52 protein-coding genes and 1 other RNA gene (2 of these 53 cut by a window edge) are annotated in these 57,671 nt (G+C 48.7%); 41 read left to right on the top strand and 12 right to left on the bottom strand.

What is annotated here, in order from left to right; translation table 11 throughout:
• The 15 genes from ATORI0001_RS06070 to ATORI0001_RS06015 all read left to right on the top strand — a co-directional run.
• Nucleotides 1-105, top strand: partial view of a YoaK family protein gene (locus tag ATORI0001_RS06070; protein ID WP_003149974.1) — the 3' portion only. The gene continues 684 nt to the left of window position 1, outside the view; the window shows 105 of its 789 coding nt (coding positions 685-789); its start codon lies beyond the left edge, outside the window; the stop codon is at nt 103-105.
• Between the two features lie 379 nt (nt 106-484).
• Entirely contained in the window at nt 485-1,069 is a 585-nt protein-coding gene (locus tag ATORI0001_RS06065) for a YoaK family protein (RefSeq protein WP_237755924.1), read from the top strand.
• A 168-nt stretch (nt 1,070-1,237) separates the two neighbouring features.
• Nucleotides 1,238-2,335 (top strand): hypothetical protein, encoded by a 1,098-nt coding sequence (locus ATORI0001_RS06060; RefSeq protein WP_003149985.1) that lies wholly within the window; start codon nt 1,238-1,240, stop codon nt 2,333-2,335.
• A gap of 163 nt (nt 2,336-2,498) precedes the next feature.
• Nucleotides 2,499-2,867, top strand: a transfer-messenger RNA (tmRNA) gene (gene ssrA / locus ATORI0001_RS07785).
• 14 nt (nt 2,868-2,881) lie between these two features.
• A complete protein-coding gene (locus tag ATORI0001_RS06055) occupies nt 2,882-3,151 on the top strand; it encodes a competence protein TfoX (protein WP_040324644.1) in 270 nt (89 codons plus the stop codon).
• Nucleotides 3,152-3,213: 62 nt separating this feature from the next.
• Nucleotides 3,214-3,585, top strand: a complete 372-nt coding sequence (locus tag ATORI0001_RS06050) for an EXLDI protein (protein WP_040324604.1) — start codon at nt 3,214-3,216, stop codon at nt 3,583-3,585.
• Between the two features lie 169 nt (nt 3,586-3,754).
• Entirely contained in the window at nt 3,755-3,913 is a 159-nt protein-coding gene (locus tag ATORI0001_RS07975) for a hypothetical protein (RefSeq protein ID WP_003150039.1), read from the top strand.
• Nucleotides 3,914-4,156: 243 nt separating this feature from the next.
• Entirely contained in the window at nt 4,157-4,834 is a 678-nt protein-coding gene (locus ATORI0001_RS06045) for a class I SAM-dependent methyltransferase (RefSeq protein ID WP_244851846.1), read from the top strand.
• A 51-nt stretch (nt 4,835-4,885) separates the two neighbouring features.
• Complete coding sequence (locus ATORI0001_RS06040; RefSeq protein WP_237755920.1) at nt 4,886-5,527, top strand: MBL fold metallo-hydrolase; 642 nt, start codon at nt 4,886-4,888, stop codon at nt 5,525-5,527.
• Between the two features lie 395 nt (nt 5,528-5,922).
• Nucleotides 5,923-6,480 (top strand): PadR family transcriptional regulator, encoded by a 558-nt coding sequence (locus ATORI0001_RS06035; protein WP_003149731.1) that lies wholly within the window; start codon nt 5,923-5,925, stop codon nt 6,478-6,480.
• Complete coding sequence (locus ATORI0001_RS06030; RefSeq protein WP_003149805.1) at nt 6,461-8,149, top strand: flavodoxin family protein; 1,689 nt, start codon at nt 6,461-6,463, stop codon at nt 8,147-8,149. The genes ATORI0001_RS06035 and ATORI0001_RS06030 overlap by 20 nt, the downstream gene beginning before the upstream one ends.
• Before the next feature lie 95 nt (nt 8,150-8,244).
• A complete protein-coding gene (locus tag ATORI0001_RS07890; protein ID WP_003149976.1) occupies nt 8,245-8,406 on the top strand; it encodes a hypothetical protein in 162 nt (53 codons plus the stop codon).
• 227 nt (nt 8,407-8,633) lie between these two features.
• Nucleotides 8,634-9,806, top strand: a complete 1,173-nt coding sequence (locus ATORI0001_RS07690) for a tyrosine-protein phosphatase (protein WP_050768530.1) — start codon at nt 8,634-8,636, stop codon at nt 9,804-9,806.
• Nucleotides 9,807-9,954: 148 nt separating this feature from the next.
• Entirely contained in the window at nt 9,955-10,398 is a 444-nt protein-coding gene (locus ATORI0001_RS06020) for a DUF3592 domain-containing protein (protein ID WP_040324602.1), read from the top strand.
• Nucleotides 10,399-10,614: 216 nt separating this feature from the next.
• Nucleotides 10,615-12,144 carry a flotillin family protein gene (locus tag ATORI0001_RS06015; RefSeq protein ID WP_040324601.1) on the top strand — a complete coding sequence of 510 codons (1,530 nt, stop codon included), beginning with the start codon at nt 10,615-10,617 and terminating at the stop codon, nt 12,142-12,144.
• A 129-nt stretch (nt 12,145-12,273) separates the two neighbouring features.
• Here ATORI0001_RS06015 and ATORI0001_RS06010 read toward each other — a convergent pair whose 3' ends face one another.
• The 4 genes from ATORI0001_RS06010 to ATORI0001_RS05995 all read right to left on the bottom strand — a co-directional run bounded on the left by ATORI0001_RS06010 (nt 12,274) and on the right by ATORI0001_RS05995 (nt 14,222).
• Nucleotides 12,274-12,498, bottom strand: a complete 225-nt coding sequence (locus ATORI0001_RS06010; RefSeq protein ID WP_003149892.1) for a DUF3006 domain-containing protein — start codon at nt 12,496-12,498, stop codon at nt 12,274-12,276.
• A 9-nt stretch (nt 12,499-12,507) separates the two neighbouring features.
• Complete coding sequence (locus tag ATORI0001_RS06005; RefSeq protein WP_003149744.1) at nt 12,508-13,485, bottom strand: ComEC/Rec2 family competence protein; 978 nt, start codon at nt 13,483-13,485, stop codon at nt 12,508-12,510.
• A gap of 73 nt (nt 13,486-13,558) precedes the next feature.
• On the bottom strand, nt 13,559-13,864 hold the full coding sequence (locus ATORI0001_RS06000; protein WP_040324600.1) for a helix-turn-helix domain-containing protein: 306 nt from the start codon (nt 13,862-13,864) through the stop codon (nt 13,559-13,561).
• The gene (locus ATORI0001_RS05995; protein WP_003149838.1) at nt 13,857-14,222 is read right to left on the bottom strand and encodes a type II toxin-antitoxin system RelE/ParE family toxin; all 366 of its coding nucleotides are present in this window, start codon (nt 14,220-14,222) and stop codon (nt 13,857-13,859) included. The genes ATORI0001_RS06000 and ATORI0001_RS05995 overlap by 8 nt, the downstream gene beginning before the upstream one ends.
• A 160-nt stretch (nt 14,223-14,382) precedes the next feature.
• Between ATORI0001_RS05995 and ATORI0001_RS05990 the strand changes: the two genes are divergently transcribed.
• Complete coding sequence (locus ATORI0001_RS05990) at nt 14,383-14,928, top strand: nitroreductase family protein (RefSeq protein WP_003149995.1); 546 nt, start codon at nt 14,383-14,385, stop codon at nt 14,926-14,928.
• Between the two features lie 60 nt (nt 14,929-14,988).
• On the opposite strand, the gene ATORI0001_RS05985 is transcribed toward ATORI0001_RS05990, so the two are convergent.
• On the bottom strand, nt 14,989-17,190 hold the full coding sequence (locus ATORI0001_RS05985; protein WP_003150098.1) for a cation:proton antiporter: 2,202 nt from the start codon (nt 17,188-17,190) through the stop codon (nt 14,989-14,991).
• Between the two features lie 113 nt (nt 17,191-17,303).
• Here ATORI0001_RS05985 and relB point away from each other — a divergent pair, with 113 nt between their 5' ends.
• The 3 genes from relB (at nt 17,304) to ATORI0001_RS05970 (ending at nt 19,108) form a co-directional block, all read left to right on the top strand.
• The gene (relB, locus tag ATORI0001_RS05980; RefSeq protein ID WP_244851845.1) at nt 17,304-17,540 is read left to right on the top strand and encodes a type II toxin-antitoxin system RelB family antitoxin; all 237 of its coding nucleotides are present in this window, start codon (nt 17,304-17,306) and stop codon (nt 17,538-17,540) included.
• Nucleotides 17,537-17,821 (top strand): type II toxin-antitoxin system RelE family toxin, encoded by a 285-nt coding sequence (locus ATORI0001_RS05975; RefSeq protein ID WP_003149869.1) that lies wholly within the window; start codon nt 17,537-17,539, stop codon nt 17,819-17,821. The genes relB and ATORI0001_RS05975 overlap by 4 nt, the downstream gene beginning before the upstream one ends.
• Before the next feature lie 246 nt (nt 17,822-18,067).
• The gene (locus tag ATORI0001_RS05970; RefSeq protein WP_003150110.1) at nt 18,068-19,108 is read left to right on the top strand and encodes a YdcF family protein; all 1,041 of its coding nucleotides are present in this window, start codon (nt 18,068-18,070) and stop codon (nt 19,106-19,108) included.
• An 89-nt stretch (nt 19,109-19,197) separates the two neighbouring features.
• Here ATORI0001_RS05970 and ATORI0001_RS05965 read toward each other — a convergent pair whose 3' ends face one another.
• Nucleotides 19,198-20,562, bottom strand: a complete 1,365-nt coding sequence (locus ATORI0001_RS05965; protein ID WP_003149907.1) for a PFL family protein — start codon at nt 20,560-20,562, stop codon at nt 19,198-19,200.
• Between the two features lie 126 nt (nt 20,563-20,688).
• Between ATORI0001_RS05965 and ATORI0001_RS05960 the strand changes: the two genes are divergently transcribed.
• The 3 genes from ATORI0001_RS05960 (at nt 20,689) to ATORI0001_RS05950 (ending at nt 25,882) form a co-directional block, all read left to right on the top strand.
• Nucleotides 20,689-21,717 (top strand): LacI family DNA-binding transcriptional regulator, encoded by a 1,029-nt coding sequence (locus tag ATORI0001_RS05960; RefSeq protein WP_003150081.1) that lies wholly within the window; start codon nt 20,689-20,691, stop codon nt 21,715-21,717.
• A 71-nt stretch (nt 21,718-21,788) separates the two neighbouring features.
• Nucleotides 21,789-23,729, top strand: a complete 1,941-nt coding sequence (locus ATORI0001_RS05955; protein WP_003149970.1) for a YidC/Oxa1 family membrane protein insertase — start codon at nt 21,789-21,791, stop codon at nt 23,727-23,729.
• Nucleotides 23,730-23,815: 86 nt separating this feature from the next.
• Entirely contained in the window at nt 23,816-25,882 is a 2,067-nt protein-coding gene (locus ATORI0001_RS05950; protein ID WP_003150016.1) for a sulfatase-like hydrolase/transferase, read from the top strand.
• Nucleotides 25,883-25,940: 58 nt separating this feature from the next.
• Here the strand turns inward: ATORI0001_RS05950 and ATORI0001_RS05945 are convergent, their stop codons facing one another.
• Complete coding sequence (locus ATORI0001_RS05945) at nt 25,941-27,713, bottom strand: hypothetical protein (RefSeq protein ID WP_003149940.1); 1,773 nt, start codon at nt 27,711-27,713, stop codon at nt 25,941-25,943.
• 185 nt (nt 27,714-27,898) lie between these two features.
• On the opposite strand from ATORI0001_RS05945, the gene ATORI0001_RS05940 reads away from it, so the two are divergent.
• The 3 genes from ATORI0001_RS05940 to pepF all read left to right on the top strand — a co-directional run bounded on the left by ATORI0001_RS05940 (nt 27,899) and on the right by pepF (nt 32,534).
• Nucleotides 27,899-29,224: an MFS transporter gene (locus ATORI0001_RS05940; RefSeq protein ID WP_003149814.1), complete on the top strand. Its 1,326-nt coding sequence runs from the start codon at nt 27,899-27,901 to the stop codon at nt 29,222-29,224.
• A gap of 35 nt (nt 29,225-29,259) precedes the next feature.
• Nucleotides 29,260-30,570 (top strand): glycerophosphodiester phosphodiesterase, encoded by a 1,311-nt coding sequence (locus ATORI0001_RS05935; protein WP_003149748.1) that lies wholly within the window; start codon nt 29,260-29,262, stop codon nt 30,568-30,570.
• A gap of 170 nt (nt 30,571-30,740) precedes the next feature.
• Nucleotides 30,741-32,534 (top strand): oligoendopeptidase F, encoded by a 1,794-nt coding sequence (pepF, locus tag ATORI0001_RS05930; protein ID WP_003149935.1) that lies wholly within the window; start codon nt 30,741-30,743, stop codon nt 32,532-32,534.
• 92 nt (nt 32,535-32,626) lie between these two features.
• On the opposite strand, the gene ATORI0001_RS05925 is transcribed toward pepF, so the two are convergent.
• A complete protein-coding gene (locus ATORI0001_RS05925) occupies nt 32,627-33,346 on the bottom strand; it encodes a GntR family transcriptional regulator (protein WP_003150070.1) in 720 nt (239 codons plus the stop codon).
• A gap of 330 nt (nt 33,347-33,676) precedes the next feature.
• Here ATORI0001_RS05925 and ATORI0001_RS05920 point away from each other — a divergent pair, with 330 nt between their 5' ends.
• From ATORI0001_RS05920 to ATORI0001_RS05870, 11 genes are all read left to right on the top strand, one after another.
• Nucleotides 33,677-34,996 (top strand): ABC transporter substrate-binding protein, encoded by a 1,320-nt coding sequence (locus ATORI0001_RS05920; protein WP_003149825.1) that lies wholly within the window; start codon nt 33,677-33,679, stop codon nt 34,994-34,996.
• A gap of 89 nt (nt 34,997-35,085) precedes the next feature.
• Entirely contained in the window at nt 35,086-35,940 is an 855-nt protein-coding gene (locus tag ATORI0001_RS05915; RefSeq protein WP_003149978.1) for a carbohydrate ABC transporter permease, read from the top strand.
• A complete protein-coding gene (locus tag ATORI0001_RS05910; protein ID WP_003149726.1) occupies nt 35,940-36,779 on the top strand; it encodes a carbohydrate ABC transporter permease in 840 nt (279 codons plus the stop codon). Before ATORI0001_RS05915 ends, ATORI0001_RS05910 begins: the two co-directional genes overlap by 1 nt.
• A 103-nt stretch (nt 36,780-36,882) precedes the next feature.
• Nucleotides 36,883-38,079 (top strand): ABC transporter ATP-binding protein, encoded by a 1,197-nt coding sequence (locus ATORI0001_RS05905; RefSeq protein WP_040324641.1) that lies wholly within the window; start codon nt 36,883-36,885, stop codon nt 38,077-38,079.
• Nucleotides 38,080-38,163: 84 nt separating this feature from the next.
• Nucleotides 38,164-39,657 carry a 4-alpha-glucanotransferase gene (gene malQ / locus ATORI0001_RS05900; protein WP_003150047.1) on the top strand — a complete coding sequence of 498 codons (1,494 nt, stop codon included), beginning with the start codon at nt 38,164-38,166 and terminating at the stop codon, nt 39,655-39,657.
• On the top strand, nt 39,657-41,921 hold the full coding sequence (gene glgP, locus ATORI0001_RS05895; protein WP_003149750.1) for a glycogen/starch/alpha-glucan family phosphorylase: 2,265 nt from the start codon (nt 39,657-39,659) through the stop codon (nt 41,919-41,921). The genes malQ and glgP overlap by 1 nt, the downstream gene beginning before the upstream one ends.
• Before the next feature lie 91 nt (nt 41,922-42,012).
• Nucleotides 42,013-42,504 carry a GAF domain-containing protein gene (locus ATORI0001_RS05890; protein ID WP_003150078.1) on the top strand — a complete coding sequence of 164 codons (492 nt, stop codon included), beginning with the start codon at nt 42,013-42,015 and terminating at the stop codon, nt 42,502-42,504.
• A gap of 219 nt (nt 42,505-42,723) precedes the next feature.
• Nucleotides 42,724-42,978, top strand: a complete 255-nt coding sequence (locus ATORI0001_RS05885; protein ID WP_244851844.1) for a type II toxin-antitoxin system prevent-host-death family antitoxin — start codon at nt 42,724-42,726, stop codon at nt 42,976-42,978.
• Nucleotides 42,968-43,288 (top strand): type II toxin-antitoxin system RelE/ParE family toxin, encoded by a 321-nt coding sequence (locus tag ATORI0001_RS05880; RefSeq protein WP_003149768.1) that lies wholly within the window; start codon nt 42,968-42,970, stop codon nt 43,286-43,288. The genes ATORI0001_RS05885 and ATORI0001_RS05880 overlap by 11 nt, the downstream gene beginning before the upstream one ends.
• A 36-nt stretch (nt 43,289-43,324) precedes the next feature.
• The gene (gene tsaD, locus ATORI0001_RS05875) at nt 43,325-45,775 is read left to right on the top strand and encodes a tRNA (adenosine(37)-N6)-threonylcarbamoyltransferase complex transferase subunit TsaD (protein ID WP_003149951.1); all 2,451 of its coding nucleotides are present in this window, start codon (nt 43,325-43,327) and stop codon (nt 45,773-45,775) included.
• Between the two features lie 88 nt (nt 45,776-45,863).
• Nucleotides 45,864-47,837 (top strand): NAD(+) synthase, encoded by a 1,974-nt coding sequence (locus tag ATORI0001_RS05870; RefSeq protein WP_003149736.1) that lies wholly within the window; start codon nt 45,864-45,866, stop codon nt 47,835-47,837.
• A gap of 71 nt (nt 47,838-47,908) precedes the next feature.
• Here ATORI0001_RS05870 and ATORI0001_RS05865 read toward each other — a convergent pair whose 3' ends face one another.
• Nucleotides 47,909-48,487, bottom strand: coding sequence for a xanthine phosphoribosyltransferase (locus ATORI0001_RS05865; RefSeq protein ID WP_003149937.1), 579 nt, complete (start codon nt 48,485-48,487; stop codon nt 47,909-47,911).
• 289 nt (nt 48,488-48,776) lie between these two features.
• On the opposite strand from ATORI0001_RS05865, the gene ATORI0001_RS05860 reads away from it, so the two are divergent.
• From ATORI0001_RS05860 to ychF, 4 genes are all read left to right on the top strand, one after another.
• Nucleotides 48,777-49,067 (top strand): co-chaperone GroES, encoded by a 291-nt coding sequence (locus ATORI0001_RS05860; protein ID WP_003149821.1) that lies wholly within the window; start codon nt 48,777-48,779, stop codon nt 49,065-49,067.
• 78 nt (nt 49,068-49,145) lie between these two features.
• Nucleotides 49,146-50,786 carry a chaperonin GroEL gene (gene groL, locus ATORI0001_RS05855; RefSeq protein ID WP_003149961.1) on the top strand — a complete coding sequence of 547 codons (1,641 nt, stop codon included), beginning with the start codon at nt 49,146-49,148 and terminating at the stop codon, nt 50,784-50,786.
• A 257-nt stretch (nt 50,787-51,043) separates the two neighbouring features.
• Nucleotides 51,044-52,324 (top strand): ATP-binding protein, encoded by a 1,281-nt coding sequence (locus ATORI0001_RS05850; RefSeq protein WP_003149751.1) that lies wholly within the window; start codon nt 51,044-51,046, stop codon nt 52,322-52,324.
• Between the two features lies 1 nt (nt 52,325).
• Complete coding sequence (ychF, locus tag ATORI0001_RS05845) at nt 52,326-53,390, top strand: redox-regulated ATPase YchF (protein ID WP_003149739.1); 1,065 nt, start codon at nt 52,326-52,328, stop codon at nt 53,388-53,390.
• Between the two features lie 25 nt (nt 53,391-53,415).
• On the opposite strand, the gene ATORI0001_RS05840 is transcribed toward ychF, so the two are convergent.
• The gene (locus ATORI0001_RS05840; protein ID WP_003149996.1) at nt 53,416-53,610 is read right to left on the bottom strand and encodes a hypothetical protein; all 195 of its coding nucleotides are present in this window, start codon (nt 53,608-53,610) and stop codon (nt 53,416-53,418) included.
• A gap of 14 nt (nt 53,611-53,624) precedes the next feature.
• A complete protein-coding gene (locus ATORI0001_RS05835) occupies nt 53,625-55,334 on the bottom strand; it encodes an LCP family protein (protein ID WP_003150018.1) in 1,710 nt (569 codons plus the stop codon).
• Between the two features lie 201 nt (nt 55,335-55,535).
• Here ATORI0001_RS05835 and guaA point away from each other — a divergent pair, with 201 nt between their 5' ends.
• On the top strand, nt 55,536-57,134 hold the full coding sequence (guaA, locus tag ATORI0001_RS05830; protein ID WP_003149890.1) for a glutamine-hydrolyzing GMP synthase: 1,599 nt from the start codon (nt 55,536-55,538) through the stop codon (nt 57,132-57,134).
• A 241-nt stretch (nt 57,135-57,375) separates the two neighbouring features.
• On the opposite strand, the gene ATORI0001_RS05825 is transcribed toward guaA, so the two are convergent.
• Nucleotides 57,376-57,671: the final stretch of a S8 family peptidase gene (locus tag ATORI0001_RS05825; RefSeq protein WP_003150029.1), read on the bottom strand. The gene runs 1,924 nt beyond the window's last position; the window shows 296 of its 2,220 coding nt (coding positions 1,925-2,220); its start codon lies beyond the right edge, outside the window; the stop codon is at nt 57,376-57,378.

The following is a 57,671-nucleotide window of genomic DNA, read 5'->3' as shown; positions in this document are numbered from 1 at the left end:
GAGGCGAAGGATCGCCGCAGGTCAGAGTATGCCAAAGGCTTTGCGGCAGGACGCGCGTATGAGCAGGCGAATACGTCGAGCTTGCAGGAGCATGCGGACGTGTAATTGTCGCTATTTCGTGTGCGGCTGTTGCTCGTCTTCTTGTTGGTCCGCCCGCTCGCCTGTCTACCCGGAACACCAGCTTGAGTATCCGTCTGGAGTGTCCGCTTGGAGTACTCGTCCGAAATGCTCCTCAGCAATCGTTTAGTGGTGGTTTTCACGACCGTCTGTCTCTTAAAACCACCACTAAACACACAGATTTCAAAGAACGTATCAAAAGCGCTCTTTAGTGGTGATTTGATTCACCACTAAACGCTTAAATCCCGGAAAAATCACCACTAAGCATCGTTTTTACGGGAAAAACTACCACTAAACAGTCGATTTCCGGCAGATTCCATAAATTCTCGTTTAGTGGTGAATTTGCTAGCAGAAATTGTGATTGCCTGTGCTTGCCTTTACCATAGGCATTGCAGCAGCGTATGTCATCCGTATTGTGGCTCGTGAGTGTCATCTGCACTGGCGGCAGCTGGCCGTCTTTGTTGAGATTCTTCTTTTGGTGTGTGTGGCATTTATACCAACCAACATGAATCTTCTGGCGAACAGCCTGACATCTTTAGCTTGTGGTATTCAAGTCCAGGCGTTCAGAAAACTGCATGGTCATGCCTTTGCCACAACCATGTGCATTGGAAACTTGCGTAGTGGCACACAGGAAGCAGTAACATATCTTCATACGCATGAAAAAGAACACGTTGAAAATTCACTGCTCTATTTTGGAACTATTCTCTGTTTTGTCGCAGGAGCTGTTATCGGAAACCAGCTTGTTCCTGTGTGGGGTCAGTACATGGTTCTTATCAGTCCGGTATTTCTTACCGCAGTGATTGCCATAATGTGTATCGACCGAGAACGGCAGCTGCTTCACAACCGTGAGCCCAAAGAGACTAAGAACCACCGTAGATCAAAGGACGCCAAGGGCTTCTCCGCTGGACGCGCCCATGGACGCGAGAATACAAAAAGGTCGGAAAAATACTAAAGGTTTCGATTTGCAATGTTGGATTGTGTTTTTTTGTCTCCCTGACAAGAAGATTCGCACGTTCACATGAGGTTTCGTACGCTTCCCTTAAAATTAAATAAGTTCAATCGATTACCCAAGATACCCCCCCCCTCATAGTCCAAGCAATGTGGGGCGAAGGGAGAAGTCATGTCTAGTAAGCTAACAGCAGGATGGATTGGAACCCACAAGATACTGTCTGCCCTTATCGTGCTTGTACTCTTTGCCGGCTCTGCAACTGGCTCCTTCTTCCTGATCTCTTCGGCCTTCGGAACTCCATCTCCTGAGAGCCAGAGTCCAGCCGTAGAGGAGTCGGATCAGGGTAATGGGGAAGAAGCGCAGGAGCAACAAGGAGAGTCTGACCAAGTCTCCTCTAATATCGTTGTTATGCCGCGGCCTACGACACCGTTCGTTGCCCGACTTAAGGGCTTGGGCAATGGTACTAACAGCATAATCGGTGTGGAGAAGTATCAGGAACTAACCCTGTCGCAGTCTGTTGATGGGCAGATTGTTGGCAGGGCGAGCGGTATCTCGGTCCAGGCTGACGAGTATCAGGTAGATTTCATCGGTTGCATCAACGCCGACGGTTCCATCTATGAGGAGCCAGAAGTTCAGTCCATAGATGCGAAGGCGGGCGGTACCGTTGATATCACGGTTAAGCTCAAACTAATTCCGGCCGATCAAGTAACCGAAGAACAGCTTCAGAAGCTTGCCAGTAGGTGGGAGCAGGTTGTCGAGAAAGGCGGCGGGGCCTTGTCGGGCGAGGTTGGGCAGAGGGCGCTCGATCAGGTGCGCCGGAGGTTGGAGGAGAAGCGTGCGGGAACGGACGGAATGTCCACCGATGAGGCCATCACCAAAGCAAAGAACGAGGGCAAGATGGTCTTCACCGGCACCCTCCGCGTCTTCAAAACCGATACGGAAGTCGCCGATTTTCAGGGCGTAAAGATGCCGTACGATTCAACTGGTGCCAAGTATGGTCCGTATACGGTCCTGAAACTCGATCAGCCACTGGAACTCTCCCTGTATAAAGAAGGTTTGCCCGACCCCGTCACGCATGAAGCAAGCATGATCTGCCTGACGGGTAATGGTATGTTGACGGAGGAGGCCGAGAAATACTCGGCATACGATGGTCAGCGGGTGGTTATCGCAATTGATGCTAATAAATTGCAGTGGCCAACTGGCGTGCGTATGCCAAACGCCCAGCCATTTGTAACAGAAGCAGTGGAAATCCTATGGCCGCTTACGTAAAAGTCTCCGCGAGCGTCAAAGCCGGTACAAAAGGGGTATACTGGCTATCCCGATGACGTCATCGGGTGCTGGAAGGTGTTTCGGCAAGGGCGAGAAGTGCTGTGTCAAGGTCTTCTTGCCAGCGTAACTTGAAAACTGCATGGTGGCAGTTTCTCTCATTATTGGGGGTGACTGGATTCGACAAGGTGAGTTTGCGGTGGGCAGCAAGCCGTGGTCTCCTCGCCACGTAAAACAGGGGTAATGTCAAATTGAATTGACAACACTTTAACTTTTGAGCCTCAGATGGCTCTCGCTGCTTAATTTAAGTTCAGCGCGTCTAACTGGGAATTTCTCCCGTTTTCAGGGTGACGTCATTTTAGGGAGATGCTTGTAAGGACGTAGTTGGTATGCTTTACAAAAAGATTGAACCAGCTGGAGTACTAAACGCCTGTTACTAAGTGTGCGGTACTTGAGATGTAATTAGTAACTGAGCTTGGAGACACCTGCCTAGGATTTGCTTTGGACCGGAGTTCGATTCTCCGCACCTCCACCACATATTCGTTACGCATGAATGGCAGAATTTCTGTGATTTATGAGTACATCTATATTGTTTATTATCGCGGAAAAATTGTTGGTGGAATTTATGATGATAGGTTTTTAGTGAAGCCTGTTAAATCTGCAATAGCATATATGCCAAATGCAAAGTATGAGTTACCATATGATGGAGCAAAGGAAATGCTATTGGTAGATGATGTTGACAACAAAGAATATTTAACAGAGTTATTCAATTCTATGTATAAAGAATTACCGGCAATAAAAACTAAAAAGAAAAAATGAACGGTAAATCAAAGCGGTATAATATTTTTCTGTATAGGCAACAAGTTTAAGGAGAAAAGATTATGGATTATAAAGAAATAAAGCTTAATGTTTCAAATAATAAAATTAAAGAATATAAGCAATTTGAGGGCTTAAAATTATATTCTGATATTTTTAAATCTGAAGATGAAAAGGTATTGATTAACAAAAGAATATATGTTACAAAAAAACAGAATTATGTTTATTACGAAAGAACAGATGTAAATTGGAATTATTGGTCAAGCGAAAGAAATTATAATTCAACATTTAATCCGGAGGATGATAGTAAACACAACATTATATTTGAAGTTTCATCAGAATTAAGCGATTTTATTAAATATTTGGGAGAAGAAATAATTCGGAAGATTGAATTGAAACAGCACAATGGAGAAATTGTTGAGATATTAGATATTTGATTGTGTTATGAAGAATGAAGCATTGACTGAAAATATAATATCTACTCAAGCACGTAAAATTCCTATTTTTAGTAATATCAATTAAATAAAAAATAGTATAAAAACAGTAAATCAAAAAAGGTTTACTGTTTTTTTATTTGCTAAAAATAGAAAGAGAGGAAACGAGAAAATGAAAAACATTGAAGAAAAAATCTTAATGGCAGATGAAGAAATCAAGCAGTTACAAAATAAAAGAAAAAACTCATCAGTCAACAGAAACAGGAAGAAAGAAAAAAGAGAGATAAAAGGATATATGAAAAAGGAGCAGTCTTTGAAAGTATCTTTATAGAAAGATAAAAAGAGCCTTTACAATCAAATATTGGAGGTACGAGAAGAAGTTGCACCGGCTGAAAAAGTTAAAACCTGTATAGAGCAGTTACAGGAACGAGAAAAGCAACTATCACAGGTAAAGAGGAATGAGTTAGAACTATAATACTAAGTGAAAAAGCGTCCATAAATATAAAAAGGTACTTGACAAAACGCTTCCTGCCTAGCTTTTCTTTTTATAGTGCTATTTGTTGACTTTATTCCTATGAAGTCCCTTCAGACTATGCTTGCTCTAGTTTTTGGTGTTCTCTCTGTGATTATGATTGTAATAAGTATCTGGGGATTTAAGATGCACCAGGCCTTCTCATACGATGGCAAACGTCAGATGTCTCGACAGATTATCGAGGGAGTAGCTAGCTACATTACTATTCCAGCAGGAGGCAAGGGATTGGATGTTGGATGCGGCAGCGGAGCTCTTGCTATTGCTGCTGCAAAGAAAAATCCAGGTGCGATGGTTATTGGTATTGATCGTTGGGGTAAAGAGTACGCTTCGTTTAGCAAAACACTTTGCGAGAATAACGCACAAGCGGAAAGCGTTACAAATACAAGTTTCTTTCCTGGTGATGCCGTTAATTTGAATTTTGAAGACGAATCTTTTGATGCTGTTTTTAGTAATTATGTTTATCACAACATTCCTAGTAGCAATCGTCAAGAAATCCTATTAGAGACACTGCGCACGCTTAAAAAGGGTGGTGTATTTGCTATTCATGATATTTTTTCTCAGGATAAATACGGAGATATAAATGCGTTTCTAGCTACGTTAAAGTCTATGGGCTATGAAAACGTAGAGCTCATTGATACTACTAAGGGTATGTTTATGACTCCAAAAGAAGCTAAATGGATGATGCTCTCTGGATCAGCGCTGCTTGTGGGAAGAAAATAGAGTTAGGACATTGCCGTGTCAAGGAACGCTACAAGATTTCAAAAAGTACTGATGTCTTGGGTTTATCGCGGTAAAGAACTTTTTAAACCCCTTAATACCGGTACTATTGATGAGCATGTTGCTTGTATCAGAGAATACGTTGCTAATATTTTCTTTTATACAAAAAATAGTACAACCATAATGATTGATGCAGGATATAACTATGATTATCTGCAAGAAAAGATGGATTGGCTGGGAATAGATCCTCAGGATATTCAACACGTTTTAATTACTCATCAAGATACTGATCATGTTGGTGCTATTGAAGCTGATAGTAATCAGCTGTTTAATCATGCTCGGGTTTATATTGACGATATTGAAAATAGGTATTTAACGGGAGAAGTCCGCAGAAGAGTAATGAATGGCTGGTATAAAGTACCAAAAGTGACTATTCCAAACAAAAAGAAACTTTTGCATGATGGGGAAGTTTTTGAAATTGATGATATAAAAATTGAAACTATCTTAGTACCCGGTCATACGTGGGGTCATGTGGTGTACTTGATTGATGATGAGTATTTATTCACTGGTGATACTATCTGGTTTGGCGCAGATGGCGGCTATAGTTTTATTAACAAGTTTGCAGAAGATAATCAACTTGCTGTTGAATCACTTGCAAAATTAGAGAAAGTCATACGTCAGAGAGCTCAATCCTAAAATTTTTACTGCTCACACAGGTTGGACAGATAGTCTTGATTTTGCCTTTGCTCATACTGACGAGGTTTGTAACGCAAATAAACCTGTCAAGGTTCACGACCCCAAGGCTCCCTACGACGCATATGATGAGCGCGATGACACTCGTGAAAGTGCGGTTAGCATGCCGCTTCTTCCATGTAATCGATAGCGTTAAGTTAACAAGGGTTACAAGGGTCATATAGTAATTGACGAGGACTATATTGGTATTTTGCAAAGACTCTGCTAGAAATAGCAGAGTCTTTTCTGTGCTGGCAGAAAGTGATTATAATTTCAGAATTTCTCCTTGACATATTCCACAAGTGGAATTAATGTCATAGTAAGATATTCAACAAGTGGAATATAAGGAGATGAAAGATATGCTTAAGCAAGGAATCCTTGGTCTCTTAAATTACGGCGATATGACTGGCTATGAGATTAAAACAATCTTTCAACAGTCACTTAATTATTTCTGGACTGCTCAGACAAGTCAGATTTATAGAGAGCTTCAGTCGCTTGAAAAAGTTGGCTGGGTTACCTCGACACATGTTACTCAAAAAGGAAAGCCCGACAAGAAGGTTTTCTCGATAACTAAAGATGGTAAAGAAGAGCTGCAGAGGTGGCTTAGAGAAGATTTGCAATCCTCGGTGCTGCGCATTCCGCTTTTGATGCAGACATTTTTTAGAGGTGAGTGCTCCTATGAAGAGAACCTTGCGTTCTTTAGACGGATTGCAGATAACGCCTCATCATTTCCTGGCGGGCGAGAGCTGGCAGTTAGTGCGGTAAATGCGTATGCAGATCAAATGGGCGACCCAGAAAAGGCACTGTTCTGGAAATTTACTATCGAGTACGGCAAGATGCACGATGAAATGCTTAAGGCGTGGAGCGAGAAGTGCATAAAAGAGTTGGAGGAACAACATGAATGTACTTCTCATTAATGGTAGCCCCAAGGGCAAGGCAAGTAATTCTCTTCGACTTGCAAAGAGTTTTATTGAGGGTATTTCTGAACAGCATAAAAATAAAAACGTAACTATTGAACAACTTGATGTTGCTACCATGGATATTAAGCCATGCAAAGGATGCTTTCACTGCTGGAAGAATACTCCAGGTCAGTGCATTATGTCTGATGATGAGAACAAAGTTATTCAGAAACAGCTTTGGGCTGATCTGATTATTTGGAGCTTTCCTTTGTATTATTTCAACGTGCCTGGAATATTGAAGAATCTTATTGATCGCCAACTTCCCATGAACCTTCCTTTTATGAGCGATGCAAAGAAAGGATACGGGAGCGGCGCTCACGAGTCTCGCTACGACATGACTGGAAAGAGGCACGTTTTAATTTCTACCTGTGGATTTTATTCTGCAGAGGGTAATTATGATAGCGTCTCTAGGATGTTTGACCACATTCTAGGCCAAGGTAATTACGAGAGTATTTTCTGCGGACAGGGTGAGTTGTTCCGTGTAAAGGAACTCTCTGCACGCACTAATCAGTACCTTACGCTTGTTAAAAAGGCTGGCGCAGAGTATGTACAGTACGGTATAACAGAGCAGACAAAAGCCGAGCTTAAAGTCTTGCTGTATCCAAAAGAGATGTTTGAGCAGATGGCAGATGCGAGTTGGGGTATTTCTCGCGATGCAAGTGTTCAGAGCAGTGGAAAAGCTGGCGAGAAACCCGTTGAGCAGGTTCCACCTGATGCTATTTTTACTCGTCAGATGGCTGCTCTGTACAATAAGGATGCATATGATGGTAAAGATCGTGTTATTGAAATGAACTACACGGATCTTGATCGCAGCTATCAGATTTTCTTGGGTAAAGATGGCAGTAAAGTTTTTAATGATGGCAGTTTGATTACCACTACAAAACTTAACACTCCATTTGAGGTATGGCAGGCCATCTCTAAAGGAGAAATAAGTGGACCAGAAGCGTTAGGCAAGCATTTATACACCGTTGAGGGAGATTTTTCCTTCATGATTGATTGGGATAAATATTTTGGATCCATTCCTGGTAGCTCTTCTGGAAATACGCAGAATACGTCGTCTGATGAAGTAAATAACAAACAGAAAAATCCACAAATGATTACAATGCTGATCCCTTGGATTATTTTCTGGACTGCAACGTCGTTTGATTCACGGATTGGCGCTATGATTGTGCTGCTTGTTACTGCCTTGATGCCGCTTATTATGAGAAATGTTAAATTTACCATTTGGGATAGAATTTCATTTGCTCTAGTTGGCGTATTGTCTGTAGGCATATTTATGGGCGGAAATGGTGGTTTCAACCTTATTGTCGATTTGGGATATCTGGCTTTCGGCCTTATGTGGCTTGTGTCATGCATTATTAAAGATCCTCTTTGCGCTGCATACGTAAAATATGGCTATGGAGGAGATATTGCTTACAACAATCCGCTTTTTATGAAGACAAACTATATTTTGGCTGTATGTTGGGGTGCTATGTACGTATTAACTGCAATTTGGAGTTGGCTTGCAGTTCAAAATGGAGTAGGCAGTATTTTGATTGTTGTAAACAACTTGGTTCCCATTTGTATGGGCTTATTTACCGCTTGGTTCCAAAAGTGGTATCCAGCTAAGATGGCAAGTGGAAAGTAAATAACGCTTGGAAAGGGGTTGGTACACCAACCCCTTATTTTTGGGCTTTCCAGCATTTTGCTTTACCATAAGCTTTCATAAGGAGATGATACGGCATGGATAAAGCAGCTCAACGCATTAGAACATTTTCAATGGGTTTTCTTATTTCGGGAGTTCTAAGCATTCTCATTGGTGCGCACTATCTGTTTGTGAAGGCTGGCATTCCTTATCAAGATCCTCCTCTTACATGGTGGACGCAGCCGACGGCTGGTCTTTGAGATAGAGGGCCAGTGACCTACCGGGATACCGGTGCAAGACATAGATTCCTTCTCGCCATAAGTAGAGACGTCCACCGATGTCACCCAACCATTCGCGGAATTTCTAAGTAAGTGCTGGCATATCAGGTGTAAGAACGTCCTATATTTTCCTTGTGCGTTGAAATTTTTCAAGCAATGAGACTGGGTCAGGTTCGTGATCGGGTCCACGGAGCCAAAAGGAGTTGGGAATGAAGAGACTACTGAGTATCCTGTTAAGCCTGGTTTTGAGCCTTACGCTCGTCGGCTGTGGCGGAGGCGCCGCCCCGTCCCAGCAACAGCAGCAGTCGACGCAGCAGACCACGAGTGAGCAGAAGACGACGGGCGCACTCGCGGCCAGCGAACAGCCGAAGTTCGGGGGCGTGTACCTCGACGTGACCATCGACGAGTTCAACGCCATGGGCTTCGAGTACGGCGACAGCTGCGACGTCACCTTCAGCAACGGTTACAAGCTTGAGGACATCCCGTACTACAACGGCTTCTATTCGAAGACGGGCCACCCGCTCATCTGCGCCTATCCCGGATTCCCCCACATCGACATCGCCTTTAACAACGGCGACCCGCTGTGGAAGGTCGCAGGGTTGAAGGAGGGCGATACCGGCACCGTCACCCTGCGCGAGAAGGGCAAGTACCTGACGACCCAGAACGCGCTCGCCGCAGTCTACACGAGCAACAGGGACGACTATCCCAGCGATGTGGCCTTCGCGAACTTCAGGGCCATGAGGGGCGGTCGGATGGCGGAGGGCACCGTATACCGCTCCGCCTCGCCGTGCAACAACGAGTACGGCCGTGCGCCTTATGCCAGCTCGCTTGCGGAGAAGGCCGGCGTTCAGTTCATCCTCGACCAGGCGGACTCCCAGGAGGAGATCGAGGGCTACTATGCCAACGCCTCCTTCGACATGGCGTGGCACAAGGGTCTCTACGATGCCGGCAACGTCGCCGCACTGGACATGAGCGTCAACTACCGCAGCGACAAGTACGCGAAGAAGCTCGTCGAGGGCCTGCGCGAGATGATCTCCCACGACGGTCCCTACCTCATCCACTGCACCGAAGGCAAGGACAGGACGGGCTTCACCTGCGCCCTGCTCGAGGCCCTGTGCGGCGCCAGCTATGACGAGATGCTCGACGACTACATGATCTCCTACGACAACTATTACGGCATCAACAAGGAGTCCGACAAAGACCGCTATGACGCCATCGTAGACTCGAGGTTCACCGACATCGCGCTCTGCATCGGCGGGCAGCCCATCGACGGGAAGCTCGACGGCCTCGACTACAAGGCGGGCGCCGAGAAATACCTTCTCGACGCCGGTATGACGGAGGAAGAGATCGCCCAGCTCGAGAACAAGCTCTGCGGGAAGTGACCCACAGGTGGCCCACAGGAGGGACGTGGGTTTCGGCGACGGGGATGCGGCGGTGTGTGGCCGCATCCCCGTCGGAGTCGGGACGGAGTGCTAAGATGGGAAAGGTCTCTATAGGCTCTTTCCAGGTTGAGTAAGAAGGTCCTGTCCTGTGAGCAACAAGAAACTGTTAACTATTCTCGGATTCGTGTTTCTGCTGGTCGGTTTGGTCGTCCTTATTATAGGCATCTACGGCACCCAAGCGTCCGACGGAAAATACAGCGGCGGCGAGAAGGTCACGGCGGAGATAACCGACATCGTCGTCGGAACCGACGGATACCGGAGGGGCAACTCCGGCATCAACATCACGCATGAGGTGTATGTGAGCTATACCTATCAGGGGAGGGCATACTCCGAGGTGCAGCTTGGGTACTATGACCAGTCCATGTTCGTGGGAAAGCAGATCGAGCTCCAGGTCAACCCCAACGACCCCGGGGATGTGGCCGTTCCGGGGGCGAACCTCGTGATGCTCCTCATAACGGGAAGCATAGGGATCGTCTTCGTCGCGGTGGGGGGCTCGCTGCTCTTTGTCGCGCTCAGGAGGAAGAGGGGCTGAGGTCGCCCAGCCTTCGAGCCGCCGAGCCGTTTGGCCGCCGAACCGACCGCTCGAGTGTCTGTTCGTCGCCTTTGGACGTAGGCTCGATTACAATATTCGCGTACGTCAGGACGTGGTCGACAAGGGCCCTCTCCGGGGGAGATTGAGCCCATGGTACGGCTTGCCAAAGGGTATGTTCCCGAGAGCTGGGTTTGGAGAAGGGTAGAAAGGACAGCCATGTTTCCATTCGAGTTGGTGATCCCCATCGCGGTTGCGGTGGGCGTCGTGCTTCTCTTCCTGGTAAACGGCTTTGTGTCTGCATCTCCTGCAGAGATTAAAGTCGTTTCAGGTCCATGGGGGCAGCGCATTATCCATGGTAAGACCGGCTTTAAAGTGCCGTTGATCGAGCGCGTTGACTCCATGACCGCCGCCATGATCCCGGTCGACGTGAAGACGTCCGACTATGTGCCTACCAACGACTTCATCAACGTGCAGGCGGATGCCGCTGTCAAGGTCCGCATCGCGACGGAGACCTCGGAGCTTTTGCAGGCCGCGACCCGCAACTTCCTGTATAAGAACATCGATGAGATCTCCGACGAAGTCCGCGATACGCTCGAGGGACACCTGCGCGCCATCATCGGCCAGATGCGGCTCAAGGACATCGTTACTGATCGTGATACGTTTGCGCAGCGCGTCCAAGATAACGCTCATCAAGACCTTGCAGAGATGGGCCTTGAAATTGTTGCCTTTAACATCCAAGGCTTTGCCGACAAGGACGGCACGATCGACAACCTCGGCGTCGCCAACGTGGCCACGATCCGCAAGGATGCCGAGATCGCGCAGGCCCGCTCGAACCAGGAGATCTCCGAGGCGCAGGCCGCGGCGGACAAGGCATCCAATGAGGCTCGCGTGAATGCCGATCTTGATATTGCTCAAAAGCAGACTGATCTTGCCATGCGCAAGGCAGCGCTGAAGGTTGAAGCTGATACGGAAAACGCAAAAGCGGATGCTGCATATGAGATTCAAAAGCAGATTCAGCAGAAGGATATTGAGCGCGAGACTGCTGCTGCAAACATTGTGAAGCAGGAGCAAGAAGCCGTCGTTAAGCAGAAGGAAGTTGAGGTTACCAAGAATACCCTCGATTCTCAGGTACGTGCGAAGGCAGACGCTGAACGCTATGCAGCCGAGCAGGCTGCCCAGGCCGACTTGTTCCGCCGCCAGAAAGAGGCTGAGGCTCAGGCATACGAACGTACGCAGGCCGCCAATGCAACACGCGAAGCCATGCTTGCTGAAGCTGAAGGTATTCGTGCTAAGGGCGACGCCGAGGCTGCTGCAACAGCGGCAAGGCTGACCGCCGAGGCGGAGGGTCTTGAGAAGAAGGCCGAGGCAATGGCCAAGATGAACCAAGCTGCCGTGCTTGAAATGTACTTCAATGCACTGCCTGATGTTGCCCGCGCCGTTGCTGAGCCGCTTGCCAACGTTGACTCTATCACCATGTACGGCGAAGGCAATGCCGCAAAGCTAACCGAAGACATTACCAAGTCTATGACGCAGGTCAATGCGGGTCTTGGCGATTCGATGGGTCTTGACTTGAAGCAGCTTTTTGGTGCCTTAGTGGGGGCAAAGGCTATCGCACCGACCCTTTCCGATGCAGTTGCTAAGGGCGTGAAAGCGGGTACGGAGAAGACCGAGAAGAATCCTTCCTCTGAACAGGGAGCTTCCGACAAAGATCCCAACGAGAAAAACTCTGGGACTCGTGAGAAGTAATACGAGCTGCAGAAGCGGTTTTAAAGTGACATCGTAAAGAGCGTCGAAGCGAGGCTGGAACAAGGATTTCAGCCTCGCTTTTTTGAGAGCTTGAGTACATCGCACTTGAGATAAAAGAGTGGGAAGCCTTTAGTCCTTCTTAAAAAGCTTATTGAAAAGACTAAGGATTTCAAGTGTGCGCTTATTTGTTGCCTCGGTGTCGCGCTGCCAATTACCTTCTTCACCGGTGAGAACATCGCCTTGCGAGGTTCCCTCAGGCAGCTCAGAGAGGGGAACATCCAAGAACTTCTTGCCGCCGTTGATTTCAAGAACGGCGATGTTGTTGTCTTCTATCCGGTCAACGATTGCGGTCATAAAACACCTCTACTTTACTTTTGGAGGAGCGACGGGCGTGCCCTCTTTCTGAACATACATATTAATAGTTGAACCGTCGGTAATGGCCGTGACGGTACCATTCACTCCCGTTCCGTATACCTGTGTATGTGAGGCAGACAATGCTCTCAGGACGCTTTCGTGCGGGTGCCCGTAGTCGTTGCCGATGGCATATGACATGACGGCATAGTCGGGTGAGAGTTTGGCGGCAAGCTTCTTTGTGGTGCCGGTGCGTGATCCATGATGCGATACCTTTAACACGTCAATGTGGTCTTCGACAGCCTGATTGATTAAAGCTGCGGGAGCGTCGCCCGTGAATAGGAAGGTCTTCTCGCCAACGGTCAGTTTAATGATGATTGAATAGTCGTTGGTGTTGTCGAAATGAGCGGACGAAGGCGGCCACAGAATATCGATGGAGTATTGGTCGGTTTTTGCGATGGTTGTGCCGGAGGTGGCCTGCGTGATGGTGAGGCCCTTTTTGTCAATGGCACTCAAAAAGTTCCTGAACGTCTCGGTGTTGTTTGTGGCGTTTGGCGCCCAGATGGATTTGATATCAGCGTCGGCGATAAGTTCTGCCATCCCGCCGATATGGTCGGCATCGGGATGAGTGGCAACAAGATAATCAACTTGGGGGCGTCCGTCGGCCTTGAGCTGAGCCTCTATTGTTTTCGCTGAACCACGAGGTCCCGCATCGATGACCATGGTTTTACCGTCAGGAAGTTCAACGATGGTGGAATCTCCCTGTCCAATATCAAGGAATCGGACTGTGGTTTTGGTAGGGTCGGCAGCTATGGTTGTAGCCGCGGCTGCCGACGTGCTTTGTTTACTGGCGCTGTCTTTGCGGTTTGAAGCGCATTCCTGTATCAGTGATGCAATGGCAACAACAAAAACCAATGTCAGTGTCACAAGCGCGCGTATTTGAGCTTTGGTAAGGTGTGTCTGCCGAGAAGTTTGGTGGATGTTTGTCATAACTTGCCTTGACGTTTTGCTTTGAGAGAATCCGGTGCGATTCTTCGGTTATCAATACATAAAAGGTATCACTTTAGGCTTTCTTCAAGTCTCCGATATATAGTGTTTTGCCAAGGGGGGCTAACACTTTTAAAACAGTGCTTAGATTTGGAGTTGTATTTCCGTTTTCCATCCGCGCAATGACCGGCTGTCTTACGCCACTCAGTTCTTCAAGCTCTCTTTGGGAAATTCCCTGTTCTTTTCGAGCTTTAATTAATTCTCCAATAAGCGCTACCCTGAGATCACTTTCGGCGATTTCCTCTTTGGTGAACAGTTCCTTTCGGACATCAGCCCAATTGCACCCAATAGAATTAGTGTTGCTTATATTGATATTACTCATATAGTCCACTTCTTTTCTTAAAATCGGACAGCTCTCGCTTTGCTTGTTCTATTTCTCTTACAGGTGTTTTCTGCGATTGCTTCATAAATTGATGAAGCAGTACATATCTTCCGCCGATAACTCCGGCAAATAGTATTCGGTCTCTAATGGGTCTCAATTCCCATATTTCACCATCAAGATGTTTGACATAGTTTTCAGTCAACTGTTCTGTTCCGTATACGCTTAACGCCTGTATATAATCGCTGATTTTGTTTAACTTAATACGACTATCTTTGCTTTTGCTTCGACTCAGCTCTTGTAAGTAGTCAAGAACCGGCTGTCTGCCTTTGTTGTCTCGGTAGAAAAGTATTTCATACAAGAAAACCAACCTCCTTTGTTGAGTATAATACGTAAAAGTTATCAGTATTTCAATACATAAAAGTTATCACTTTAAGTATTGTGGGTCATATGCTTCAAGCTAATTCTCCAAAGAAACCATTTGGCGTACACTTAAGTCAGTTATTTGAAAGGAGATTCTCATGAATGAAGCTTACGAGTCACTGCTCACACGTCGGAGCTGGAGAAAGTTTACCAACAAGTTGGTGCCTGAGGATCTTATCGCCAGTATCGTAAAAGCAGGCGAATATGCAGCCAGTGCTAGGGGTTTGCAGAGTCCCCTTATAATCAAAGTTTCAAATCCTCAACTTCGTGAGAAGTTCGTGCGAGCGAATGCGGCTATCATGGGGCGTTCTGAGGACTTTGATCCGTTTTATGGCGCTCCGGTTTTGCTTGTGGTGCTTGTGCCGGCCGACAATTCTAACGGTGTGTACGACGGTTCACTCACCATGGGCAATTTGATGCAGGCAGCACATGACTTGGGACTTGGCTCAATTTGGATTCACCGTGCTCGTGAAGAGTTTGAGACGGAAGAGTTCAAGCAGTTCCTTATTGATGTTGGCGTAGAGGACAGCTGGGTTGGCGTTGGCCATTGTGCTATCGGTTGGCCTGACGGTCCCGAGCCTAAAGCGGCTTCGCGAAAGCCCGGTCGCTATATCGATGCGGATAAGGTCTTGGGATTGGAATAGTTCGGCGTCCGGCTGCGTGCGAGAGATCCGGCAGCTTGCTTACCCGTGGCAAAAGACCTTCTAATCGCCTATAGACATTTGCAGATAGTAGACGTTTTCACGGAGATGCGAAGCGACTTCCCGGTCAATGATGCCCTCGTATTGAAGGCGGGCTATCTGATCGAGTTCCACACGCAACGCGTTCTCGTCAACATCGTTGGCGTATGTGCGTGCATCGGCAATCTGCTGGCGAAAATGCGGGGATATCTCATGAGTATCAAGGTTGTAGGGCAAAGAGTATGACCGTTGCATATCCGTTCCGGCTCCTTCTTGACCAATGTTGACGCGGCTCCAGATAGAATCCACGGCTGACTGATGATCTACCAGCAAGTTAGCGGCAATAGCCGCGCGATCTGGATCAGATTCATCCCTACAAATCTCCTCAAGGCGATCGATTTCCGTATATTCAAGCTCGATGGCATAGAGACACGCTTGAAAGTATGCACGGTCGTTATCTTCAAGCTGACGAATCTCGCTATTGTTACGCAAACGTTTCAGCGCATACTTTGCTTCGTTGATAAAAATCTTTATACGATTGTTGGTCTTTGCGTTCATGCCGATATCCGCAAGTGAGTTTATATAACCCACCGAGCGTCTGATGGAACGCAGATTTTCAAGAATGGTGCTCCAAGGTGTTGTGTCGTGATGTTTTAGGTGACGGAGGCGCAACTCTTCAAGGCGGCTTTGCTGCAGCTCGTTGTTCTCGCGAATCATCTGCATCGTGGCACGCGCTGCTTCGGGTGTGCTGATACGTTCAAAAAACAAGCGACTGGTATAACGACTTATGGTCAATCGTAGTGCAGGGAGGTACTTCTCGCTTATGCGTCCGTCGCTCATCATGGAGCGAAGTTCGGATGTCGTGGCCTCAAGAACCGCAATTTCTCCTTTACGCAGGCGTTCGTCAAGGCTGTTGCCGACTGTCTTTGGAGCCAAACGAGGGAGAAGTGCGTCGGCCAATAACAGTGACGCAAGTATAGTACCTGCCGTTATGGTGATGATAAGCTCGCGCTGCGGGAAGGGCGCACCGGAGTCAATGACGTAGGGGAGGGTGAGCGCAATGGAGAGTGTGACCGCCCCTTTTGCGCCTGCGATAGTGGTTACCAGTACGTTGGTGAGAAGCGACGTGCGAGTTCCCGCAGGAGCTTTGGTATCGGCTTTAGTGCCGGTTTCAACGTCGGATCCACAGAACTGTAGGCCATGCTGGCCGTGGCGAATCTCAAGTACCAGTAGCCACAAAAAGCGCACGCCTTCCAGAATGAGCGTCATGGTCGCAATAACGCCCAGGATCTGAAAGATACTGAGGCCTCCGTTGAACCCCGGCGTAACGGCAAGGGGTAGTTGCATACCGAGAAGCACAAAGACGGTGCCGTTGATAAGAAATGAGATAATACGCCAGAAGTTATCAGAAACGAGTTTCTGTCGAGCAGCCGTAGTGCTGGTAAAAGTATCGCGACGCGTTGTCTGAGCCATAACAAGTCCGCCTGCAACAACGGCGAGGATGCCTGAAACGTGGCAGAGCTCGGCAAAGAGATAGATAAGAAAAGGCGAGATGACCTCATAAAGCACGTGCGCGGTGGTGTCGTCAAATCCCATGCGGCTAAGGATTGCCATAAGAAGCGAGAAGAGCGTTCCTGCCATAAGGCCAATGACGATGCCACCGATAAAGAGGACGGCAAAGGATTGCGTGGCAGCGAGTGCGGAAAATGCACCGGTTACGGCAGCGGCAACGGAAAACTGGAAGGCCACGACACCGGAAGCGTCATTGATAAGCGATTCGCCGGAAAGAAGGGTTCGTTGACGGTTGGAAAGATGCACCGACGAGCGAAGTGCGGTAACGGTGGCGGCATCGGTAGGGCCGAGCGCTGCGGCAAAGGCAAACGCCGCCGCTAAGGGAATGCTGGGTACCAGCAGATGGAGGGTAAAGCCAACGCTGAGCACAATGGCAATAACCAAGCCGATTGCAAGCGAAAGGATTGAGCCGTGATTCTTCCAGAGAGCGGCGGGATTGGCTTCTCTCGTTTCATTAAAGAGAAGCGGTGCAATAAACAGCACTAAAAAGAGCTCAGAATCAATGCGCATTTCTTGAACACCAGGAAGTATCAGCGCAACGATGAGCCCGATGATAACTTGCAGCACCGGAATGGAGATGCGAGAAAATTCGTCAAACACCGACGAGGCAACGACACAGGTCAAAATGATGAGAACGAATTCAAAGACTTCCAAGAGAACTCCTTGGGCTTGACGGGTTTTTCGGCGTGCTTCTTCTCGTATTGTACTCGCAAGGGACTGTATTTTATTGTATATGGTATACTGTACTACGACGTAGTACGAAAGAGGTGAGTAGCGTGGCGATGACGGCAACTGCCATTAGATTTGCAGATGATGAGCGAGAGTGGATTCAAGCGTTTGCGGATTTTACCGGCCAGACTTTTTCTGAAGTTGTTCGCGAATCTGTACTAGAACGCATTGAAGAGGCCGCTGATCTACAGGCGTATTCCGAGGCCTTGGCCGAGGATGACGATAAGCGGTATTCCATGGATGAAGTCATGCGTATGGCTATGACGTCAGAATGATCTATCGCGTCGAGTGGTCTAAAGCGGCTGTCAAACAGCTGCTCAAAATACCCAAGAAACAGCGGTTACTGATAGTTTCATGGATCAAAGAAAATCTTGATGGTTGCGTAAACCCAAGAAATGTCGCAAATGGGAAACAACTGCAAGGGACAGGTTCCGGTTGGCGCTGGCGCGTTGGTTCGTATCGGCTTCTTGCAAAAATCGAAGACGAGAAGCTCGTTATCGTTGTTGTGCGCGTTGGTCATAGACAGGGTGCCTATAAAAACCTGCCCAAAATGTGATAATTGGTTTCGGCAATGCGCTTTTCAAGCCGAATGCCTATTTGTTATGGCACTCCCGTACGCCATGACCATCATGCTCATGTTCATGTCCGTGCGCTACAGGCTGACCAAGATTCGTATAACACATTCTATTTTCATATATGAGATACTCTTCATGCATGACGTAACGGCGAAAGGTAGGCGGTTTGCCGCCAATGGTCGTTTATTATTTTACATGGACGAAAGATATTTGAGGAACGTATCAATATGTTTGAAGCTTTCATAAAAGACATGGGACTTACTCTGGGCTGGCAGATGCTGGTGGCGTATGTGCTGCTCTTCTCGCCGGCCCTTATTCCGGGTATTTTGTTTGTACACTCGTTTCGCAAGGAGCCAAGACAGTTTCGCAATGCTCTTTATTTGCTTGCAACCGTGTTGTGGCTCGTTTTGCTTTTACTTATGCGCTTTGGCCAGATGTGGACCGTCTATGTTGTCATAGTCCTCTTTGCGCTCTTCCCCGTGGTAACCTGCACGTTTTTGACTGTAAACAGCATCATCGTTATCCGGAACAATGGTTTCTCGCTTACGTCGCTTTTACCGATAGCTCTTGCGCTCTTTATCTTTCTGATGTACTGCATACCTATCTATGCAAGTCAGGATGGTCTCTTTCTTGAGGTTCTACCACTTTTCTTCTTCGAGGGCCTGTGGTTTTCCTTTACCTTTGTGGCACTGCTCTTTTATTCGTGGCTGTATCGAATCTTGCCCAGGCATCGTCGGTATGACTACATCATCATTCATGGTGCAGGTCTTGACGGCGAGAAGCCCACACCGCTTTTAGCCGGGCGCATAAATCGCGCTTTGGAACTTTGGAAACGACAGGATTGCTGCGGTAAGTTTGTGGCTTCAGGAGGTCAGGGCGATGACGAGGTGGTAACCGAGGCTCAGGCCATGCGTGGTTACCTGATGGAACATGGCGTTTCTCAGGAAACTATCCTTATGGAAGATCGTTCAAGGACAACGTGGGAGAATCTCAAATACTCGCAGATGCTCATGAACGCCGATGCGCAGTATCAAGACTATACGGCGGCGATGGTTACCAGCGACTTTCACGTGTTTCGTTGCGCCGAGTATGCGCATAACCTGGGTCTTAAGGCTGATGGTGTGGGTTCGCATACGGGCGGATGGTACTGGCCGACGGCATTTATCAGAGAGTTTGCGGCCATTACCAAGGCTCATTTCTGGCCTTATGCCGTTATTGCGGCGCTGTGGTTTATACCGATTTTCTTTCAGCTCGTAAGCTGCGCTTGAGGCGTGTGGCCGGAGCAATTGACATGGAGCCGGTTTGCTCAGGCCGCTATTTGGAGCTGATTGGCGCGGAGTGCCGGTTTGCTTAACAGTTAGTTTTTAAGTGAATTCAAGGGTGCTGGGAATCGACCGCCGCGGTAGGCAAGGGTTGAGCCGGCAAAACGATTGACAGGCATCACCGGAGCCGAGCCAAAGAGACCGCCAAATTCCAGCATATCGCCCTCCGTATAGCCGATGGCAGGGATGACTCGAACGGCCGTGGTTTTGGTATTGATTACGCCGATAGCCATTTCATCTGCGATAATGCCGGCAATGGTTTCTACGGAGGCATCGCCGGGGATGGCAATCATGTCGAGACCCACCGAACACACGGAGGTCATGGCTTCAAGTTTTTCCAAGGAAAGAGCACCGTCTTGAGCGGCGCGGATCATGCCGGCATCTTCGGAGACGGGGATAAATGCTCCCGAAAGACCTCCTACACTGGATGATGCCATGACACCACCCTTTTTTACGGCATCATTGAGAAGGGCAAGGGCGCAGGTAGTTCCCGGTCCTCCGCACTCACCAACACCGATGAGCTCAAGGATGCGGGCAACGGAATCGCCGGCCGCCGGGGTGGGAGCAAGGCTGAGATCCACGATGCCCTTCTCGACACCAAGTCGACGGGAAGCTTCCCGACTCATGAGTTCGCCTACTCGGGTGATCTTAAAGGCGGTCGCTTTGATTTTCTCGGCAACGTCCATAAGGTTTGCGTCGTGAGGCAGCTCTTCAAGGGCTGCAGCCATGACGCCGGGGCCCGAAACGCCTACATTGATGACGGCATCCGCTTCACCGCCACCGTGAACGGCTCCTGCCATGAACGGTGAATCCTCAACCATGTTGGCAAAAACAACCAGCTTGGCAGCTCCATAGCACTGAATGTCGGTGGTGCGGCGTGCTGCCTCAAGCACAGTCTGAGCCATAAGCAGTACGGCATCCATATTGATGCCGGCACGCGTGGAGGCAACGTTGACAGAAGAGCATACGCGTGTCGTAGTGGCAAGCGCTTCAGGAATGGACGCAATGAGGCGGCGGTCCGCATCTCCCATACCTTTATGCACGAGGGCGGAAAAGCCGCCGAGAAAATCAATGCCCAGCGTTTCAGCGGCATGATCAAGTGCATGAGCCAGCGGCGACAGATCTGTCGCATTTGTGCAGGCGGCAATGTGCGCAATCGGCGTGACCGAGACGCGCTTGTTGGCAATGGGGATTCCGTATTCGCGCTCAAGATCGCAGGCAACTTTTACCAGATGTTCCGCTTGTCGCACAATACGTTCGTAGACCTTCTCGCACATACGGTCCAAATCATTGTCCGCGCACGAATTGAGCGATATTCCCATGGTAATTGTGCGGAGGTCAAGATTCTGCTCGCTGACCATTGCGAGCGTTTCGGCAACTTCTTGCGGCGTAATGTTCATGCAGATCCTCTACGTGTTGGTTTTATGGTGGCTAAAAATCTATCTCATTATATAGTGGCAGTGTCGAGAAGTACTCTTGCGCCAAGAAAAGCGTAATGGTGCTAAGCCACACAAGAAGGGAAATCCATGTCTGAGAAGGTAACGCTTAAATCAATTGCACGTGAAGTTGGTCTTTCGCCTGCAATGGTTTCTCTGGTGCTGAACGGCAGACCGGTTCGTGTTACCGAGGAAAATCGTCGGCGCATTTTGGAGGTTGCCCGACGCGAGCATTACATTCCCAACCAGATTGCGCGTAGCCTGGTGACGCAACGCTCAAAAACGCTGGGGCTCATTGTTCCAAACATTGAGTCGAGGTTCTTCTCGTCTTTGGCGCGAAATCTTGAGCTTAGATGTAGAAAGCGTGGATATGCGCTGTTTATTACCAATTCGGATGACAATGCCACCAATGATTCCGAGCTTGTAGGGCTGTTGGCAAACCGTGGAGTTGACGGGCTTTTTGTCATTTCTTCTGGAGGGCGAGATGCGCAAAACCTAACAGCAAACCTGTCACAGCTAACCATTCCATTCGTAATGGTTGACCGCACCATAGACGATCTTGTTTGTGACAAGGTGTATTTCAACAATAAGCTGGGTGGTTATCGGGCAACCCAGTATCTGCTTGACCATGGGCATACGCGTATTGCGTGCATGGTTAATACCAAGTCCGCAACTGGTGCACGCCGTCTTGCCGGGTACAAACAAGCACTTGCCGAGAAGAACATCGAACCGGATTCCAATCTTGTGCTTGACACTGACTACTACATCCCTGATGCGTATCTTGCTGCTCAAAAGCTGGTTCGTCTGAACGCCACCGCAGTGTTTGCCGGTTCTGACAACATTGCCCTAGGGCTGCTTCGCTATCTTTATGAGCACGGACTTCATGTTCCGCAAGATTATTCGGTCGTCGGATATGACAACAGTGCTGCGGACGCTCTTTTTGAACCCGCATTAACATCGATTGAGCAAAATGTTGAAGAGTTGGCAGAAGCTGCTCTTAACCTGCTATTTTCTAAAATAACCGATGACACCCAGAATGAGGATTCCCGCTGTACCCATAAAATAGTACTGGAGCCTCAACTCATTGTGAAAAACAGCGTTTGCAGAATTGATGGGTAATATTTTTTTGTTATAATTCCAGCTTGTATGTATAAACCAGTAACCTAAAAAAGAATACAAAGGATAGTTACATGCTTGAGCAACTCGCAAAGCTCTTCTCACTTATTGTTCAGCCGGCATATGATCTTACCGGTAGTTGGTGGGCGGCAATTTTTCTATTTACCCTTGCGACTAAAATTATTCTTATGCCGCTTGCTCTTTGGACGCAGCAAAACTCCATCGTTATGGTAAAAATCATGCCCGAGATGTTTCGCCTCAAAACGCGTTATTTCGGTGACCGTGAAACCATTGAAGAGCGTCAGAACGAACTTAACAAGAAGGCAGGCTATCATCCACTTTTGAGTCTTATTCCTCTTGCAATCCAAGTGATAATTCTCTTTGGTCTTGTCGACGTCATTCATGGCATCACCGATTCAGGTGCACCCGGCACGGAATTTCTCGGCATGACCCCCATCATCGATGGCGGAATTACGTGGATCATGCCTCTTGCTGCCGCACTTTCGTCCGTGGCGCTCGGTCTTGCGTCCAACAAGATAAACCCGCTTCAGCGTGAGCAGAGTCGTGCCGAGAAGAACACGACCAACGGTCTCTCTATTGCAATGTCACTTGTGCTGGCAATATATGTGGTATGCGGTATGGCGTTTTACTGGGTCTGCTCGAATTTGCTTTCTATTCTTGTACAGGTTGTTTGCAATATCATCATCGATCCGCACAAACAGGTTGATTACGAGGCGCTCAATGAGGCTCGTAAAGAATACGAGGCAATGGAGACAGCCACCAAGTCAACAAAGAAGTGGTTCCAGCGCGATCCGTATGCCGCTCGCGAGAAGAGCGATTATGCTCGGTTCTTCAACACAATCGGTAAGCACCTTGTGTTCTATTCTGAGTCAAGCGGGTTTTATAAGTACTTTCAGGGCGCCATTGAATGGCTTCTGTCTCACTCCGATGTCCATATTCACTATGTAACGTCTGACCCCAACGATCAGGTTTTTGAGCTCTCCAAAAAAGAGCCCCGCTTGATTCCGTATTATTTGGGCCAGCGCCGATTGATTACGCTTTTTATGAAAATGGATGCCGATGTTGTGGTGACTACGCTTGGCGATCTTGAGAGCTCCTATATGAAACGCTCATACGTAAAAAAGGATGCCGAATATATCTATATGCCCCACCACATGACATCGATGACAGTAACCTCAACGCGTAATGAATATACGTATTACGATGGCGTTCTTTGCGTTGGTCCTCATCAGCAACATGACCTTGAGCTTCTTGAGAAGTACTATGACACCAAAGAAAAGAACAAGCCTGCCATTGGATATGACTTGCTTGATCGCTCTATTGCAAATTATGAAAAGCAAGGCCTTGGACAGCATGAGTCAGAAGAGAGACCCCTCATTGTTATTGGTCCTTCGTGGCAATTTGGCAATATCTTAGACAGCTGTATCGATGACTTACTCAAAGAACTTATGGGTCATGGCTGGCGTATCGTAGTTCGTCCACATCCTGAATACGTTAAGCGCTATAAGCCTCGTATGGATGAAATCATTGCTCACTATGCTGATGTGGATTCCTCGGAGCTTACGTTTGAAACTGACTTTAGCTCAAATACTTCTGTGCTTTCAGCGAGTTTGCTTATCACCGACTGGTCAAGTGTTGCAGAGGAATTCTCGTTCACCACGCTGAGGCCTTCGGTTTTCATTGATACTGAGATGAAAGAAAACAATCCCGACTGGTCAAAGATTCACTCTGATCCCTGTGACATTACGCTGAGAAATGAAATCGGGCGTAGTTTTGATCCCCAAAAAATGGATGGTCTGGCAAAAGCGGTTGAGGAAATGTTTAATAATCCGCTCGCATGGTCTGATCGAATCAAGGAGATTCGCGACAATATGATTTTTAATTTAGGTCATGGTGGTGAGGCTGCTGGCAAGTACATTCTTGATCGCGTGTTAGCGCATCAAGAGAAGCGCATGCAAGATCACGACGATGCAGATACGAAAACGGAAGACTAAACATGGTAGATATACATTTGACAGTAAGTAAATCACTAAGCGTTAAGCAAAAATGTGCTGTATGTATACACGATGCGTGCTACATAGTGCTTCTCGCGATTGCATTTTTGTGCATCTTTGCAAGGCCTGCGTATGCGTATGTCGATCCATCAGTTATGACGTATACCATTCAGGCACTGGCAGCGGTTGCGGTGGCACTTTCAGCGGTATTAGGTGTGGCATTTAGACGCTCTCGAAAAGTACTTTTCCGGGTATTCCATATTGACGAGAATGCTACAAAAATCGTTGAAGAACCAGTCCATAGAGTTGATGCAAAGGGAGCTGAAGCTGCCAATATCCATATGGGCGAGGTCTTAGCTGATGAACAGATTCGAATGCGCAACTATAAAGAAGGACGGCTGGGGCTTCGTGGACGCTTCTTTACAGCTCTTCTTGTATGCGCATTCTCGGTGTATACCGTTTTTGTAGTAGCTCCGCTTGAACTAGTTGCTAACAACGCAAAGGATCTTTCCTTTAGTTTGACTGATGTTTTTGGCCCCGTAATGATTGCCGGTCTTATTATGACGCTGGTAGCAGCTGTATTCTTCAGTGTATTGCGCGGCCGTGTGTTTAATGTGGCAAGTGCGCTTGTGTTTGGACTTGGATTTTGTGCTTACGTACAGGCACTTTTCATGAATAAAGATATGCCTCTTGCTGACGGGCACGAAGTGTATTGGGGAGATTTCACACGGCAAATGATCGTATCTGGTTTTGTGTGGATAGTCATCCTAGGGGCAATTACGGCATTTAGCATTATTTGGGCGCGTAAGACAAGAACCATTTTTTCGGTGGCAGCCATTGTGTTGATTGTGGTACAGACGGTTGGCGTTGTGAGCTTATGGGGACCTGCGATTCAGAATTTTACAGATACTACTGCAGCAGAGACTGCAGGCATCCGCGCAACGCGGGAGGGACTATATAACGTTTCCTCAAAAAAGAATGTAGTCGTTTTTGTTTTGGACACCACTGATACACTTGAGGTTGAGCACCTTCGCGAGACCAATCCGGAAACCTTTGATGGATTAACCGGCTTTACGTGGTATAGCGATACTGTTGGCAGTATGATTCCAACACGATATGGTGCTATATCATTACTTTACGGTCTTCGTCCAACTGACACAAGTCGACCCTTTGAAGATTTTGTTCAGAATTGGGCTAAAGATAGTACTTTTCTCAGTGATATCAAGTCATTGGGATATTCATCTGGCATTTACTCGGATATGGTTGAGTATGATTGGGAAGCGGCTTACGTGCGCGATCGTACTGTTAATGTACATGAACTTCGCGGCCGAGGTGCTGATAATCAAATGGATACCTTTGGAGCGTTGCGTATTTTATATAAAACGGCACTTTGTAGGGATTTACCTTGGATTTGTAAGCCTCGCTTCTGGTATTACACTGAAGATCTTAATATGCGTATGCGCAAAAACGTGAATATGGATGAGATTGATCTTTCTTCTCAACCATATCAGGAAGACGATCTTAAGTATTATGGAGAGCTCAAGCATTATGGTTTAACAACGCAAGAAGAGGCACATGGAGAAAACGGAGATTTTCGCTTTATCCACCTAATGGGTTCTCATCCGCCTTTTATCATTAACAAGAATGTTGAACCTGCGAAAAATGAGTCTGAGCAAACTGAGGACGAACAGACAATTGCATCATTTAAGATTGTTGAGGAATATATTAAAGAGCTTAAGCGTCTCGGTTTGTATGAGAACACATCCATCATTATTACTGCTGATCATGGTCGTTGGTATTTGACATCGGAAGATATCAAAACTCCTTCGGCACCATGTATCTTCTATAAGCCTGCAGGACAAACAACTGAAGAGGCATCGGCCCCTATGAAAGTTTCCAGTGCACCTGTCTGGCATTATGACATTTTGGCTCAGGTACTTAAAGATATGGGTGCTGACAAGCAAATGCTCTCTAATTACACAACACCTCTCGATGAAGTAAAAGAGGGCGAGAATCGTCCTCGGTACTACATTGAAACGCTCTCTAATGGGAAGCAAGATACCGAGCTGAGAGAGTTTGTTATTAACGGTGATGCAAAAGATATGAATAATTGGAGCCTTACCGGTAAAGTGTGGCCTATACAAGAGTGGTGATTCTGTGATATCCATGAGGTAGGTATAAAAAGAGTGACCTTATTGATTGCACTTCTCATTAACAATCAGGCGCACTTGAGGTCTCTACAGTAAGCCAGTTTGGCAGGCCGGCCGAGAAGATGCGTGCAAGCGCATAAGTCTCGGGAATACTCAGCAGCGCAACAGCAACATACGGCTCTTGGTCTGATTGAGGTGTTGCAAATACCAGAACCCTTTCATCTGTATTGTCGGCAGTATGAGCGCGCACTTCCTGTACGGGAAGTGCGCGGTAGATAACGTTGAGCGAGGGATTATACAGCTCAACCATAACGCGGTAACCTGCGGTACCCGCCGTCCGTGCGCCCTCGAAGAGAGTGCTTACATTCAGGTTCTTCTCGCGAATGATAGCCTCAAAGAACGACGAAGATGCCCATGGGCGTTTGGGGTCAAAACAGATGGTTTCAGATGCCGGAGTGTGCCTGACTGGTAGATAAAAATCTTCAGACGTGCTTGTAAGCTGCTGGTGGGCTTTGCGGTATGCGTATGCAGTGGCAATGGTTGCCTGCTGCAGAGGTAGAGACCGTGATGCAAAATCGTCAGTCTCAAGTGCAATATGGCTTGAAACTTCCTGTACAAGCAATTTCCAATCAGCAACAGGTCGTTCGCTTGTAAGAAGTCGCAGAGGATCAAGCGCCAGATGTCCCTTTTGGGAAGGAAGCTTTTCCCATGGAGAAATTCCTGCACGAGGAAGTCCTCTGAACGGATCAACGGTAAGGGTTGCAAGATCGGAGGGGGAGACGTTGATGGCTGCCAGTTTCCAGGGTCGTTGAGCCCGTGGAGTTCGCTTGAGCGTTGCAGTTATTGGGTTCGATTGGTGAGGAAGCTTATAGCGCATGGGGAAGGCAATGTTTCCTCCCGCAATGCTTATGTTGTGCGATGCGCTTGCGAGAAGAAAATCCTCTGTCAGCAGCTGAAAAACATTGGCATCCATGGGTGCTATTTGATACAAGATGCCCATAAGGTCATTGTCTATGTGGACTTCATTTTCGAAATCTTTAGGAAGACAGTTGGGAGCAATATTGGTTTCGGTATTTGACACCGACTTGGGATTTGTTTGGAGCTGCGCGCCAGAGCCAGAGGGATCGTAGGTAATCGTAAGAGATATTGAAGGCTCGCATGGAGCAGCTTCAAGATGTGGCTGCTCCGGTGCGTGCTGTTTTTCCGTGGCCGATTGAGCTCTTTGGGTGTGCTGGGAATCAGGTTTATCTGAAAAACCCAACGTTGATTGAGACTCTTGGGTAACAGCCTCTTTTACTGCATCGATGAGCTCCGAGATGAACATGTCTCCGCTCTTTTGGTCGTCAGCGTCTTGAGTTCTAACTTGAGTTTTAACGTCTTCAGTTTTGACATTTTCAACTGTTATATTTTCGGTTTTGGGGTTTTTGGTTTTTAGAGAATCCTTTGGTTCTTGAGAGTCTACAGCTTGTATGAGGTGCTTTGGCTTTACGGGTACTACGTGCTTAGCTCCACGCTTATACTTCCAAGGTTTACTATTTGAAGATGTCCTGTTGTTCTTATCGCCTTTCGCAGGAGCCGCTAAAGCTTGTTCAAAGGCGGCATTTTCAAGGATCGTGACAAAGACAACACCCTTTTTAAATACGGTGACTTTTATGAAGTGAGGGAATGCTTCTACAAGCTCGCGCGCGCTTACCGCTCCAAAATCAGCGGGCGCAAGACCATCGGACTCCAATACCTCATTAACGCGGATAAGCGCAGTCTGACGGTTAATTCCTAGCTGTTTTTTTAAAAGTATATAGAGATACAGCTCATGTGCTGACGGTATTGTATGCATAGCGTTTCTGCCCTCGTGCAATCTGTGCGGTTTGCTAACTTCTGTTATTTACTTTTATAGTACCCACATTGGATACCGTTGCTCCGCAAAATTTGTCCGCAGGCTGAAAAATCCAAGTTTTTGCAGTTTAGAATTGATACTATGAAAAAGTCAGGTATATGTTTTTGGAACGTTTGAGGAGAGAGATGAAACTCAATGTAAAACGAACGCTCCTCATTGGTTTTGCGTTCTTTTCTATTTGCGCGTTCTGGCAGATGTACAACAGCGTTATACCGTTGATGCTCACCAATACCCTGCACCTTGACGAGACCATCTCGGGTGCTCTTATGGCTCTCGATAATGTACTTGCCCTCTTTCTACTGCCGTTTTTCGGTGCTCTTTCCGACAAGTGCACACACCCATGGGGCAAGCGCATGCCGTTTTTAGTTTTTGGTACCGTGGTGGCTGTTGGCACGATGGTATTTCTACCTATTATTGATAATTCAGCAGCGGAACAGCTGCATCCCTGGAAAATATATGTCTTTGTCGGCGTGCTCTTGGTGGTACTTATTGCCATGGGAACATACCGAAGCCCCGCGGTGGCACTCATGCCCGATCTCACGCCCAAGCCCCTGCGTTCAAAAGGAAATGCCATCATCAACCTTATGGGAGCTTGCGGCGGTATTGTGTATCTGCTGATCACATCGGTTCTTTATAGCAAAAACCGTGTAGGAGGGCTTGCACACGTCAATTACTTGCCGCTTTTTCTTGTTGTTGGCGCCATTATGTTGGTATCGGTGGCAATTGTTTTTATGACCATTAAGGAACCTAAGCTCGAGCAGGAGTTTCGTGCCTATGAGGAAAATCACCCAGAAGATAATCTTTCCGAAACTGATGCCTCCGGTCGAGAAGTACTTCCGGCTCCGGTAAAGCGCTCTCTCATTTTCCTGTTGCTCTCAATCGCCTTTTGGTTCTTGGGATATAACGCTATGGAGACATGGTTCACTACGTATGCACAGGCAGAGTGGGGGATGAGTCTTGGAGAAGCATCGCAGTGCCTTATTGTCTGTACCGTAGGAGCCATTCTCTCCTACATTCCTTCCGGTCAAGTGGCGGGAAGGATTGGGCGTAAGAAAACAATTCTTATTGGTATTTTGCTTTTGGGCGGTGGATTTGCCCTCTTTGTGGTGTGGACTCTCATGGGGCTGGGCTTCTCGCCAGCGCTTTACGTGGTGATGATAGTTCTTGGCATAGGTTGGGCGTTTATTAACGTCAACTCGCTTCCCATGGTTGTCGAGATGTGCAAAGGATCTGATGTTGGCAAATTTACCGGCTACTATTACACGTTTTCGATGGCATCACAGACGGTAACGCCGATTGTGGCAGGATGGCTCATGGGACATGTTTCGTATGAGGCGTTGTTTATATATTCTACGGTTGCGGTAGGAGTAAGCTTTATTACAATGCAATTTGTGCACCATGGAGACAGTCATACTATTGCTAAGCATGGACTTGAAGTATTTGACGAGTAGGGCATTTGACGACTTGCATTGGCAGGAGGAAGACGATGGGTAATTTCATTAAACGAGCTGCTGTTAATATCGTTGGTCTGACGATTGGTCGATATGCTGCAAAAACGGCGCTTACATCACCTGCCGCGCGCAAGATACTTACGAGTGCCATATCGAAGTCTGCACATGCCGTGGGTGGTATGGTGCATAAACAAGTTTCAAAGCACCTTCCGGCACCTGTCAAACCTTCGCTTCCCAGTGCCGATGATGTTCGCCATTCAGTGGCGCGTGCACAATCCTTACTTGCAGATGCTCAGGTAGCTATGACTCATATTAAACCGCAGATAAATGTATCAAAAGGTAACCGTTTGCCGGAGCTTGATAGCGAGCTCGCAAATACGTCCGTGAGCGAGAATATATCTACAGAGAAGCAAGATTCAGAGATTTCTCGTCCAAAGGTACATCCCGTTTTGAAGGGTGCGGCGGTTGCGGCCGGCGTAACGGCGGGGGTTGCTGCCGGTGTTGCCGTGCTCGCTGCATTTGCCGTTGCTCCGCGTATTAAGGGAAGCAAAGCATTGCAGGCACACTGGGATGAATTTAAAAAATACCGTTATGCGCATCGCGGTTTACATGATATTGAGCGGGAGATTCCCGAAAATTCTCTTGCCGCATTTCGGCGTGCCGTTGAACATGGTTTTGGATCAGAGCTGGATGTCCATCTGACAGTCGATGGTCATTTAGTCGTTGTTCATGATTCGGACTTAAGTCGTCTTTGTGGAGTGAATGACGTTGTTGAGAATTGCACGCTTGACCAGCTGAAAACATATCGTTTACTTGACACGGAAGAAGGTATTCCTACATTTGATGAGGTTTTATCTTGCTACGATTGGAACGGCGAAGATCAATTGCCTGCACCTTTAATTGTTGAGGTAAAAACGTGTGGCGGAAACGCTGAGGAAGTAACCAAACAAGTCATGCAAGTTCTTGACGAGCATTCTGTTCGCGTAGCAGTTGAAAGTTTTGATCCGATGGTACTTCGATGGCTTCGTATACACCGTCCGGAGGTACTTCGTGGGCAGCTTGCAGAAAACTTCTTTAACGATAGTCAAGTATCCGATTTGTCAATGCCCAAGAAAGCTGCCGCAACGGCACTTCTCGGAAATTCTTTGGGAAGACCGGACTTTATTGCTTACAGATTTGAAGACCGGAAGAACCTCTTTGTGGATGCGACGTGCCATAAGATGAAGGCGCATCTTATAACGTGGACTATCAGAAGCGAAAGAGACCTTCTCGCATCTGAGGCCGAAGGTGCTCCGGGAATTTTTGAAGGTTTTATTCCTACTGCGCGATCGTTGGTGAATCTCTAAAGACGTATGTAAATTGTTTGTTGATGAGAATAATTGAGATGCGGTTGACGTACAACTTACTTATTAAGCTCCTAATTTCGTAGTGGAAACAACGTAAGTACTATTTGGTATATTGAATGAAAATGGGGAAAATATCGGAGAGATATGAGGGATATTTGAAGGGACATTCAATGAACTACGAGTCACGAGATCAAATAGAAGAGAAGTATCGGTGGGATCTCTCTTCCATGTACGAGAGCGATGAGGCCTTTGAGCAGGCGCTTGTTGACATCAAAACCTATCCGGAACAGCTTGCTGCATATCGCGGAAAAATTTCGCAGTCCGCATCAGAGTTACTTGCATATCTGAGGCTGGAAGACCATGTTGCGCTTGAGTTTGAAAAGGCATGGAACTATGCAGAACGTCGCTCCGACGAAGATACACGCGTATCAAAATACCAAGCGTATACTGCACGTTGTATGAGTTTGTATACACAGCTTGAAGAGGCGGGATCTTGGTTCAATGCCGAGTTGCTCTCTATTTCCGAGGATACCATTGCGAGCTTTTATGCAGACGAACCTGCGCTTGAACACTATCGTCGCAAACTTGAGCAGGTTTTACGTATGCGCGCTCATACACTTTCTGCAGCTGAAGAAGCACTTCTCGCCCGCGCTAATGATGCCGCCTCCCAGCCCGCCAACGTGTATTCCATGTTTGAAGATGCGGATCTTACCTTTGATGACGCAACGGACGAGAAGGGTCAAAAGCACAAACTAACAAGTGGCTCATACATTCCAATGCTTATGGGACATGATCGCGTCCTGCGTGAATCTGCGTTTAAGCAGCTGTATGGTCGCTACAACCAGTTCCGCAATACTTCCGCAGCAATGCTTACAAGTCAGATCAAGCAGCTTAAGTTCTTTGCTGATTCCCGCAAGTACGAAAGTTCTCTTGCATATAGCCTTGATAAGAACGAGGTCCCCGTTGAGGTTTACGATAATCTGATCGAGGCCGTTCACAACAATCTTCCTGCTTTCTACAAGTATATGGATTTACGCAAGCAAAAGCTGGGTCTTGATGAGCTTCACTATTGGGACATCTACGCTCCGCTTGTTGCTGATGTCGACATGAAGTTTACCTACGAGGAGGCCTGCGACCTTATCGTTAAGGCGCTTGAACCAATGGGCGAGAAGTATCTTGATCTAGTCAAAAAGGGACTTTCAGAGCGGTGGGTTGATGTATACGAAACCCCTGGTAAGCGCTCTGGAGCCTATTCCGCCGGCGGTAAGGGTATGAACCCCGTGATTCTTATGAACTTCCAGGGTACGCTTGATGATGTGTTTACCCTCATTCACGAGATGGGGCATTCAATACACACGTACCTCTCGTCCCATACGCAGGAAATTACGTACTCAAATTACGTGCTCTTTGTTGCCGAGGTGGCTTCTACCTGTAATGAAGCGCTGCTCTCGCATTATCTCCTTGAGCACGAGAGCGATCCGGCGCGCCATGCGTACATCCTCAATCACTTCCTTGAGGGCTTCCGCGGGACTATATATCGTCAGTGCATGTTTGCCGAGTTTGAGCGTGATGTTAACGCCATGAATGGACGAGGTGAAGCGCTGAACGCCGATGTGCTTTGCAAGCACTACGGCGAGCTTAACAAGCTCTACTTCGGGACAAACATTGTGCCTGACGAAGAAATTCAGATTGAATGGGCTCGCATTCCTCATTTTTACTACGACTTCTATGTTTACCAGTACTCCATTGGTTTCTCGGCAGCCATTGCCTTGTCGCAGCGCATCCTTAAAGAGGGCGCGCCTGCGGTGGAAGATTATCTCAACTATCTTTCCGGCGGATGCTCAAAGCCTCCGATTGAGTTGCTTCGCGGTGCGGGTGTGGATATGGCAACACCAAAGCCCGTGAACGAGGCGCTTGCGTACTTCTCGGAACTTGTTGATCAGCTCCAGGCCGAGCTTTCATAACAATCGGGGAAAAGCGCATTTCTAAAGGCAGTATGCGAGAAGGACGTTACACTTAGAGGCGGCGTCCTTCTTTCGTTAAAAGGGTAGAGCAGCTATCGTTTTGAAATGACGTTGTAGCAAAACGTTGCCGGATGGCTGCGAGTTTGTGTGAACTCAAACATAATGCCATCAGAATTAAAGGAATGACTTTCTGTAACCGCAACGCAATTAAACGTTCCCAGGTCAAGATAGCTAAAATCCTCATCGGTGGCCAACTCTACGGTGATTTGTCGCTTGCTTTTAAGAATGCGCATACCGAGAGTCTCTTCGAGATACGAGAAGATGGAGTGTCTTGCGTCCTCCTTTGAAAGGCGTCCTACTGCGCTTTCAAGAAGGTAATCATGGTCTATTTGACGAGGAATGCCGTTAAGACCGCGAATACGTACGATACGTATGAGTCTTTCGCCTGCGGTAAAGCCCGTGTGATACGCAAGGGCATCGCTGCAGACGATTGTCTCGAATTGTTTGACCTCGGTATATGGTATAAGGCCGTTACGCTGCGCGTATTCTTGGAAGGATTCAAGACCCTCAAGAGATCCAAGAATGTCGTGAGTTTGCTTTTGCCAAATAACTCGGACACCCCGACCATGGATAGGCTGAAGATACGCTTCATCGGAAAGCATGGAGAGGGCGCGCCTGAGAGTGTTTCTTGAGCATGTATATGAAGCCGTCAGTTCTGTTTCAGGAGGCAAGAAGGATTGGTAGCCATAAGTACCGTCAAGAACCTTTGCTTTAAGATCTTGGTAGATATTTTCGAATCGAGCCTTTGGCATAGCAGCATATTCCTTTGAACAACGAAGAAAACACACAAAAGATAGATATTCACAGGTAGATAGCGATTTAATAGTGTTCTTTTTGTGTTGATAATACGTCAATACTGTGAAGATTCCAATCGGATGACCGTTCACCGATAATTTCATACCGTTTACCGCTGATGTTGTTCAGACAACTTTTACAGAGTGGTTGTAAAAAAGATATACTTCTGTAAGTTACGTAAGTGCTGGCTGTTAGTTGTGGTAAAGATTGCCCTTGCAGTCATAACTTACAGATGATTCTGTGTGGGCTGTGCAGTCGGCGCAGTACGTTCCATGAGGAGGAACAGTATGTCCAATCTAAATCGTAAGCAGTTTGTCACTCTGAGCGCATCAGCTCTTTGCACCCTCAGCCTTGCGGGCTGTGGCGGCAATAAGGCTGATGACAAAAAGGAGGGTTCAGGTGACGGTGCAAAAGGCTCCGTTTACTTCCTGAACTTCAAGCCTGAGGCTGATAAAGAGTGGCAGGATCTTGCCAAGAAGTACACCGAAGAGACCAAGGTTCCCGTTAAGGTTGTTACCGCTGCTTCCGATACCTATGCACAGACATTCCAGTCTGAGATCAACAAGGAAGCTTCCGCTGCTCCTACACTTTTCCAGACCAACGGTCCTTCCGGCCTCATTGGTGTTAAGGATTACTGCATTGACCTTAAAGATGCCAAGATTTTGGGCGAGCTTACCAACGATGCTCTGAAGCTTGAGCAGGACGGCGTTGTATACGGCGTTGACTACGTTGAGGAAGACTTCGGCATCATTTATAACAAGAAGCTCCTTGAGAAGGCCGGCTATAAGGGCGAGGACATCAAGGACTTTGCATCTCTCAAGAAGATCGTTGAAGACATTCAGGCTCGCAAGGATGAGCTTGGTGTAAAGGGTGCCTTCACCAGTGCCGGCCTTGATTCCAGCTCAGACTGGCGCTTTACCACACACCTTGCCAACCTTCCTCTGTACTATGAGTTCAAGGATACCGGTAAGCCGGACGCTAAAGAGATTAAGGGCACCTATCTGCCTAATTACAAGCAGATTTTTGACCTTTATATCAATAATTCCACCTGCGATCCTACTCAGCTTGCCGGAAAGACCGGCGATGACTCCGTTGCAGAGTTTGTTAACCAGGAAGCCGTCTTCTATCAGAATGGCACATGGGCTTACAACGATATTAAGAAGCTCGGCGATGACGCTTTGGGCATGATTCCTATCTACATCGGTGTCAAGGGTGAAGAAAAGCAGGGTATGTGCTCCGGTGGCGAGAACTACTGGTGCGTAAGCTCTAAGGCCGATGAGGATTCTCAGCAGGCAACGCTTGACTTCATGTATTGGTGCGTAACCTCCGACACCGCTACCAAGGCAATTGCTGAGGAAATGGGCCTTACCATTCCATTTAAGAATGCTAAGCCAACCAGCAACGCTCTTGCTAATATCGCTGCTGATTATGCCAAGAAGGGCAATGAGCCTGTGGCTTGGGACTTCATCTACATTCCTTCTCAGGAGTGGAAGACCAACCTCTCCAGTGCGCTCAAGGGTTATGCGGCAGGTACCGAGGATTGGGATGCCGTTAAGACTGCGTTCGTTGATGGTTGGAAGACTGAAAAGGAAGCAAATGCTGAGTAAGGTTTGTTTTTAGGTAGCTCGTAGCTGTAAGGGGCGAGAAGGGCAAAGCCTCTTCTTGCCCCTTTATTGCATGAGAAGGGAATTTTCCTATGGTTAAAATGTTGAAGCGCTGGTGGCCTCTTTTCTTGCTACCTACAGCGCTTTCCTTCTTATTTGGATTTGTTGTTCCGTTTATCCAAGGCCTGTATCTCTCGTTTTGCAAATTTATCAGCATCAGCGATGCAAAATTTATAGGTTTTTCCAATTATGCTGCAGCATTTGCAGATAAGCAGTTTGCAAACGCGTTTTGGTACACCGCGCTTTTTGCAGTCGTATCGATGATACTTATTAACGTGTTTGCGCTTGCCATTGCACTTGCTCTGACACGCAAGCACCTGAAGGGTACAAATACATTCCGTACCGTATTCTTCATGCCAAACCTCATTGGCGGCATCGTGCTTGGCTACATTTGGAACATCCTTATTAACGGTGTACTTTCAAATGTCGGACAGCAACTTTTGGCGTTGAATAGCACCGCAGGATTTTGGGGCATGATCATCTTGACGCTCTGGCAGCAGATCGGCTACATGATGATCATCTATATTGCCGGCCTTCAGTCTATTCCAAGCGATTATCTTGAGGCAGCTAAGGTTGATGGAGCCACTGCATGGCAGACTCTGTGGAAAGTAAAGATTCCTAACTTGATGCCAACCATTACCATTTGCTTGTTCTTGACTATTACCAACGGCTTTAAGCTCTTTGACCAGAACCTCGCACTTACGGCGGGCGAGCCCAAGCATGCAACCGAGATGCTTGCTCTCAACATCTATAACACCTTCTATGCACGTCAGGGTGGCAAATGGATGGGCATTGGTCAAGCAAAGGCAGTTATCTTCTGCATCCTGGTCATTGCAATCGTTATGGTCCAGCTTAGAGCCACTCAGTCTAGGGAGGTGCAGCAATAATGAAACGAGAAACAACCGTCAACAAGATCATTTCGGTCTTCTTCACCGTTTTGTCTCTTGCGTGGATCTACCCCATGGTCATGATCCTTTTGAACTCCTTTAAGCAGGAAACTGCCATTACCACAACGTCGGCGTTTGAGTTCGTAACACCGGAAAATACTGCCGGTCTTGCAAACTATATCTCTGCGCTTGAGCGTCAGGGTTTTGCGGCGGCATTTGGATATTCTTTGGTTATTACCATAACGTCTGTTGTTCTTATTTTGGTGTGCTGCTCCATGTGCGCATGGTATGTGGTACGCGTCAATAACCGCATCTGCAAGGCGTTCTATTACCTGTTTGTCTTCTCAATGGTCGTTCCTTTCCAGATGCTTATGTTTACGCTTTCCAATATGGCAACAGTGTTGGGATTCAATACGCCATTTAATATCTGCTTTATTTATCTTGGATTTGGTGCCGGATTGGCGGTCTTCATGTTTGCGGGCTTTGTTAAGACCATCCCGCTTGAGATTGAGGAAGCCGCAACCATTGATGGCTGCAATCCCATTCAGACCTTCTTCCACGTTGTTCTTCCTATTATGAAGCCCACCTATATCTCAGTTGGCATTCTTGAGACTATGTGGGTATGGAACGACTACCTCCTTCCGTATCTTGTACTTGATCGTACGAAATACAAGACGATTCCTATCTTGATTCAGTATTTCCGCGGTGGCTATGGTCGAGTAGAAATGGGACCTATGCTGGCGTGTATCATGATGGTCATTATCCCAATCGTTGTCTTGTACCTTATCTGCCAGCGCTACATCATTAACGGTGTCGTATCTGGTGCGGTAAAGGGTTAAGCATTTGCGAGAAGTACGTCCGGCGGGTATTTGGTTCTGACGCACTTCTCGCCACACGAAGGAATCCTGCATCCCAGTGGATGCTTTCAGAAAGGCAAGAATTATGGCTGAAATTGTTCTGAAGAATGTCAAAAAGATTTATCCGAATGAGCAACAAAAAAAGCACCTTTTTGGTAAGAAGCCGGTCCAGCAGAAGAAGAGCAATCTTGAGGTTACCGACGAAGGCGTTATTGCCGTTCAGGACTTTAATCTTGATATTAAGGATCACGAGTTTGTGGTTCTCGTTGGACCTTCTGGCTGCGGCAAGTCTACCACGCTGCGTATGATTGCTGGTCTTGAGGACATCTCTTCCGGTGAACTCTATATTGACGGCAAGATCATGAATGACGTTGCTCCTAAAGACCGTGATATTGCCATGGTCTTCCAGAGCTATGCCCTGTATCCAAACATGACCGTGTACGAAAATATGGCATTTACGCTGAAGCTGAAGAAAGTTGATCCGGCTGTTATTGACGAGAAGGTTCGCTCAGCTGCGGAAACTCTTGGCATTACGGCGTATCTTGATCGTAAGCCAAAAGCACTTTCCGGTGGTCAGCGCCAGCGTGTTGCTATCGGTCGTGCCATCGTTCGTGACCCAAAGGTCTTCTTGATGGACGAGCCGCTGTCAAACTTGGACGCAAAACTGCGTAATCAGATGCGTGCCGAGCTTATTAAGCTGCGTCAGAAGGTTGATGGTACGTTCATTTACGTTACACACGATCAGACAGAGGCTATGACGCTGGGTGACCGTATTGTTATTATGCGTGATGGATACGTGCAGCAAATTGGTACCCCACAGGATGTTTTCAATCGTCCTGCCAATCTCTTTGTTGCCGGCTTTATCGGTATGCCTCAGATGAACTTCTTTGACGCGCATCTTGTGCGTGTGGGCAATGAGTTCCATGTTGAGACCGAGCACATGTCCTTTGACCTCTCTCCTGAAACGGCAAATCTTTTGGCTGAGTCTTGGGTGGCTGCTCCCGCAACCGACGTTACGGTGGGTATTCGTCCCGAGCAAATTATTCTTACCGACAAAGATGAAGCAACCGCATTCCAGGGCGTTATTGAGGTTACCGAGCTGATGGGCTCTACGGTTCATGTTCATGTAAGAACCGAAGACGGTAGCTTTGTTCTTATCGTGCCTGCAACTGAGATCGCAAAGCGCGATCTTGAAATCGGTAATGACATTTGGTTCAAGTTCGAAGATAATGCCGTGCATCTTTTTGATAAAGAGACCGAGAAGAACCTTATTAAGTACTAAAATGAACGCCGCTTTCTTGTGTATGCACATGTGTGTATGACACGGGAGAGCGGCATTCTTATGACTCGAGAAAGAGGGGAACATATGGAACGAGCAAGCGGCGTACTTATGGCTGTTTCATCTCTTCCCAATGCGTATGGAATTGGCACCTTTGGCCAGGAGGCGTATCGGTTTGTCGATTTTCTCGCCCGTACGAAACAGCGCTATTGGCAGGTATTGCCACTGACAACTACCAGCTATGGTGATTCTCCCTACCAGTCGTTTTCGGCTGCTGCAGGCAATCCCTATTTTATTGATCTTGATGCGCTGAAAAAGCTTGGATATCTGACAGAGCATGACTTTGACGATTTGAATTTTGGCTCTGATCCCACCCGCGTTGATTACGGCACGCTTTTTGTGAGCCATCGACATCTTTTGGAGCGAGCCTTTGTGAGGTTTGCATCTGATACTCCATCCGATTTCAAGGCGTTTTGCGCAAAACAAAAAGAGTGGCTTGAGCCGTATGCGGAGTTTATGTCGCTCAAGGAGACATTTGGTCTGAGGGCATTTTGGGAATGGCCGCGCCAGTATCAGCGTCGTGGTCAGAAAAGCCAGGAATATGCGGCGCGACTTCAAGATAAGCTGCTGTATCATAAGATGACGCAGTACTTCTTCTTCAAGCAGTGGGAGAAGCTCAAAGATTATGCCAATGACCATGGGATTCTTATCATCGGTGATCTTCCCATTTATGTATCACGGGATTCGGTTGAAATGTGGGCACAGCCGGAGCTCTTTAAAATTGATGAAGAGGGCAACCCCATAACTGTTGCCGGAACTCCTCCCGATCATTTTTCTTCAACCGGTCAGTATTGGGGGAACCCAATCTACAACTGGGAGAACATGAAGAAAAACCACTACGCGTGGTGGGCGTGGCGCATTCGGTTGAGTTTTGAGCTGTATGACGTGCTGCGCATTGATCATTTCCGTGGATTTGAAGCCTATTGGGAAGTTCCTTTTGGCGCTCCCGATGCGCGCGGAGGCGCATGGACAAAAGGTCCCGATGTCGATCTCTTTAACGAGCTGAAGCGTCAGTTGGGAGAGCTGCCTATTATCGCTGAAGATTTAGGCCTGATGACGCAAGAGCTTATCGATATGCGCGAGAAAACCGGATTTCCCGGTATGAAGGTTCTTCAGTGTGGTTTTAATGGAGAACGTGATGCGGGTGATTTGCCGCATAACTACAAACCTAATACGGTGGCGTATGTCGGTACGCATGATAACCAGACAGGTCGTGGCTGGTATGAGAATACGGCAACACCTCGTGAGCGGGAACAGGTTGATCTCTATCTGCACCGTGCGGAGGACGAGCCGGTAAGTGAGGCTTTGGGTCGCGGTATTGCAGCTTCAGTAAGTAATACCTGCATTCACACGATGCAAGACTTGCTTGGTCTTGGAGATGAATCCCGTATGAATACTCCTGCAACATTAGGGGGAAACTGGTGTTGGCGTATGCAACGCGGTGCCATCACCCGTCATACCGAAGATTATTTACGCACGATTACTGAGACCTATTTTAGGGTTCCTAAGGGGGACAAATAATGAACTTGGATGAGCTCTCTCGTCAGAAATATGGTCGTTCGCTTGCCGAGCTTGACGATGCAACGGTGTATCAACTGCTGATGTCTGTTGTAAGCGAGAAGAGCGCAGAGCTTCCGCTGAATGCCGGAAAGAAGCGTCTGTACTACATTTCTGCTGAGTTTTTGATTGGTAAACTTCTGACCAACAACCTCATTAACCTTGGCTTATATGACGAGGCTAAGCAGCAGCTTGCTGAGGCGGGCCATGATCTCAATAAGGTTGAGGAAAATGAAGTTGAGCCGTCTCTTGGCAATGGTGGTCTTGGACGTTTGGCCGCATGCTTTATCGATTCCATGGCAACATTGGGGCTTCCCGGAGATGGTGTGGGCCTCAATTACCACTTTGGCCTTTTCCACCAGAAGTTTGTAGACAATCAGCAGACAACCATGCCTGATGGTTGGCTTGACCGTGAGGGATGGCTGCGTGACGAAAACACTTCATTTACCGTTGAGTTCGGGAGTTTTTCTGTGACTTCCAAGCTCTTCTCGATTGATGTGTTGGGCTATGAGCGTCCAAAGAAGAATCGCCTACGCCTCTTTGATCTTGAGAGCATTGATGATTCTTTGGTGCCTGACAATTCCATTGGTTTTGATAAGACGGAGCTGAAGAAGAACCTCACGCTCTTCTTGTATCCTGATGATTCCGATAGGAATGGTCAGCTGCTTCGTGTATATCAGCAGTACTTTATGGTTTCCAATGCTGCCCAGCTTATTGTGAAGGAAGCAATTTCGCGTGGATGCAATTTGCATGACTTAGCGGAGTATGCAGTTATTCAGATTAATGATACGCATCCAACCATGGTTATCCCTGAGCTTATCCGCATTCTGACGGAAGATCATGACATTGCGTTTGATGAGGCAGTTTCCATTGTGCGCTCAATGGTTGCCTACACCAACCATACAATTCTTGCTGAGGCACTTGAGAAATGGCCGCTGGAATTTTTGGAAGAGGTTTCTCCTAAGATTGCCGCTATTATCAAAAAACTTGACGAGCTCACACGTGCCGAGTTTGATGACCCTGCCGTACAGATCATCATCGACGGTAAGGTGCACATGGCTCACCTGGCCATTCACTACGGCTACAGCATCAACGGCGTTGCGGCGCTGCATACTAAGATTTTGGAAGAGAGCGAGCTCAAGCCTTTCTACGACATTTATCCCGAGAAGTTCTCCAATAAGACGAACGGTATTACGTTCCGCCGTTGGCTTATGGGATGTAATCCGGAGCTTGCGGTTCTTCTCGATACGTTGTTGGGTACCGAATGGCGCCATACGGGAGACGTGAGCGGACTTTTGAAGTTTGCCGATGACGATGAAGTGCTTGAACAGCTTGCCGCCATCAAGGATGATGCAAAGCAGGTTATGCGGGACTTCCTCAAGTTCAATCAAGGCGCACAGGTGCTTGATGGCTCAATCGTAGACGTTCAGGTGAAACGTATCCACGAGTATAAGCGTCAGCAGATGCTCGCGCTTTATCTCATTTGGAAGTATTTGGATATCAAAAACGGCAATATTCCCGAGCGCCCTATAACGGTTATCTTTGGCGGTAAGGCGGCTCCTGCTTACGTAATTGCCCAAGATATCATCCATCTGATTTTGACTTTGGGTGAGTGGATTGCAAACGATCCGGACGTTGCTCCATATCTTCAGGTCATTATGATTGAGAACTATAATGTGACGGCAGCCGAACGTATCATTCCTGCAGCTGACATCTCAGAGCAGATTTCATTGGCATCCAAAGAGGCATCCGGTACTTCCAACATGAAGTTCATGCTCAACGGTGCGGTAACCCTGTGCACCATTGATGGCGCCAACGTTGAGATTGCAGAGCTTGTGGGTGACGATAATATCTACACCTTTGGCGCGTCAAGCGATGAGGTAGTTAAGCTCTATGCCGACGGCTCATATAATGCTCATGCGTATTATTTGAAGCCTGGGATTAAGTTACTTGTTGACTTTATTACAAATCCCCAGTTCATGGCTACGGGCAATGCTGAGCGCTTGCAGCGCCTTCACGATGACCTTACGTCCAAAGACTGGTTCATGGCGTTGCTTGACCTTGAAGAGTACATCCAGGAGAAGGAGCTGGTGTATTCGGACTATGAGGACCGTAAGCTTTGGCTTAAGAAATCACTGGTAAATATCGCAATGGCAGGTAAGTTCTCAAGTGATCGTACGATTGCCGAATACAATGACGAGATTTGGCACCTTCAGGCAGATAAGTAAGGTCTGACCTAAGTTTATTTGAGATGCAATAGTTGTATGCGGTAAGTTTCGGCGCTGGGAATTTTCCCGGCGCCGTTTTAGGAGATTTGAAATGCCAGACTATACGTTACTTGCTCAACAAATTGAAGAGCTTGCAGAAATTGACGCACATTGGCTTCCTGTGCTCGCAAATACCGCTGCGCTCTTGTGGGGTGCGCTTGAAGATATTAATTGGGCTGGCTTTTATCTGATGGATTCTGATACAGGCAGCGATGGTGTACCTGAGCTTCGTTTGGGCCCCTTTCAGGGAAACGTAGCTTGCGTGCGCATTCCGTTTGGGAAAGGAGTCTGCGGGACGGCAGCCGAAACGGAGAAGAGCCAGCTGGTAGAAGATGTTCACAAATTCCCCGGTCATATTGCATGTGATGCTGCGTCAAACTCTGAGGTTGTAGTACCGCTGAAAGTTAAAGGCAGCGTTGTCGGTGTGCTGGATATTGATAGCCCAACGAGAGGACGCTTTGGCGAAGAAGATCTTCTCGGCCTGGAAGCGGTGGCCAGGAAAATAGAGCAGGTTGTCGAATTTGAGCAATCTACAAAAAGATAGTCGTATCTGACAGATATTTGACCGATATCTGACAATAAAATTTTAGGTTTTAAGAAAAAGTGGGAGTCGGTTTTCTTTCGGAGGGATATTGTCTTCTTACCTTAAGAAGGTTCAGTAGAGAAAGGAGATGGAATGCCGTAGCCATACTGATATAATCATAATTATGTACATAATTATGGGAGGATGGATTATATGGCAACGTGCGTTCCGATAAAAGACATGAGAGATACCGCCCAATTCCTCAAGTTAGTCCAGAGCTCGAATGAACCCATTACCGTGACTAAGAACGGTTATAGCGAGCTTGTAGTTATGCGTGCGGAAGATTATGACACCCTGCAAGACGAGCTTGAGATTAATAAGGAAAAAGCCCACCTTTTTGCAAGTTTGCTGGCTTCTGATGATGAGCTCAGAAAAGGAGAAACATACAATGCCTTTGATGTACTTGATGAATTAAGGGAAAAGTATGACCTATGAGATTAGATTTACCAAAACAGCCCGTCGCCAGATTCACGAGATAACGTTTTACCTTAAGAAGCTTGGTCCAGCGGCGGCAAATCGGTTTCTGGAGAATCTTCGTAACCAAATCAAGCTTTTGGAGAGCGGAGTGATCGATTACGGTAAGTCTCATATCAAAGAATTGGCTGCCGTTGATATTCATTCCTGTCTCGCTGGCAAGTATGTTCTTCTCTACAGGGTATTAGACGGAACAATCGTGATACTTAGCGTTTTTCACGGAAGCCAAGATTATGCGAAGTTGTTTAGAGAGTCTCCATGTGGCGTATAGTATTGCACGGTATATTTCCTGTCGAGAAGAGCTTGAATGCTTAGAGATACTTCAGATTCACGCATAGTCCTTGCGTTTGATACATCCACTGATATGCTCGCTTGCGCCGTAGCGCGATGGACACCTCTGAAATTGGGGGGCGCGGCTCTTGAGATTCTTGCTTCGGCAGACCATCTCTGTCGACGCCAGGCCAATGTTGAACTTGTGGGGTCGGTTCGAGAAGTGCTTACCAAGGTCGGTTGTGGTATGTCGGACGTTGATGCGGTGCTTGTCGGCCGAGGGCCGGGTTCGTTTACGGGCGTGCGCATTGGTGTTGCAACCGCAAAAGGCATTGCCTGCGGAGCAGGACTTCCGCTCTTTGGCGCTTCTGCACTTGATGCGATGGCATGGTCCGCCTGGAAAGATGGGATTCGCGGCAAGCTGGCTGTCGCTGGAGATGCCATGCGTGGTGAGGTGTATCCCGGTATATACCTGCTTGATGATGAAGGTGCACACCGCACGTTTCCCGCCGAGACGGTCCTTAAGGTAGATGCGGCGATTGCAGAGTGGTCGGCACGAGCCGATCACGCAGAGTTGACGCTTACCGGCAATGGTCTCAAAAAGTACCTGACTAAATTCGAGGAGGCGGGCTTCTCGACTTTTGCGCCGGAAGAGGCGTGGTATCCCTCGGGAGAAGGCCTGCTTCGGTCTGCCGCGCTTGCCGAACACGAGCTTGGCGATGGAGATCCGGCACTTGTGCTCCCCATCTACACGCGTCTATCTGATGCGGAAGAAACCGAACGCCAGCGCCTTGGTCTCAAGGAACCTGCAACCGTTGCACTGACCGGTGTTGATGACGTACTTGCCGATATTCACCTGCAATTCCGTCCGATGTCGGTCAATGATCTCAAAGGCGTAAGCAAGCTCGAGGCGCTTACATATGCAGGAACGACTCATACTCCGTGGAGCGAGAAGAGCTTTTATGAGGAACTGACACGGCCGGATCGAAGCTGGTGGCTTGCACACGACCGCGGAACTCCCGTGGGCTTTGCGGGCGGTCGTCTTGTCGGTGCTGAGTTTGAAATCGAAGAGGTGGTGGTTGACGGCCAAAGGCGTCGCGAGGGTATTGCGTCGAAGCTGGTGGAGCGTGTTGCCTATGATGCGCAAATGCTTGGGGCGCATACCGCGGTACTTGAAGTTGCCGAGAATAACGAGGCCGCTCAAAAGCTGTATGAATACCTTGGCTTTGAGAAGACAGGGGTTCGTCCCGGATATTATGCACCGGATGTTGCGGCGCTTCTCATGAAGGCTGATTTACCGCTTACGACACAGACCGTTTTTGCCACGCGCAATCCGGAACCTCAAGCCTCCATCCGTCCGTGGCCACTGGTGGCGGCAAAGCGCTCTGATAAAACCAAGGCCGCTCTCAGCGCGGCCGGCGATCTCGTGCTTGCCATTGAATCCTCCTGCGATGAGACCGCCATGGCAATCATCGACTCTCATGGTGTGATCTGTTCAAATGTCGTGGCAACACAGATTGATTTCCATGCACGTTTCGGAGGCGTTGTTCCCGAGATTGCCTCCCGCAAGCATACCGAGGCCATTGTGGGGCTGTTTGAGGAGACGCTTGCGCGTGCCGGAAAACATTTTGGCTGCGATACGCTTGTATCCTCGGATCTTTCGGCCATCGGTGTGACGGCGGGTCCAGGACTTGTCGGAGCCTTAGTGGTGGGAGTGGCGTTTGCAAAGGGTCTTTGCGTATCCACAAATCTGCCGCTCATTGCGGTACACCATCTTGAAGGTCACCTTTTGGCCAACCTGTTTGAGACGCCGGATCTCACGCCGCCGTTTATTGCGAGTCTCGTTTCCGGTGGCAATACCATGCTGGTACATGTGCGCGCGTGGGGAGAGTATGTCATTCTCGGAACCACCATTGATGACGCGGTGGGAGAGGCTTTTGACAAGGTGGCAAAGGCACTTGGCCTTGGATATCCGGGCGGTCCCGTTATCAGCAAACTTGCGGCACAGGGTAACCCCAAAGCCATCCGATTCCCCCGCGCCATGCTGCACAGTGGCGATTATTCGTTCTCACTTTCCGGATTGAAGACGGCAGTCATTACATATATTGAAGCCGAGAATCGCGCAGGGAGAGCAATCAACTTGCCGGATTTGGCGGCTTCGTTTGAACAAGCGGTTGTCGACGTGCAGGTTGCAAAGGCAGTGCGCGCAGTGGAAGAAACGGGCGTTCATGATTTCTGCGTCGGCGGCGGTGTAGCTGCAAACCCTGCACTTCGCGCGGCGTATAAGGAAGCCTTTGGCAAACGGGGAGTTCGCGTCACCGTGCCACCGATGTCAGTCTGCGGAGACAACGCCGCCATGATTGCGGTGGCGGCACTGAGGAGCTACCGAGCCCAGAACTTCTCGCCTCTGACGCTTGACGCCAATCCAAACGCGCCGTTGGGAGAATGGTCGTCAGTTGATGCTCCCGTAATTCCGAGCGGCATGTAAGATAAGGCAAAGTCCTGTTTTAGGGAAGTTGTGTGAGGACAAAATAAGTGCGCACGGGCGAGAAGAACTTCACCGGATAGGGGAGAATATGCAAGACGGATTTGTAAAAGTAGCCGCCATAACACCAAAAGTACGTGTGGCTGACGTTACGTACAATGTGGAGTCCTGTCTCAGCTCAATCAAGAAGGCCTATGCTGAGCATGAGGCACGGGTAATAGTGCTTCCGGAGCTTTGTATTACAGGATATACCTGCGAAGATCTTTTTTGGCAAGACGAGCTCTTAGATGCGGCAGAAAGTGGCCTTGCATCCATTGCGCTACACACCTTTGATGTGGACGCGCTGGTTTTGGTGGGTCTTCCCGTGCGAGTGGCATCAAAGCTCTACAATTGTGCTGCGGTGTTGTACGGCGGAGAAGTGCTGGGACTTGTGCCTAAGCAAAATATCCCCATGTACAACGAGTTTTATGAAGGTCGCCATTTCACGGCTGGTCCTGAGGTCGTAACAAGCGTTGACTTTAGTATATTTGGCGAGATTCCTTTCGGAGCCAATCAACTCTTTTCTTGTGAGTCGTTGCCGGAATTGGTAGTTGCCGCTGAGATTTGCGAGGACCTTTGGGTAGCTAATCCTCCTTCGGTTGCTCATGCCATGGCGGGAGCTACGCTTATATGTAACCTGAGTGCCTCACCTGCCATAGCTGGTAAGGCGGAATATCGCCGCAGTCTCGTGTCAAATCAATCCGCACGTCTTGTGTGCGGGTACCTGTATGCGGGTTCGGGTGAGGGAGAATCAACTACGGATTTGGTCTTCTCTGGACATAACCTTATATGTGAAAATGGCCATATATTGGCCGATACGGGCTGTTTTACGGACGGTATTGCGGTGTCGGAAATTGACGTAGCCTCACTTGTCGCTGAACGCCGTCGGCTCTCGACATTCTTTGTTGCTCCGAGCCCGGAAGATGCCAGGCATATTGTTACCTACGTTGCGCTCGACTTTGAGGACATGACAAAACTGACGCGGTTTGTCGATCCTCGTCCATTTGTGCCGGCAAGCGACGATCGTCGAGCTGAGCGCTGCGAAGAAGTGTTGAGTATCCAGGCGCATGGCTTGGCAACCCGCCTTGCGCATACCGGCTCTCAACGTGTTGTCGTTGGTATCTCGGGGGGTCTTGACTCTACGCTTGCTCTTTTGGTAACGGTACGTGCCTTTGATCAGCTTGGTCTTGATCGAGGAGGCATCGTTGCGGTTACCATGCCCGGCTTTGGCACTACGGACCGCACGTATACCAATGCGGTCAGGCTGGCTCGCACCCTTGGTGCCGAGCTGCGCGAGATTTCCATTACGGCTGCCGTTCGCCAGCATTTTATTGACATTGGTCATGATGAAGCAAACCATGATGTGACGTATGAAAACGCTCAGGCTCGTGAGCGCACTCAGATACTTATGGACGTTGCAAATCAGGTGCGCGGTATGGTTATTGGCACCGGTGATTTATCTGAGCTGGCACTTGGATGGGCCACCTACAATGGCGATCAGATGTCTATGTATGGCGTAAATGCATCGGTGCCCAAGACGCTTGTGCGCCATCTTGTTCACTATTGCGCCGATTCATATATGCAGACCGATGAAAAAGATGCAGCAGATATTTTGTATGACGTTTTGGATACGCCGGTCAGCCCCGAGCTCCTTCCTGCAAACGCAGACGGTTCAATCGACCAAAAAACCGAAGATCTTGTAGGTCCTTATGAGCTTCATGATTTCTTCCTGTATCACGTACTCCGCCACGGCTCAAGCCCGCACAAAGTGTTCCGTCTTGCCTGTTATGCGTTTGAAGCAGGCACTTCCGGCGAGAAGTACTCCAAGGGAGCCATTCTTGCCTGGCTCAAGGTGTTTTATCGTCGGTTCTTTGCGCAGCAGTTCAAGCGTAGTGCCATGCCGGACGGACCAAAAGTTGGCTCCGTGGCGCTTTCACCGCGCGGTGATCTTCGGATGCCGTCGGATGCTTCCAGCACGCTCTGGCTTTCTAATCTGGAAGCGCTTGAGGACGATGTCGATTGTTAAAAATACCTGAATTATGAAAAAGATAAGCCCGGACCGTTGAAAGTCCGGGCTTTTGTATAGCGCTCAAGAGGTTACGCAAATTCAATTTTTCCCGTGGAGACATCCATTGATTTAACGATGGCTAAAGAGCATACATCGTATCCGGACTCGCGCATGCGTTTGCCTCCGGATTGAAAGCCCTTCTCGACGGCTATGCCGATGCCTTCAACGACCGCATCCGCCTGACGACAGATCTCAATGAGACCGTCAAGCGCCGCTCCGTTGGCGAGAAAATCGTCGATAAGCAGCACATGCTCACCCGGCTGCAGGAATCGCTTTGCAATGATGACGGTGTTGTCATTGCCGTGCGTGTAGCTGTGGACGCGAGCAGTATATTGGTCTCCGTCCAGATTAATTGATTGGGCCTTGCGTGCGAACACAACCGGCACGCCACCAAAGGAAAGCGCAGCCACACAGGATATTCCGATACCCGAGGCTGCAACCGTCAGGATTTTATCGATTTTCTTGTCTGCAAAATGTTGAGCCCATGCGTCGCCCATATGTTGATAGAGAGTGACATCACACTGATGATTCAAAAAGCTGTCTACTTTCAGGACGTTACCTTCCCGAACAATCCCTTCAGCGATGATTCTCTCTTTGAGCTCTTGCATGAGTCCTCACTTCTTATTGACGGTAGAGTTGTCAGTCATGTGCAGGCCTTTATTGTACGCAAAACTTCGTCGTCATGCACTTTATATATGAATACAATCCCTATGTGATGTACCCATAGAAAATCTAAGTGCCGTTAGTAAGATTTTTTACTATCGAGCCGTATATTTTTCTACCAATGTGGGGAATACTTCATAACGTTGGAAAGAGCGGCGCCCATATCAAGGAGGAGCCGCAACACGGGTACGGATACATACGTTTACGTACGCCCTTATAAGGAGGTTTTACACAATGACATTGAAGCCGCTTGGAGATCGCGTTTTGGTTAAGCCTGCTCCTAAGGAAGAGAAGACTTCCACTGGTCTGTATATTGCGTCTGCCGCACAGGAAAAGCCACAGCGCGGTGAGGTTTTGGCTGTTGGTGCCGGTAAGTATGATCAGGACGGCAAGCGCATTGCTCTTGATGTTAAGGTTGGCGACCAGGTCTTTTATGGCAAGTTTGGTGGCACCGAGGTAAAAGTCGATGGCGAGGAGCTCTTGCTTCTCCGTGCCGATGACATTTACGCAATTGTCGAGGACTAACGTTTTGCAAGAAGCGCTTTATGCGTGAGATTTTCTCGCTGTGTACTTCCTATACGTATTTATTTGGAGGAATAGAAAATGGCAAAAGATATTGCATTTGGTACCGATGCTCGCGCCAAGCTTGCCAAAGGCGTAAACACCTTGGCTGACGCAGTAACTACAACGCTTGGACCTAAGGGTCGCTACGTTGCTCTGCAGCGTTCATACGGCGCTCCCACTATTACCAACGATGGTGTTTCCGTCGCCAAGGAAATTGAGCTTTCTGATCCCGTGGAGAACATGGGTGCTCAGCTGGTGAAGGAAGTTGCGACAAAGACCAACGATACCGTCGGTGACGGTACAACTACTGCAACTTTGCTTGCACAGGTTATTGTCAACGAGGGTCTTCGTAACGTTGCAGCAGGCGCTAACCCCATTGCCATCCGTCGTGGTATCGATAAGGCCGTTGATGCCGTCGTTAACCAGATGAAGAAGGGCGCTCAGGACGTTTCCACCAAGCAGCAGATTGCTTCCGTGGGTACCATTTCTGCCGGTGATCCTACAGTCGGCGCTAAGATTTCCGATGCCATGGACGTTGTCGGTAAAGACGGTGTCATTACCGTTGAGGAGTCTCAGACCTTTGGTATTGATATTGATACCGTTGAAGGTATGCAGTTTGACAAGGGCTATGTCTCTCCGTACTTTGCTACCAACAATGAGACACTGACGGCTGAACTTGAGAATCCCTACATCCTGATGACCGATCAGAAGATTTCCAACATTCAGGACATTCTTCCCGTGCTTGAGGCCGTTCAGAAGCAGGGTGCACCACTGCTTATCATTGCTGAGGATGTTGACGGCGAGGCTCTGACCACGCTTATCCTGAACAAGCTCCGCGGCGTTCTTAACGTGTGCGCCATTAAGGCACCCGGTTATGGCGATCGCCGTAAGCGTATGCTTGAGGATATTGCAATCCTTACCGGTGGTCAGGCCATCATGAAGGAGCTTGGCTACAACCTCTCCGAGGTTACCGCAGAGATGCTCGGTCGCGCCAAGTCTGTTAAGGTCACCAAGGATAACACCACCATCGTTGATGGCAATGGCACCAAAGAAGCCATCAATGACCGTATCAACCAGATCAAGGGTGAGATTGAAAACACTACCTCTGACTTTGACCGCGAGAAGCTTCAGGAGCGCCTGGCAAAGCTGGCCGGCGGCGTGGCAGTCATCAAGGTTGGTGCGGCTACCGAGGTTGAGCTCAAGGAGATCAAGCATCGCATTGAGGATGCACTTCAGGCAACCCGTGCGGCTGTTGAAGAGGGCATCGTTGCCGGCGGCGGCGTTGCGTTCCTCGCGGCTTCCTCCGTACTTGACGGCGTTGAGACCGTTGACGCAGACGAGAAGATCGGTGTCGAGATCATCCGCAAGGCACTTGAGGCTCCGGTTCGCACCATTGCAAACAACGCCGGCTTTGAGGGCAGCGTAGTTGTCGAGAAGATCAAGGCACTCCCTGCAGGCCAAGGTCTTGATTCCGCATCCGGCAAGTATGGCGACATGATTGAGATGGGTGTTCTTGACCCGGTTAAGGTCACCCGTACCACGCTTCAGAATGCGGCATCCGTTGCGTCTTTGATTCTTATCACCGAGGCAACCGTAACCGATCAGCCGAAGGATACCACCATCGAAGAGGCCATCACTCACGCAGCCGCTGCAGGCGGCCAGGGTGGCGGCATGTACTAAACCCGTTCGGGTAAGACCGATTTGTGTAAAGCCGAGTCCGTAAGGGCTCGGCTTTTTGCGTAACGTATACCGTGGTGCGCATCGTTGTATGTGGCGGTATGCACCGATTTATACGGATAATGACATGTGTTTGGCGAGAAGACCTCTGTTCCACGTACTTCTCGCCACATGATTGGTTACAATGTTAAACCGCAGTGGTGGCCGGTGCGGCAAAGATGTAAAACGTGTCCGAGAAGCGTGTCGGAGGGGAGGGGCGCATGGCCGAGAAGCACGATTTTCTTGATGATTTGATTGACATTCAGAGCGATTGGCAGGCGCTGTCAAATCCCCTGGATGCGTTGATGGGCAGCCTTGGCGGCAATGATGCCGAGAATAAGCCCTATGATCCTGCCGATTATAAGGAGCAACCGTGGGCCAATCCCAATCGTTGTCTGCAGTGTGCTTCCGGTAGCGCTGAGGTGTGTCGTCGGTGTCAAGAGGTATGTCCCGTTGATGCCATTGATATCCATAATCAGACCGTATCCATAGCAGAGCATTGCATCCAGTGTGGTCTGTGCGATTCGGTTTGTCCAACGGAAGTATTCAACACACGCCGTCATACGCCACGCAAGCTCTACGATCAGGTGGCTCGTGCGGCGTCGGCATATAACAAAGCGTACATTACCTGTACACGTGCGCTGGGGCGAAAGCCCTTAGGCAATGAGATTTGCCTGCCCTGCGTGGGCGCGATATCTCGAGATACCTGGTTTGCCATCCTGACGGATTTTGATAACGTATCTGTTTATCTGCCGTTTGGCGTATGCGACAAGTGCCGCACCACTACCGGTGAGAAAACCTACTGTGATCACATTGCTTCCGCAGAGACATGGACAGGCGCAAGCGTTGGTTTTGAGTCAGATGAGGCGGCGCTTGATCACGATCTGACGCGCGCGTATAAACGCAGCCAATTTCTCAGTAGCTCCGTCAATGCGGCCGAGCGGCTTGTCATGCGCTCGACGCCATTGTTGGCAGGAGCACAGGCGGTTGCCAATCGTATCAACACGCATGCCCGTGCACTGGATAAATTGCAGAATCAGCTTGATGAGTCCATCGGCATTCGCACAACCAATAACCGTCAAGCCATGTTGACGCAAAATCGCCGTCTTATGATGGGAGCGCTTCAGCATGATGAGGGGCTGGCTGATTTTGTAAAGCTTGAAGCTCCAATGTGGGATTCAACGCGCTGCACCTTATGTGGTGAGTGCGAGAAGACCTGTACGATGCATGCCATTGACATTGATGAACGTGGCAATTTGATGATTCGACAACAGTTTTGTACAAACTGCGAGGCGTGCGTGCGTGTCTGTCCTGAAGCCGGTGCGCTTGTTATGCAGCCCATGGATATTACTCAGCTTGTCGTGCACGATCGCCAGGCAGAGGAAGCCGAACGTATGCGCATTCGGGCGCGAGAGCGTGCGCAGCGTATGCTTGAGACCGGAAAAAAGCAGCTGGGTGATCTTGTGGAATCACTTGAAGAAACTCCGAAAGATAAGGATTAGTATGTCGCTTTCCATTGGTATTGTTGGTCTCCCAAATGTAGGTAAATCAACCCTGTTTACTGCACTGACCCGTAAGGGCGGTCTTGCCGCCAATTATCCGTTTGCGACTATTGATCCAAATGTGGGAATTGTTGACGTGCCTGACGCGCGCTTACAAAAGCTTGCCGACATTGTCCATCCTGGACGTATTGTGCCTGCCACCGTTGAGTTTGTAGATATTGCCGGGTTGGTGAAAGGTGCAAATGAGGGAGAAGGTCTTGGCAACCAGTTTCTCGCCAACATTCGCCAAACCGATGCCATCTGTGAGGTGGTCCGTTACTTCTCCGATCCCGATGTCGTACACGTTGAAGGCCGGGTAGACCCCGATCAAGACGTTGATATTATCCAGACGGAACTTATTTTGGCTGATCTGGGTACATTGGAGCGGGCACTTCCTAAGTTGGAGAAAGAGGCTAAGCGCGATAAGGACTTACAGCCTCGTCTTTCGGTGGCAAAGCGTCTGCAAGAGTGGCTGAATGAAGGCAAGCGTGCTGCTGACATGGATATGACCGACGATGAGCGCGCAGCAGCTCACGACCTCTTTTTGCTTACGATGAAGCCCATCTTATACGTGGCAAACGTAGATGAAGACGCGCTCTCAAAGCCGGCGCCACTTGTTGGTGGTGTAGAGGCGATTCCCGTGTGCGCCGAGGTTGAAGCAGAACTTGCAGAGCTTGATCCCAAGGAAGCGGCGGAGTACCTGGAGTCTCTCGGCCTTGAACGCTCGGGCCTTGCCACGCTTGCACAGGCTGCGTATAAACTTTTGGGCCTTCAGAGTTACTTTACTGCCGGTGAAATGGAAGTGAAGGCGTGGACCGTACGCATCGGAGCAAAGGCTCCTGAAGCGGCGGGCGTTATCCATTCGGACTTTGAGCGTGGCTTCATTAAAGCTGAGGTTGCAAGCTATACGGATTATGTCGAGCTTGGCGGAGAAGCAGGATGCAAGGCCGCCGGCAAGCTTCGCATGGAGGGCAAAGAATACGTCGTCCAAGACGGCGACGTTATGCATTTCCGATTTAACGTATAAATGCGCGCAGATTTTATAGTTTTGGCTACTGGATGAAGCGGTTTCCGGTAATCATCGAGTAGATACCGCCAACAAGAAGAATTGCCCACAAAAGGAGCCAAATAGGTTTTACCCTGATTGTCCAGCCTTTCTTTAAGGCAAGGGCGATGTAGATGGACTGTAGAACCAAGATGACTCCGGCAAGGATGGTAATGATCGGTGTCATATCAAGATTGCTCATATTTTGGTACTCCTTTACGTTATCTGTTCTGCTCCGAGAATAACGGTGATATCCACGTCAGTGGGATACGAACCGTCATTTGGTTTGATGGCGCTCGTGGGAATATTCAGTGTCTTCGCTACACCGTATGCCTTTGCGCGACCTTCTTTCGTGCCGTCGTAAATAATACTGGAAGAATCAAGATTTTCGTCTGAATTTTCGGCAAATGCATTATATCCCGCGGTTTTAAGAGCCGCTGCTTTTTGTGCCGCGAGGCCTTGCTTGTCGGTGCCATTCATAACGGCAACGTCACCGGTGTAGTCGGGCTTAATGGAAGACTCTGCGGAGGGATCGCCTGCAACGGTTCCGGTAACGCCGGTTGTTTCGTCGGTGTTTGCATCCTCAAGTGGAGGCAGGCCCTTCTCCACGCGGCTGAGCATTGTGCGCCAAGCGTCCTTGTCGACTATTTCATACCATACGCCATCAATGAGCTGAGACTCTGTGGGAGTACGCCCCGAATACATGTCCTCTGCGGTGTTGATGCCGCGGAACTGGAGGGCAAGCCCCACGATATCGGTGACACTCATATCGGTGGTAACGCTGTCGGCAATCTGTGATACCGCGGAAGCCATGGCGGCGGGATCAAGCTTCAGGACCTTTTTCGCAATGGCCATGAGAATCATACGCTGGTTGGCTGCGCGATAAAAATCTCCTCCACCATAGTCGTCGTATGCATGGCGACTGCGGCTGAGTCCGAGCGCCTGTTCGCCGTTTAAGGTCTGCTCACCGGCGGGGAGGTCAATGCCGGCGTATTGTACGTCTTTTACCGGCTGCGGAAGGTTGACGTCAACGCCACCGATGGAATCGACAATCTTGGTAAAAGATTCAAAGTCAACTTCGGCATAATGCGAGATATTGACGTTGGCGAATTTGGAAACCACTTTGACCATGTTCGCTGCACCGCCTAGTGAATAGGCAGCGTTTATTTTCTGCTTGCCGTCAGCTCCCATGTCAACCATGGTATCTCGGGGGATGGAAATGAGAGTGATCTTTTTATTCTTGGGGTCAACTCGCGCTAAGATAATGGTGTCTGCGCGAAAGTTTGAGGTGTCGCTGCCCCAATTTTCGGATCTGTCTTCGTCCTTGTCGACACCTAAGAGAAGCATATAAAACGGGTCGGAATCTTTGGCCTTTACCAGCGCGTTTTGGAGGTTGGCATCCAAGCCATTACGGAGCTTGGCATTTGTATCAAAAAGCCACCACAGAGCTACGGCGCTTGCCACAATTAACAGGGTTGCAAAGATGCCGAAAAAGATCTTAAGTTTGCGGTGTTTTTTAGATCCACGTCTTTTTTGAGCGTAAGCACTCACGCCCTCGGCCCGGCTTTTTGCATGCTGAGCAACGCCAATTCGTGCATGATGGGTATGCGTGGGCTCTGAAGACGGTGCGGCGTAGGCGCGTCGTGCCGTATGAGGCTCTGAGTCTTCAGTACTTCTCGCTTGCCAGTTGTCTTGTGCGTTGGTGTTGCCAATTAAAGGCTCACGAGTAAACGGGGAATCAAAGGTGCCTTGGGCTTCGCGAGCAGAAGCGACGCTTGCTTGCCGCGCATTGCCGAGCGTTTGCGGAGTCGTCGATGGCTCAGCCCTGGTAAAAGCATCCATATCAGCGTGGTTGGCATGTATACCAGCCGCGTCCTCATCGAAGTCGCGCATGTGTTTGGACTTCTTTGAAAACCACTTGGCCACGGGGACTCCTTTGCGTGTAGTGTTCATTTTGCCCGATGGTTGGCCTATCACTATACGCCAAACTGTCGAAAAATCATATGCAGAGACGTTTTCTTGTGAGGAATATCGTACAGGAAATGTATCATGGAAAGGCACAACAAGTTGCCAGTGCAGGGATTACGCTGGCGAGAAGCCCGGCGTTGCCGGAGAAGCGGAGATTTCATGAATGAGGCAAGGCCCCAGCAGTTTGTTGCCGTGCTTGATTTTGGCGCCCAGTATGGGCAATTGATTGCGCGTCGTGTGCGTGATTTACACGTGTACTCCGAGATTGTTCCGTGTGATATTTCTGCCGATGAGCTGGGTGCTATGAAGCCCTCGGCGTTGATTTTGTCCGGAGGTCCTGCTTCCGTCTATGCCGAGGACGCTCCGCATATCGATCCGAACGTGCTAGCACTTGACGTGCCGGTCTTTGGTTTTTGCTACGGCCATCAGATCATTGCGGCAACGTTAGGTGGAGAGGTTGGACACACCGAGAAGGGCGAGTATGGACCGGCGCGTCTGTCGCTTAACGAGGCTGGTTCACGCAGCAAGATCTTTGACCGTACTCCTGACAAGCAGACCGTGTGGATGAGCCATCGCGATGCGGTCTCATCTGTGCCCGAGGGCTTTATCGTAACCGCTTCCACCGACGTTTGTCCCGTGGCAGCCATGGAGGATCCTGCACGCCGGCTGTATACCACGCAATTTCACCCTGAGGTCAATCACACCGAGTTTGGCTCTCAGATGCTTTCCAACTTCCTCTTTGATATCTGCGGCCTTGAGCCGACGTGGACCATGGACAACATCATTGAGCAGAAGGTGGCAGAGATTCGTCAGAAGGTGGGTAACGGTCGCGTCATTTTGGCGCTTTCCGGTGGCGTTGACTCTTCCGTTGTTGCGGCTCTTGTCCACCGTGCCATCGGCGACCAGCTGACTTGTGTCTTTGTGAACCACGGTATGCTCCGTAAGGGTGAACCGGAGATGGTTGAGCAGGTCTTCCGCACGCAGTTCAACGTGCCGCTGGTGCACGTGCACGCAGAGGAGCGCTATGCAAAGCTGCTTGCCGGAGTGACCGAGCCGGAGCAGAAACGGCGACTCATTGGCACCGAGTTTTGGAAGGTCTTCTTTGAGGAGGCTCAGAAGCTGGACGGCGTTCAGTTCTTGGCGCAGGGGACCATTTACCCTGACATTATTGAATCCGGTGCCCGGAAGACGGGTGGCAAGGCTTCGACCATCAAGAGCCACCACAACCTGATTCCATTCCCCGAAGGCGTTCACTTTGATTTGATTGAACCTCTCGATCACTTCTTCAAGGACGAGGTTCGTGAGCTGGGCGTGTCTCTTGGCTTGCCAGAGAACCTTGTATACAGGCAACCATTCCCAGGTCCCGGTCTTGCCATCCGCATCATTGGCGAGGTAACGCCTGAGAAACTGGAGATCTTGCGCAACGCCGATGCCATTGTGCGAGAAGAGATTGATGCTTATAATGCGCGCCTGTTCAAAGAAACGGGCGAGCGCAACTCCGCACACAGCGTCTGGCAGTACTTTGCCGTGCTACCCGATATCCGCAGCGTGGGTGTTATGGGCGATGAGCGCACGTATGCCCGTCCGGTGATTCTGCGTGCGGTTGAGTCGAGTGATGCCATGACTGCGGACTGGGCAAAGCTGCCGTATGAGCTCTTGGGTCGTATTTCTTCTCGCGTTGTTGGTGAGGTTGCCGGTGTGAACCGCGTTGCGTATGACATCACGCCAAAGCCGCCCGCGACCATTGAGTGGGAATAAAGCCTAAGAAGGTTTCGAATTGAATGAAACCCAGCCGGCCTAGGGTTTCATTCAATTCACTATAAGACTTCAACTCCTCAGTATTGCTGGCAACTTGCTAATTGCCTTCAAACTTTTCTCGCTTTATTGAGAACAGAATCTCTCTACAATTCTTTTGGCACTTAAGGCTGATTATCAGCTGCTTTTTCTATATTCTCTAATTGTTTTCCTCTACTCAAACTTGCTGCAGAACTCGCTCTTTTCATTCAAATTCTATTTCTAGTTCTGCTTCATTGAAGATATTTACCTGGGTTTCGATATTAATTTTATTGACAATCCAAGCACGGAAAGAGCATCGTTGGATGAATTCATCAATACGATTTACGCCGTCAATTGCATGTAGTGTCACAACGAGTCCGAAGCGCATGTTCTCTCCAAAACTCTTGTCAAGTCGCTCTTTGGTTTTTAGACTGATGCCCCACAACCCATTCTCGTAGCTCTTCTTTCCTCGTCCTCTGGGATTAATTTCCTCCGCAATATGCTTGATGTTGTCCCATT

Source organism: Lancefieldella rimae ATCC 49626, assembly GCF_000174015.1.
Taxonomy (GTDB): domain Bacteria; phylum Actinomycetota; class Coriobacteriia; order Coriobacteriales; family Atopobiaceae; genus Lancefieldella; species Lancefieldella rimae.
The sequence above is the reverse complement of the archived record's forward strand: the minus strand, read 5'-3'. Positions and strand labels throughout refer to the sequence as shown.

Excerpts from the sequence above, each read along its gene's own strand:
- ATORI0001_RS05860 (WP_003149821.1), top strand. The coding sequence starts at position 48,777 with ATGACATTGAAGCCGCTTGGAGATCGCGTTTTGGTTAAGCCTGCTCCT.
- ATORI0001_RS05850 (WP_003149751.1), top strand. The coding sequence starts at position 51,044 with ATGGCCGAGAAGCACGATTTTCTTGATGATTTGATTGACATTCAGAGC.
- ATORI0001_RS05905 (WP_040324641.1), top strand. The coding sequence starts at position 36,883 with ATGGCTGAAATTGTTCTGAAGAATGTCAAAAAGATTTATCCGAATGAG.
- ATORI0001_RS05885 (WP_244851844.1), top strand. The coding sequence starts at position 42,724 with ATGAGAGATACCGCCCAATTCCTCAAGTTAGTCCAGAGCTCGAATGAA.
- ATORI0001_RS05925 (WP_003150070.1), bottom strand. The coding sequence starts at position 33,346 with ATGCCAAAGGCTCGATTCGAAAATATCTACCAAGATCTTAAAGCAAAG.
- ATORI0001_RS05990 (WP_003149995.1), top strand. The coding sequence starts at position 14,383 with ATGAATGAAGCTTACGAGTCACTGCTCACACGTCGGAGCTGGAGAAAG.
- ATORI0001_RS05975 (WP_003149869.1), top strand. The coding sequence starts at position 17,537 with ATGATCTATCGCGTCGAGTGGTCTAAAGCGGCTGTCAAACAGCTGCTC.
- ATORI0001_RS05880 (WP_003149768.1), top strand. The coding sequence starts at position 42,968 with ATGACCTATGAGATTAGATTTACCAAAACAGCCCGTCGCCAGATTCAC.
- ATORI0001_RS06050 (WP_040324604.1), top strand. The coding sequence starts at position 3,214 with ATGGATTATAAAGAAATAAAGCTTAATGTTTCAAATAATAAAATTAAA.
- ATORI0001_RS05945 (WP_003149940.1), bottom strand. The coding sequence starts at position 27,713 with ATGCATACAATACCGTCAGCACATGAGCTGTATCTCTATATACTTTTA.
- ATORI0001_RS05870 (WP_003149736.1), top strand. The coding sequence starts at position 45,864 with ATGCAAGACGGATTTGTAAAAGTAGCCGCCATAACACCAAAAGTACGT.
- glgP (WP_003149750.1), top strand. The coding sequence starts at position 39,657 with ATGAACTTGGATGAGCTCTCTCGTCAGAAATATGGTCGTTCGCTTGCC.
- ATORI0001_RS07975 (WP_003150039.1), top strand. The coding sequence starts at position 3,755 with ATGAAAAACATTGAAGAAAAAATCTTAATGGCAGATGAAGAAATCAAG.
- ATORI0001_RS05840 (WP_003149996.1), bottom strand. The coding sequence starts at position 53,610 with ATGAGCAATCTTGATATGACACCGATCATTACCATCCTTGCCGGAGTC.
- ATORI0001_RS07690 (WP_050768530.1), top strand. The coding sequence starts at position 8,634 with ATGAAGAGACTACTGAGTATCCTGTTAAGCCTGGTTTTGAGCCTTACG.
- ATORI0001_RS05935 (WP_003149748.1), top strand. The coding sequence starts at position 29,260 with ATGGGTAATTTCATTAAACGAGCTGCTGTTAATATCGTTGGTCTGACG.
- malQ (WP_003150047.1), top strand. The coding sequence starts at position 38,164 with ATGGAACGAGCAAGCGGCGTACTTATGGCTGTTTCATCTCTTCCCAAT.
- ATORI0001_RS06045 (WP_244851846.1), top strand. The coding sequence starts at position 4,157 with ATGAAGTCCCTTCAGACTATGCTTGCTCTAGTTTTTGGTGTTCTCTCT.
- ATORI0001_RS05920 (WP_003149825.1), top strand. The coding sequence starts at position 33,677 with ATGTCCAATCTAAATCGTAAGCAGTTTGTCACTCTGAGCGCATCAGCT.
- ATORI0001_RS07890 (WP_003149976.1), top strand. The coding sequence starts at position 8,245 with ATGGATAAAGCAGCTCAACGCATTAGAACATTTTCAATGGGTTTTCTT.
- tsaD (WP_003149951.1), top strand. The coding sequence starts at position 43,325 with ATGCTTAGAGATACTTCAGATTCACGCATAGTCCTTGCGTTTGATACA.
- ATORI0001_RS05915 (WP_003149978.1), top strand. The coding sequence starts at position 35,086 with ATGGTTAAAATGTTGAAGCGCTGGTGGCCTCTTTTCTTGCTACCTACA.
- ATORI0001_RS05965 (WP_003149907.1), bottom strand. The coding sequence starts at position 20,562 with ATGAACATTACGCCGCAAGAAGTTGCCGAAACGCTCGCAATGGTCAGC.
- ychF (WP_003149739.1), top strand. The coding sequence starts at position 52,326 with ATGTCGCTTTCCATTGGTATTGTTGGTCTCCCAAATGTAGGTAAATCA.
- ATORI0001_RS06000 (WP_040324600.1), bottom strand. The coding sequence starts at position 13,864 with ATGAGTAATATCAATATAAGCAACACTAATTCTATTGGGTGCAATTGG.
- ATORI0001_RS06055 (WP_040324644.1), top strand. The coding sequence starts at position 2,882 with ATGAATGGCAGAATTTCTGTGATTTATGAGTACATCTATATTGTTTAT.
- pepF (WP_003149935.1), top strand. The coding sequence starts at position 30,741 with ATGAACTACGAGTCACGAGATCAAATAGAAGAGAAGTATCGGTGGGAT.
- ATORI0001_RS06030 (WP_003149805.1), top strand. The coding sequence starts at position 6,461 with ATGAATGTACTTCTCATTAATGGTAGCCCCAAGGGCAAGGCAAGTAAT.
- ATORI0001_RS05910 (WP_003149726.1), top strand. The coding sequence starts at position 35,940 with ATGAAACGAGAAACAACCGTCAACAAGATCATTTCGGTCTTCTTCACC.
- ATORI0001_RS06010 (WP_003149892.1), bottom strand. The coding sequence starts at position 12,498 with ATGACCGCAATCGTTGACCGGATAGAAGACAACAACATCGCCGTTCTT.
- ATORI0001_RS05940 (WP_003149814.1), top strand. The coding sequence starts at position 27,899 with ATGAAACTCAATGTAAAACGAACGCTCCTCATTGGTTTTGCGTTCTTT.
- ATORI0001_RS06005 (WP_003149744.1), bottom strand. The coding sequence starts at position 13,485 with ATGACAAACATCCACCAAACTTCTCGGCAGACACACCTTACCAAAGCT.
- ATORI0001_RS05970 (WP_003150110.1), top strand. The coding sequence starts at position 18,068 with ATGTTTGAAGCTTTCATAAAAGACATGGGACTTACTCTGGGCTGGCAG.
- ATORI0001_RS05960 (WP_003150081.1), top strand. The coding sequence starts at position 20,689 with ATGTCTGAGAAGGTAACGCTTAAATCAATTGCACGTGAAGTTGGTCTT.
- ATORI0001_RS05865 (WP_003149937.1), bottom strand. The coding sequence starts at position 48,487 with ATGCAAGAGCTCAAAGAGAGAATCATCGCTGAAGGGATTGTTCGGGAA.
- guaA (WP_003149890.1), top strand. The coding sequence starts at position 55,536 with ATGAATGAGGCAAGGCCCCAGCAGTTTGTTGCCGTGCTTGATTTTGGC.
- ATORI0001_RS06015 (WP_040324601.1), top strand. The coding sequence starts at position 10,615 with ATGTTTCCATTCGAGTTGGTGATCCCCATCGCGGTTGCGGTGGGCGTC.
- groL (WP_003149961.1), top strand. The coding sequence starts at position 49,146 with ATGGCAAAAGATATTGCATTTGGTACCGATGCTCGCGCCAAGCTTGCC.
- ATORI0001_RS06060 (WP_003149985.1), top strand. The coding sequence starts at position 1,238 with ATGTCTAGTAAGCTAACAGCAGGATGGATTGGAACCCACAAGATACTG.
- ATORI0001_RS05955 (WP_003149970.1), top strand. The coding sequence starts at position 21,789 with ATGCTTGAGCAACTCGCAAAGCTCTTCTCACTTATTGTTCAGCCGGCA.
- ATORI0001_RS06035 (WP_003149731.1), top strand. The coding sequence starts at position 5,923 with ATGCTTAAGCAAGGAATCCTTGGTCTCTTAAATTACGGCGATATGACT.
- ATORI0001_RS05890 (WP_003150078.1), top strand. The coding sequence starts at position 42,013 with ATGCCAGACTATACGTTACTTGCTCAACAAATTGAAGAGCTTGCAGAA.
- ATORI0001_RS06040 (WP_237755920.1), top strand. The coding sequence starts at position 4,886 with ATGTCTTGGGTTTATCGCGGTAAAGAACTTTTTAAACCCCTTAATACC.